The sequence below is a fragment of the Kitasatospora sp. Xyl93 genome (assembly GCF_055383135.1).
The window spans coordinates 2,762,804-2,819,383 of record NZ_AP029185.1; the positions used below are offsets into that span (position 1 = coordinate 2,762,804).

The following is a 56,580-nucleotide window of genomic DNA, read 5'->3' on the forward strand; positions in this document are numbered from 1 at the left end:
CCGGCACGGCCCCGTCCGCCCCTGCCGGGCCCTACCCGGCCCGCCCGGCCGCCGTTCCCCGGCAACGCGGTGCCACGCCCCAGACACCCCCAGCCCCGTCCCCGCCCGCTTCCGCCCCCCGTCCCCCGCCCGCACGCCGTGCCCGGCGGCGCACCCGTACGCCCGCGCCCCGGCGGCCGTACGACCGGCGCAAGGAGAACCATGACCGACACCGGTCGGCGGATCCGCCCCCTCCGGCCCCTCGACGCCCGGCCGGCCCGCTACCCCACTCCGGCCCAGGCCGAGTCCGCCGCGCGGCGGCTCGCGCTGCGGCACCCGGACCGCTGCCGGCTGCGCGAGGTGGGCCGCTCCCGGGCCGGGCGCCCGCTGATGCTGCTCTCCGTCGACCGCGGGCCGCGCGCGGTGCTGGTGGTCGGCGGCCCGCACCCCAACGAGCCGATCGGCACCGCCGGGACGGTGCGGCTCGCCGAGGTGCTGCTGGACCGCCCCGCCCGCCCCGGGCTCTCCTGGCACCTGCTGCTCTGCCTCGACCCGGACGGCGCCGCGCTCAACGCCGGCTGGCTGGACGGCCCGCTCACCATGCGGCGCCACTACGAGCACTTCTTCCGCCCCTCCTTCGAGGAGCAGCCCGAACTGCTGCCCGCCCCCGGCTCCGGCCGCCCGGCGATGCCGGAGAGCCTGGCGCTGACCGGGCTGATCGACGAGCTGCGCCCGTTCCTCCAGTGCTCGCTGCACGGGGTGGACTTCGGCGGCGCGTTCGTCCAGCTCACCGGCCCGGTCCGGGGCCTGGCCGGGCGCTTCGCCCGCTCCGCGGAGCGGGCCGGCGTCCCGCTGGACGTGGACTCCTTCGACGCGATCGGCTGGGCCAGTCCGGACCCCGGCACCTACCTGATGCCGGCCCCGGGCACCGGGGGCTCTCGGGCCCTGCCGGACGAGCCCGAGCTGTCCACCTGGTCCTACGCGGCCCGGTACGGCGCGGTCACCGCGGTGCTGGAGGTCCCGATGTGGGCCGTCGACGCGGTCGGCGACGCCCGGCTCCACCCCGCCGGGGCGCGGGCCCTCGCGGCGGCCGCCCGTGACCTCACCGAGCGGGCCGCGGAGCTCACCGCCCTGCTGCCGGGCGTCCCCGCGGACGGCCACGAGGCGGCCGGGGCGCTGCTGCGCACCGCCGGGTTCAGCCTGGCGGTCGCCCCGCGGGTGGCCGAGGAGTGGCTGGAGCGCTGGGGCGCCGAGCCGCTCACCGTCTCCCGGGTGACCACCGCCGGGCTGGTCGCGGCCCGCGTGCCGCTGCGGGTGGCGTCGGTCCTGCTGCGGCTGCTCGCGGACGCCCGCGGCCCCGCCGCCGAGGCCGCCCGGGACCGCGCCCGCGCCGTCGTCGCCGACAGCCTGGACCGGCTGCGCCACCGCTTCGGCGCCCGCTGGGTGCCGGTCCAGGAGCAGCTCGCCCACCAGACCCGCGCCATCCTGACCACCGCCGACTGCCTCGTCCAGGAGCAGCCCCGGCCGCTCGTGGCAGGCCCGGCAGGCCGCGGACGGCCGCGGCAGGCCGCAGGCGGCCCCGGACGACGGAGCGGGGCCGGCCCGGGAAGTCCCGGACCGGCCCCGCCGTGAAGCGCGTGTCAGGCCGCTATCGGACGCTGGCTCCGCACCGCCTGGAGCAGCCCGACGGCCATCCAGTTGGCGAACATCGAGGAGCCGCCGTACGAGACGAACGGCAGCGGGATGCCCGCGACCGGCATGATGCCCAGGCACATCCCTATGTTCTCGAAGGCCTGGAAGGCCAGCCAGGCGATGATCCCGGCCGCCACGATCGTCCCGTACAGGTCGGTCGCCTGCCGGGCGATCCGGCAGGCCCGCCAGAGGATCACGCCGACCAGCACGATGATCGCCATCGCCCCGATGAAGCCCAGCTCCTCGCCGGCCACGGTGAACACGAAGTCGGTCTGCTGCTCCGGCACGAACTGCCCGACGGTCTGGGTGCCGTGGAACAGTCCCTTGCCGGTCGGTCCGCCCGAGCCGATCGCGATCCGGGCCTGAGCGGTGTTGTAGCCGACGCCGTTCGGGTCCAGCTGGGGGTTGGCGAAGGCGGCGAAGCGGTCGATCTGGTACTGGCTCAGCAGCCCGAACTTCCATATCGCCACGCATCCGGCGGTGCCGGCCATCAGCAGGCCGAGCACCCAGCGGTTCGCCGCGCCGGAGCCGAGCAGGATGCCCAGCACGATCGCGGCCATCACCATCACCGAGCCGGCGTCCGGCATCAGCATCACGATGGCCATCGGCAGCCCGGCCCAGATCAGCCCGCGGAACACCGCCCGGTGCGAGGGGAACTCCCGCTCCCCCGCGTCCACCTGGTCCGCCAGGACGACCGCCATCGCCAGCACGATCGCCAGTTTCGCGAACTCGGCGGGCTGGATCGAGAAGCCGCCGCCGAGCTGGATCCAGGAGTGCGCGCCGTTGATGGTCGAGCCCAGCGGGCTGAGCGTCGCCAGCAGCAGCACGATCACGCCGACGTACAGGAACGGCACGATGGTGCGGAAGCGCCGGCTCCCTATCGCTATCACCACGGAGCACAGCACCAGTCCGACCACGAAGTTGGTCAGGTGCCGGTACAGGAAGTACTGCGGGTCCCCGTGGGTCAGCGAGTCGCGCCCGCGGGTGGCCGACCAGACCAGCAGCGAGCTGCCGGCCGAGAGGGCCAGCGCGGCCAGCAGCAGTATCCAGTCCAGCCGCCAGAGCGGGGAGTCCTTGGCCAGGGCCTTGGAGACCCCGTTGCGCTGCGGGGCCAGCCGCAGCTGCCGGTACGAGCCGTAGGAGGTCATGCCCGTCCCCTTCCCGGTCCGCGCGTGGGTTCGAGCGCGGCGTTCGCCGCGGTGTACGCCGCCGGACGGTCGGCCGGCGGCGCCTGGTCCAGGAAGGCCGTCGCGGGGGTCGGCCGCGCGGTGGCCGGGTCGAGCGTCGCCGGAGCCGCCGCGACGGCCGGGGCCTGGGCACCCGGAGCCGCGTCGGCGCCGAACGAGACCGGCTTGATGATCGCGGTGCCGTCCGGGTTGAACTTCGGCAGTTCGGCCTGCGGCACGGGCAGCAGCGCCTTGGCGTTGTCGATGACGCCCTTGTCGTCCACGCCGTACAGGGCCTGGTAGATCCGGCGGACGGCGTCGCCGGAGCCGCCGGAGCCGGTGCCGCCCTGGCTTATCGTCATGACGACCGCGTAGTCCTTGCTGTACGTGGTCAGCCAGGAGGTGGTCTGCTTGCCCTCGACCTCGGCGGTGCCGGTCTTGGCGTGCAGCGCGATCTTGTCCTGCGGCCAGCCGGCCTGCGCGAACTTCCAGGCGGCGGTGCCGCTCTTGACGACGCCCTCGGTGGCCTGGTTGATGTAGCTGAGCAGCTTCTCGTCACCGGGGAACTTGGCGTCCGCCTGCGGGGCGATCTCGCGGACGAGGTTCCCGCTGGGGCTTATCACCGCCTTGGCGATGGTCGGCCGGTAGAAGGTGCCGCCGTTGGCCAGCGCCGAGTAGATCCGGGCCATCTGGACCGGGGTGACGAGGGTGTCGCCCTGGCCGATCGCGAAGTTGACGGCGTCACCGGCGCGCATCTGGTAGCCGTCGACGCAGTTCTCCCGGGCGATCTGGTCGGAGTAGCTGTTGCCGCCCTTCTGCCCCTGGGCGCACCAGGCGTCCTTGTTGTTGTCGTAGAAGGACTGCTTCCACTGCCGGTCCGGCACCCGGCCGGGGACCTCGGAGGGCAGGTCGATGCCGGTCTTGGCGCCGAGGCCGAACTCGTGGGCGGTCTTGAAGAACCAGTCGGCCGGCTCCTTCTTCGGCTTGATGCCGCCGTCCTTCAGCCACTGGTCGTTCGCCAGACCGTAGAAGACGGTGTCGCAGGAGACCTCGAGCGCCTTCTCCAGCGTGATGGAGCCGAAGCTCTCGCTCTCGAAGTTCTTGAACTCGCGGCCGCCGATGACCAGGCTCTTCGGGCAGGGGTAGGTGCCGTCGAGCGGGTAGCCGGCCTGCACCGCGGCGGTGGTGGAGATGACCTTGAAGGTCGAGCCGGGGGCGGACTGACCCTGTATGGCCCGGTTCAGCAGCGGGAAGTTGGACTCCTTGCTGGTCAGCGACTGGTAGTCCTTGCCGCTGATGCCGCCCACCCAGAGGTTGGGGTCGTAGGTCGGGGCGCTCGCCATCGCGACGATCCGCCCGGTGTGCACGTCCATCACCACGGCGGCGCCGGAGTCGGCCTCGTAGTTGCGGTTGGTGACCTTGTCGAAGGTCTTCCGGGCGTCGGCCATGGCCTGCGCCAGGTTGTCCTCGACCACCTTCTGCACCCGGGCGTCGATGCTGGTGACCAGGTTGTCACCGGTCTGCGGGGCGACGGTGCCGGCGTTGCCGATCACCCGCCCGAGGTTGTCCACCTCCAGCTTGGTGATGCCCGCGGTGCCGCGCAGGTCGCGGTCGTACACCGACTCCAGGCCGGCCCGCCCGATCTGGTCGGCCGGCAGGTAGCGGTCCAGGCCGCTCTTGCCGGCGGTCTTGCTGACCTCCTCGTCGGTGACCGGCGAGAGGTAGCCGAGCACCTGGGCCATGTTGGCGCCCTCGGCGCCGGTGTAGCGGCGCACGGCGGTGGGCTGCGCGGTGATCCCGGGGAAGTCCTCGCGGCGCTCCATTATCTGCATCGCCTGCTGGGTGGTCGCCTCCTTGGTGACCGGGATCGGCTGGTAGGGCGAACCGTTCCAGCAGGGCTGCGGGGTCTTGGCGTCGCAGAGCCGGACCTTCTCCTGCACGTCCTTGGCGGGCATCCCCAGCACCTCGGCCAGCCGGGCGAGCACCGCCTTGCCGCCGTCCTTCTGCTGGAGCAGCGAGGTGCGGCTGACCGAGACCACCAGCCGGGTCTCGTTGCCGGCCAGCACCCGTCCGGAGGCGTCCAGGATCTCGCCGCGGACGGCCGGTTCGACCACCTCGCGGATGTGGTTGCCGGTCGCCTTCGCGGTGTACTCCTCGGCGTTGCGGATCTGCAGGTACCACAGCCGTCCGCCGAGGGTGGCGAGCAGCGACAGCACCAGGATCTGCAGCACCACCAGACGGATCGTCACCCGTCGGGTGCGGCCGGTCTCGGGGATGTTGCTCACGTCTCGTGCGCTCCAGGATGCGGGGAGGTCGGGTGGTCGGGGCCGGCCGGCTACGGGCGGCGGGCGAAGCGGGGCACGCGCCGCTTCTTGTACGACGGGCCGGTGGAGGCCTCGCGGGTGGTGCGGTAGCGGGCCAGTGTGCCCAGGCCGGAACCGCTCTCGTCGTCGTCCGCGGCGGCCACCGGGTCGCGCCCGAAGCGGCGGCCGAGGTACATCACCAGCGGCACCACGAAGGGCGCCAGCAGCAGGTCGTAGAGCAGGGCGCTGATGACCAGTCCGCCGAGGCCGACGTGCCGGGCCGCGGTGTCGCCGACCAGGGCGCCGACCATCGCGTAGAGCAGGGTGGAGGCGATCGCGGCGGCGCCGACGACCACCAGTGAGCCGCCGACGGAGCGCTGGCGGCCGTGGTCCGGGCGCAGCAGCCCGGCGGCGTAGCCCATCAGGCAGAGCACCAGTGCGTAGCGGCCGATCGCGTGGTCGGAGGGCGGCGCGAGGTCGGCCAGCAGGCCCCCCGCGAAGCCGACCAGGCAGCCGCCGGTGGGTCCGTAGACCATGGCCAGGCCGACCACGACGAGCAGCAGTATGTCCGGGGTGGCTCCCGGGAGCTGGAGCCGGCCGAACACGCTGACCTGGAGGATCAGGCCGAACAGGACGAGGCCGGCGGAGACGGGGATGCGGGCGAGGCGCATGGCTCAGTTCCCCCCAGTGGGCTTGGCGGGCGGGGCGGCGGGCGCGGTGGCCGGGGCCTGCCCGGGCGCGGCGGCCGGGCCGGGTGCGGCGGCCGGCTGGCCCGCGGCGGGCGCCGGCGGCAGGACGGCGTCGCGCGGGTCGGCGCGCGGCGGTACGACCACCACGCCGACCAGGTCGAGCCGGGTGAACTGGACGAAGGGCTCGACCAGGACGGTCTTGGTCAGCTGGCCGGCGTTGGCCTGGACCTCGACGACCTTGCCGATCGGGACGCCGGGCACGAACGGGCGGCCGCTCTGCGAGCCGAAGGTGACCAGCCGGTCGCCGGCCTTGACCTGGGCCTTGCCGTTGAGCAGGGAGACCTTCATCGGGCTGTCGCCGCCGCCGGAGGCGAAGCCGATCTCGCCGGTGCCCTCCAGCCGGGTGCCGGCCGAGAAGCCGGGGTCGGAGGCGAGCAGCACGGTGGCGGTGGTCGGGGCGACGGTGGTGATCCGGCCGACCAGGCCCTGACCGTTGATCACCGTCATGTCGCGGGTGAGGCCGTCGTCGCTGCCGGCGTCGAGGGTGATCGTCCAGGAGAAGCCCTGGGCCGGGCCGATCGCGATGACCTGGGCGGCCTTGACGGTGTAGCCGCCGGCGCCGGCGGTGCGCAGCAGGTCGTCCAGCTGTCTGGTGCGCCCGGCGGCCATGTCGGAGGAGGCGAGCTTCTGGCGCAGTTCGGTGTTCTCGCGGGCGAGCTGGTCGGTGCGGCCGCTGTCGGTGGCCGCGTCCCGGAAGGCGCGGACGGTGTCGGCGACCGGGTCGACGACGGTGGCGGCGCCGCGCTCGACCGGTCCGAGGACACTGGCGGCGGCGTTCCGGGCCGGGTCGAGCGGGGAGTCCTCGCCGCCCTTGATGTCCACGGTGATCAGCGCGAAGGCGACGGCCACCAGCAGGATCAGCAGCAGCCGGCTCTCTCGGGTGTCCCTCACGGTGCTGGTACTGCCCCTTCGTACCTGGCCGCCGGCCCGGGCCGTGGGGCCCGGGCGGCGGCCCGTTCGGTCGAGTGTCGGATGTGACGCGTGGTGCCGGTGGTGCGGCGACCTGTCAACGACGCGGCGAGGCGTCGAGTACCTGCTGGAGCGCCTCGAACTCCTCGACGCACTTGCCGGAACCGAGTGCGACGGAGTCCAGCGGGTTCTCCGCGATGTGGATCGGCATGCCGGTCTCGCGGCGCAGCCGCTCGTCCAGGCCGCGCAGCAGGGCGCCGCCGCCGGTGAGCACGATGCCCCGGTCCATGACGTCGCCGGCCAGCTCGGGCGGGCACTGGTCGAGGGTGGTCTTGACCGCGTCGATGATCGCGTTGACCGGCTCGTCGATGGCCTCGCGGACTTCGGCGGCGGAGATGACCACGGTCTTGGGCAGGCCGCTGACCAGGTCGCGGCCGCGGATCTCGGCGTGCTCGTCCTTCTCGCCCTCCAGGCCGAAGGCGCTGCCGATGCTCATCTTGATCTGCTCGGCGCTGCGCTCGCCGAGGAGCAGCGAGTACTCCTTCTTGATGTGCTGGACGATCGCGTTGTCCAGTTCGTCGCCGGCCACCCGGATGGACTGGGCGGTGACGATGCCGCCGAGCGAGATCACGGCGACCTCGGTGGTGCCGCCGCCGATGTCGACGACCATGTTGCCGGTGGCCTCGTGGACGGGCAGGCCGGCGCCGATCGCGGCGGCCATCGGCTCCTCGATGATGTGCACCTGGCGCGCGCCGGCCTGCGAGGAGGCCTCGATGACGGCGCGGCGCTCGACGCCGGTGATGCCGGAGGGCACGCAGACCACGACGCGCGGGCGGGCGAGGTAGCGGCGCCGGTGGATCTTGAGGATGAAGTACCGCAGCATCCGCTCGGTGATCTCGAAGTCGGCGATCACGCCGTCCTTGAGCGGGCGGATGGCGACGATGTTGCCCGGGGTGCGGCCGATCATCTTCTTGGCCTCGGCGCCGACGGCGAGGATCCCGCCGGTGTTGGTGTTCACCGCGACGACGGACGGCTCGTTCAGGACGATGCCCTTGCCCCTGACGTACACCAGCGTGTTGGCTGTTCCGAGGTCGATCGCCAAGTCGCGGCCGATGAACGACAGGTTGCTCGCCATGGGGTGTGGGTGCCTTCCCGGGCTCGGAGTTCATGGGGGGTGGACGAATGTGCGCCCACGCTTGGGCGGAGACCAGCTGAGCTGCCTTACCGGGCCCTAAGTCGCGTCCATCGTAGTCACGCCGCGCGGCACGGACGTCGACGTGGGGCATACCGTCCATTGTCCGGGGCGTGATCGCATCTCCGAGGATTGGGACGCCGTGTCGGCGTCGCCAGTTCCCTATTTCACGATAAGAATGCCCCGGCCGGGCCAATGGTCCCGACCGGGGCGGTACGAACGTCCCGCCGGGCGTGTCGCCCGGGCCCGCTCGTCGAATCAGGCGTGCGCGGGGAAGAAGATCTTGATCTCGCGCTCGGCGGACTCCGGGGAGTCGGAGGCGTGGATCAGGTTCTCGCGGGTGATCGTCGCGTAGTCGCCGCGGATGGTGCCGGCCCCGGCCTCCAGCGGGTTGGTGGCGCCGGCCAGCATGCGGATGCCCTTGACGACCTCCTCGCCCTCGACGATCAGCGCGATCGACGGACCGGAGGTCATGAACTCCAGCAGCGGCTCGTAGAACGGGCGGCCGACGTGCTCCGCATAGTGCTGCTCCAGCGTCGCCCGGTCGAAGGTGCGCAGCTCGATGGCGGCGAACCGCCAGCCGGCCTTGCGCTCGATGCGGCTGATGATCTCGCCGGCCAGGCCGCGGCGGACGGCGTCGGGCTTGAGCAGGACGAGAGTGCGCTGGGACACGGTGCGTCTCCTGGGGATTCGGTTCGGCAGACAGTCGGGTCGACAAGGGTGCCGACACGGCAGAGATTACCTGGCGTACACGGCGTGTCGGTCCGCCGGTCCGGGCCTCAGGCCTGTACCGCGGCGGCCTCCGCGGCCGCCCGGGCGGCCTTGAACTCGTCCACCTTGCGGCCGTAGTGCACCGAGCACCACCACAGGCCGGCGAAGACCACGCCGAGGCCGAACATGGTCGGCAGGATGAAGCCGCTGGCGATCAGGCCGATCTGCAGCGCCCAGCCGATCTGCACCGCGCCGGGGCGGTTGATCATGCCGCAGAGCAGGACGCACAGCGCCATCGCGATGCCGCTGACGGTCCAGATCTCCGCGTCGGACACGTCGGAGAGCCGCATCGCGACCAGGGCGGCGAAGAGGACCAGCAGCGCTTCGCCGATCAGCGTCGAGGAGCAGAGCGTCCTCATGTCACTTCCTCCCGAGCAGCAGGCGGGCCTCGCCCACCGTGATGACCGAACCGGTGACCAGCACCCCGGCGCCGCCGAGGTCGCCCTCCTCCTCGGCGAGGGTGACGGCGGCGGCGATGGCGTCGTCGAGCCGGGGCTCGACCTGGACGCGGTCCTCGCCGAAGACCTCGACGGCCAGGGCGGCGAGCGCGTCGACGTCCATCGCGCGGTGGGTGGAGTTCTGGGTGATGACGACCTCGGCCAGGATCGGCTCGAAGGCCTCCAGCACGCCGGCCACGTCCTTGTCCCCGGAGGTGCCGATCACGCCGACGAGCCGGGTGAAGCCGAAGGACTCGGTGAGGGCGGCCACGGTGGCGCGGGCGCCGTGCGGGTTGTGGGCGGCGTCCAGGACGATCGTGGGGCTGCGGCGGACGACCTCCAGGCGGCCCGGCGAGGAGACGCCGGAGAAGGCCTGGCGGATCTTCTCCACGTCCAGTTGGCCGCCGCGCGCGCCGCCGACGCCGAAGAAGGCCTCGACCGCGGCCAGCGCGAGGGCCGCGTTGTGCGCCTGGTGCTCGCCGTGCAGCGGGATGAAGACGTCCTCGTACTCCTCGCCGCCGAGGCCGCGCAGCGTCACCAGCTGGCCGCCGACGGCGAGTTCACGGCGGATCACGCCGAACTCCATGCCCTCGCGGGCGACCGTGGCGTCGATCTCGACGGCGCGGCGCAGGATGGTCTCGGCGGCGTCCAGCTGCTGCTGGGCGACGACCGCGACGGAGCCGGTCTTGATGATCCCGGACTTCTCGACCGCGATCTCGCCGGTGGTCTCGCCGAGCTTGTCGGTGTGGTCCAGCCCGATCGGGGTGATCACCGCGACGGCGGCGTCGATGACGTTGGTGGCGTCCCAGGAGCCGCCCATGCCGACCTCGACCACGGCGACGTCCACCGGGGCGTCGGCGAAGGCGGCGTAGGCCATGCCGGTCAGCACCTCGAAGAAGGACATCGGCACCGGCTGCGCCGCGTCGACCATCCGCACGTAGGGCTCGATGTCGCGGTAGACCTCGACGAAGCGCTCGGGGGTGATCGGGGCGCCGTCCAGGCTGATCCGCTCGGTGACGGACTCCACGTGCGGGCTGGTGTAGCGGCCGGTGCGCAGCTCGAAGGCGTTGAGCAGCTGCTCGATCATCCGGGCGGTGGAGGTCTTGCCGTTGGTGCCGGTGATGTGGATGGAGGGGAAGGACCGCTGGGGCTGGCCCAGGATGTCCATCAGCGCCTCGATCCGATCGAGCGAGGGCTCCAGCTTGTTCTCCGGCCAGCGCTCGGAGAGCTCCGTCTCGACGTCGCGCAGGGCGTCGCCGGTGCCGCCGTCGGCGGGGCGGATGGTGTACGGGTTCGGGTCGGCCTTGTCGCTCACGACCACAGTCTACGGAGCGCTGGCGGCTCCTCCTCACGGGGTGAGAACGACCACTTTGCCCGTTCTTTCCCATGATCATCTAGTTTCCTCCCTTTACTATTGATTTAGCGATCTGAACCGCAATGAAGCATCGATTCGCAGCCGACAGGGAGCTTTCAGCCTTTGATCATGAGGAGCATTGCGCCATGCCCGACGCCCTGCACGAATGGGTCGTGCTTCGCCAGGACGCCGTCGTCTGGGTCGCCGGACTGATCTCGCTGGCCCTCGTCGGCTACATGGCCCTGGTCTTCGGGCGCTTCCTCGTGTACTGGGCGGGCTCCCGGCACGCCTTCCGGCACAACCGGCCCGCCGAGCCCGGCGACCCCGCCACCCTCCAGTGGCACCTGGTGATCCCCTGCCGCGACGAGGAGGCCGTGGTCACCCAGACCCTGGACGGCCTGCGGACCAGCGCGCCCGAAGCCCACCTCTGGGTGATCGACGACGACAGCGAGGACGCCACCCGCGACCTGGTGCTCGCCGCCGCGGCCCGCGACCCGCGGGTCCACCTGGTCCAGCGCCGCCGCCCGCACGCCCGGATCGGCAAGGGCGCCGCCCTCAACGCCGCCTACCGGGAGATCTCCGCCTGGCTGCCCGAGGACACCGACCGCTCCCGGGTGGTGATCGGCGTGGTCGACGCCGACGGGCAGCTCGACCCGGGCACCCTCGCCCAGGTCTGCAACGCCAAGGCGCTCGGCCGGCCCGACACCGGCGCCGTCCAGATCGGCGTCCGGATGCGCAACGCCGACGACGAGCTCCCGCTGCCGGGCCGCGGCCGGGCCGCCAACGCCCTGGCCCGCGCGCTGGTGCGGATGCAGGACGTCGAGTTCCAGGCGAACAACGCCGGCATGCAACTGCTGCGCCGCCGCACCGGCAGCGTCGGCCTCGGCGGCAACGGCCAGTTCGTCCGGCTCACCGCCCTCGACTCGCTGACCGCCGAGGAGGGCCGGGCCGGCCGTCCCTGGCCGGAGCGCGCCCTGCTGGAGGACTACGAGTCCGGCCTCGACCTGCGGCTGGCCGGCTGGCGGCTCACCCACGTCACCGAGGCCCAGGTCTCCCAGGAGGGCCTGATCTCGCTGCGCCGCTTCCTCACCCAGCGCACCCGCTGGGCCCAGGGCAACATGCAGTGCCTGCGCTACACCGGCCGGGTGCTGCGCTCCCCGCACTACACCCTGTCCGGCAAGGCCGAGGTGCTGTACACCTTCCTCCAGCCGGTGGTCTGCGTGCTGCTGGTGCTGCTCTTCCCGCTCTCGCTCGGGATCACCGGCGCCGGGCTGGTGCTCTTCCCGGAGGAGACCGCCGAGTTCCAGCTCCGGTTCGGCCCATGGATGCTGCTCGTCCTCGTGCTCGCCACCCTGCCGATGGTGTTCTGGGGCTTCGCCTACCGCCGGCTCGTCCACCCCGGCCGCGGCCGGCTCACCGGCCTGCTCTGGGGCGTCCTGGTCTGGCTCTACGCCTACCACCTGTTCGTGGTCGCCGCCCGGGCCGCCGTCCGGATGCTGCTCGGCCGCAACGGCTGGGCCAAGACCCGCCGCAACGCCGAGAAGGTCTCCCTCGGCGCCCCCACCGCGCTCGAGTCGTGAGCCCCGCGCCCCGCCGCGCCCCCGCCCCCTCGCCTCCCCTCCCCCACCGCCTCCGGAGTCCCGCATGAGCCCGTACCTGCCCCCGTCCAGCGTCGCCGTCGTCCTGGGCACCCGCCCCGAGCTGGTCAAGCTCGCCCCGCTGATCCACGAGCTCGGCGACGCCACCCGGCTGGTGCACACCGGCCAGCACTGGGACGAGGCGATGTCCGGCCGCTTCCTGCGCGACCTCGACCTGCCCGAGCCCGAGCTGCTCACCGGTGTCGGCGGCCGCCCCCGGGCCGGCCAGATCGCCCAGTCGCTGGGCCAGCTGGACGCCGCCTTCGCCGAGGACCGCCCGCTCGCCGTGGTCGTCCAGGGCGACACCAACGCCACCCTGGCCGGCGCGCTGGCCGCCAACGCCCGGGAGATCCCGCTGGTCCACGTCGAGGCCGGGCTGCGCAGCTTCGACCGGGCGATGCCCGAGGAGCACAACCGGGTGATGGTCGACCACGTCTCCGACCTGCTCTGCGCCGCCACCGGCGAGAACGTCGCCAACCTGCGCGCCGAGTCGCTGGCCGAGGACCGGATCGAGCTCACCGGCAACACCGTCGTCGAGGTGGTCCGCCGTCAGCTGCCGGACGCGCCCGCCCGCGCCGCGCTGCTCGCCGCGCACGGGCTGCGCCCGGACGCGTACGTGCTGGCCACCGTGCACCGCCCGGAGAACACCGACACCGCCGAGGCGCTCGGCGCGGTGCTCGCCGAGCTGGACCGGATCGCCCGGGCCGGCACCCCGGTGCTGTTCCCGATGCACCCGCGCACCCGGGCCGCCGTCGAGCGGTTCGGCCTGGACGGCCTGCTGGAGCGGCTGGCCGTCACCGGCCCGGTCGGCTACGGCGACTTCCTGGGCCTGGCGAGCCACGCGGCGCTGCTGGTCTCCGACTCCGGCGGCGTGCAGGAGGAGTGCACCGTACTCGGCCGCCCGCTGCTGGTGGTGCGCCGCTCCACCGAGCGCCCGGAGGCGATGGCGGCCGGCTTCGCCGCGCTGGTGCGCCCCGGCGAGGAACTGGGCACCCTGGCCCGCGCCTGGCTCTCCGACACCCCCGAGCGGCTCGCCCGGCTGGCGGCCACCCCGAGCCCGTACGGGGACGGCCTGGCCTCGGCCCGGATCGCCGCCCTGACCGCGGCGATCGCCGAGTCCGCCGAGGCCGAGGTCGAGCTGCTGGCCGCGTAAGGCCCCCTTGACAGCAGAATTGGTCTACTCCACCTTGTGAGGCAAGTCTCCTTTCCCGACAGGGACTTGAGTTGTCGGTAGCTCCCGCACGCACCATCGACACCCCGGACGGCGCTCCTCCCCCACGAGGCGCCGCCGGGCCTCCCCCACTGGAGACGGCCTCATGCCACCTGCCCGACACCGGCGCCCGCGCGCCGTCCACTCACTGCTCGCCGGAGCGAGCGCCCTGGTCATCGGCCTGGGCGGACTCGTCCTGGCCGGCGGCACCGGCGCCCACGCCGCCGACACCGACCTGATCGCCAACGGCGGCTTCGAGAGCGGGAACCTGACCGGCTGGACCTGTTCGAGCGGCACGGTCCAGAGCACCACCACCCACTCCGGCGGCTACGCCCTGCGGTCCACCCCCGTCGGGAGCGACACCGGCGAGTGCACCCAGACCGTCGCGGTGAAGCCCTCCTCCGCGTACACCCTGAGCTCCTGGGTGCAGGGCTCGTACGTCTACCTGGGCGCCCGCGGCACCGGCGGCACCGATCCGAGCACCTGGACCCCGGGCGGCACCGCCTGGTCCCAGCTGAGCACCGGCTTCACCACCGGCCCGAACACCACCAGCGTCACGGTCTACCTGCACGGCTGGTACGGGCAGCCGGCCTTCGCCGCCGACGACGTCTCGCTGCTCGGGCCCGGCGGACCGCAGCCGTCCCCGAGCCCGACCGCGACCGCCACCACCACCGCCTCGCCCAGCCCGACGGCCACCGGGACCGGCAGCTCCTCCCCGACCGCGACGGCGACCACGACGGCGACCCCGACCAAGCCCCCGGGCCTGCCCAAGCACATCCTCACCGGCTACTGGCAGAACTTCGACAACGGCGCCACCGTCCAGCGGATCAGCGACGTCCCGGCCGCCTACGACATCATCGCGGTCTCCTTCGCGGACGCCACCGCCACCCGCGGCGGGCTGAGCTTCACCCTCGACCCCGCCCTCTCCTCCCGCCTCGGCGGCTACACCGACGCCCAGTTCAAGGCCGACATCGCGGCCAAGCGGGCGGCCGGGAAACGGGTGGTGCTCTCGGTCGGCGGGCAGAACGGCACGGTCTGGGTGGGCGATTCCGCCTCCGCCGCGAACTTCACCGGCACCGCCTGGGCGCTGATGCAGAACTACGGCTTCGACGGGATCGACATCGACCTGGAGAACGGCATCAGCTCCACCTACATGGGCCAGGCGCTGCACGCCCTGGCAGCAAAGGCGGGGAGCGGATTCGTCCTCACCATGGCGCCGCAGACGATCGACATGCAGTCGACCGGCATGGAGTACTTCAAACTGGCGCTGAACGTGAAGGACATCCTCACCATCGTCAACATGCAGTACTACAACTCCGGTGCGATGAACGGCTGCGACGGGAACGTCTACTCCCAGGGCACCGAGAACTTCCTCACCGCGCTGGCCTGCATCCAGCTCAAGGGCGGGCTGCGGCCCGACCAGGTGGGCCTCGGGGTACCGGCCTCCACCAGCGCCGCGGGCGGCGGGTACGTCGCCGCGGGCACCGTCAACAACGCACTGGACTGCCTGGCCTCCGGCACCAACTGCGGCAGCTACAAGCCGGACACCACGTGGCCGGGCATCGGCGGCGCGATGACCTGGTCGACCAACTGGGACGCCAAGGCGGGCAACCCGGTCGCCAACACCATCGGCTCCCACCTGCACGCCATGCCGTAACCGGCGCGGCCGGCCTGCCGGAGGCCCGGGCTCAGACCCCGGCCCGGGCCTCCGGCACATGCGCGGCGCCGCCGTGCCGACGGCGCAACTCGGCCGTGATCTCGGCCAGTTCGCCCTCCGGCAGCAGCGGCAGCATCATCGCGACGCCCTGCAGCAGACCGCCCAGCAGGAAGGTGGTGTCGGGCGTCGCCGCCACCAGGCCCCGGACCTCGGCCACCTCGCCGGCCGCCACCGCCTCGATCAGCTGGGCGGCGCTCGCGGTCTCCTCGTCCACCTCGACCCCGCCGGTGTCGTCCGGGGCGCGCCGGGCCATCGCCCGCAGCACCCGGTCGCCGACCTCGGGGGCGTACGCCTTGCGGACGGCCTCGGCGGCGATCCAGGCGAGCAGGGTGGTCACCTCTCGCTCGGCGTGCTCGGCGAACAGCAGGTCCAGCTCGTGGTCGAACGCGAGCTGGTTCCCGTGCCGGAACGCGAGCAGCAGGGTCGCCGCCCTGGCCTTGGCCTCCTCGACCGCCTCGGCAGGCAGTTCGTCGACCAACTCCTCGGTCACCACCACGCCATGCCCTCCCGTCCGTCGCTCAGCTGGAACGCTCAGCGGAAACGCCCATTCGGAAACTCCGTGCACACGGTACACAGCGGACCTGCAAACTTCCGCGAACCCGCGCGGGCAAGACCGGAATCAATTCGCTCGGAATAGGACCTCACCCGGTCGCAGGATGATAATTCGCCGGAAGGGAGCAATGTTCCTGGGCTATTTGGTGTAGTGAAAGCACCGGGAAGCCGTTCCGGAAGCGGGCCCCGGAAAAAGCCCGAGGGGCCGCACCCCGCGTGTCGCGGTGTGCGGCCCCTCGGGACCGGTCCGGGCTCAGCCCTGCGGCAGCGCCGCCAGCTGGGCGGTGATCCGGGCGATGTCGGCCTCGGCGGCCTCCTGGCGGCCTCGGATCTTGGCGACCACCTCGTCCGGCGCCTTGGCGAGGAACGCCTCGTTGCCGAGCTTGGCGGTGGTCTGGGCCTTCTCCTTCTCGGCGGCCGCGAGGTCCTTGGCCAGGCGCTTGCGCTCGGCCTCGACGTCGATGGTGCCGGAGAGGTCCAGCGAGACGGTGGCACCGGCCACCGGCAGCGAGGCGGTGGCCGTGAAGCCCTCCTCTGGGACGGTCAGCCGCAGCAGCGAGCGGATCGCGTCCTCGTGGGCGGCCAGCACGGTGCCGCCCAGCTCCAGCCGCGCCGGGACGCGCTGGCCCGGCTTGAGGCCCTGGTCCGAACGGAACCGGCGGACCTCGGTCACGACCTGCTGCAGCGTGGCGATCTCGGCCTCGGCCTCGGCGTCACGGTACCCGCTGTCCTGCGGCCAGTCGGCGATGACCACCGACTCGGCGCCGGTCAGCGTGGTCCAGAGGGTCTCGGTGACGAACGGCACGATCGGGTGCAGCAGGCGCAGCGTGACGTCCAGGACCTCGCCGAGCACCCGGCGCGCGGCGTCGGCCTGCGGGCCGCCCTTGGCCAGGGTGGTCTTGGAGAGCTCGACGTACCAGTCGAAGACCTCGTCCCAGGCGAAGTGGTACAGCGCCTCGGAGAGCTTGGAGAACTGGTAGTCCTCGTACAGCCCGTCCACCTCGGCCACGGTGCTGTTGAGGCGCGACAGGATCCAGCGGTCGGTCGCGGTCAGCTCCTCCGGCGCGGGCAGCGGGCCCTCGACGGTGGCGCCGTTCATCAGGGCGAAGCGGGTGGCGTTCCAGATCTTGTTGGCGAAGTTGCGGGCCGCCTGGACCCAGTCCTCGCCGATCGGCACGTCGACGCCCGGGTTGGCACCGCGCGCCAGCGTGAAGCGCAGCGCGTCGGAGCCGTACTTGTCCATCCAGTCCAGCGGGTTGACCACGTTGCCGAAGGACTTCGACATCTTCTTGCCGTTCTGGTCACGGACCATGCCGTGCAGCGCGATGGTGTGGAACGGCGGGGTGCCGTCCATCGCGTAGAGGCCGAACATCATCATCCGGGCGACCCAGAAGAACAGGATGTCGTAGCCGGTGACCAGGACGGAGTTCGGGTAGAACTTCGCGAGGCTCTCGGTCTGCTCCGGCCAGCCGAGCGTGGAGAACGGCCACAGGCCGGAGGAGAACCAGGTGTCCAGGACGTCGGTGTCCTGGTGCCAGCCCTCGCCGGTCGGCGGCTGCTCGTCGGGGCCGACGCAGACGATCTCGCCGTTCGGGCCGTACCAGACGGGGATGCGGTGGCCCCACCACAGCTGGCGCGAGATGCACCAGTCGTGCAGGTTGTCGACCCAGTCGAAGTACCGCTTCTCCATCTCCTGCGGGTGGATCTTGACCTTGCCGTCGCGGACCGCGTCACCGGCGGCCTGGGCGAGCGGGCCGACCTTGACCCACCACTGCATGGACAGCCGCGGCTCGATGGTGGTCTTGCAGCGCGAGCAGTGGCCCACCGAGTGGACGTACGGGCGCTTCTCGGCGACGATGCGGCCCTCGGCACGCAGCGCGGCGACGATCGCCGAGCGGGCCTCCAGGCGGTCCAGGCCGAGGAAGGGGCCGTGCACGGTGATGACGGCGTGCTCGTCCATGACGGCGATGTTCGGCAGGTTGTGCCGCTGGCCGATCTCGAAGTCGTTCGGGTCGTGCGCGGGCGTCACCTTGACGGCGCCGGTGCCGAACTCCGGGTCGACGTGGGCGTCGGCGACGATCGGGATCCGGCGGCCGGTCAGCGGCAGCTCGATCTCGGTGCCGACCATGTGCTTGTAGCGCTCGTCCTCGGGGTGGACGGCGACCGCGGTGTCGCCCAGCATCGTCTCGGCGCGCGTGGTCGCGACGACGATGGAGTTCTCGCCCTCGCCGTAGCGGATCGAGACCAGCTCGCCGTCGTCGTCCTGGTACTCCACCTCGATGTCCGAGATGGCGGTCAGGCAGCGCGGGCACCAGTTGATGATGCGCTCGGCGCGGTAGATCAGCTCGTCGTCGTAGAGCTTCTTGAAGATGGTCTGGACGGCCTGGGACAGGCCCTCGTCCATGGTGAAGCGCTCGCGGGACCAGTCCACGCCGTCGCCGAGCCGACGCATCTGGCCGGAGATCTGGCCGCCGGACTCCGCCTTCCACTTCCAGACGCGCTCGACGAAGGCCTCGCGGCCCAGGTCGTGGCGGGACTTGCCCTCCTTGGCGAGCTCGCGCTCGACCACGTTCTGGGTGGCGATGCCGGCGTGGTCCATGCCGGGCTGCCACAGGGCCTCGTAGCCCTGCATGCGCTTGCGGCGGACCAGGGCGTCGATCAGCGTGTGCTCGAAGGCGTGGCCCAGGTGCAGGCTGCCGGTGACGTTCGGCGGGGGGATGACGATGGTGAACGGCGGCTTGTCGCTCTTCGCGTCCGCCGTGAAGTACCCACGCTCTACCCAGCGCTCGTACAGCTCGCCCTCTACGTCCGCGGGGGTGTAGGTCGTCGGGAGGGTTGCTGCTTCGTCCCCGGCAGAGGTGCTCACGGGGCGCTGGTTCGTCGTGTCGGTCACGACGCACAGTTTACGTAACCGGGAGGAGGGTCACGAACCGCTTTCGGTCCGCGGACCCGCCGCGCCCGGACGGGCCCCGGCCGGGTGCCGTGCGGTACCGTGCCCGGGCACTCGTCCGGCGGAACGGACGGGTACGGAACGACCGGACACCACGACAGGCCGCGGATGCGGCGGGGGAGCGCAGACGCAGATGTACGGCCAGGGACAGCAGTACCCGCAGGGACAGCCGCAGCCCTACGGGGGCCAGCCGCAGTACGGCCAGCCGCAGCAGCCCTACGGCGCGCCCCAGCCCCAGTACGGCTATCCGCAGCAGCAGCCCTACGGCGCGCCCCAGCAGCCGTACGGCGTGCCGCCGCAGGCGCCCTACGGCCAGCCGGGCTACCCGGTCGCCCCGCCGCCGAAGGGCAAGGGCGGCCTGGTCGTCGGCCTGGTGATCGGCGCGCTGGTGCTGGGCGGCGGCGGCTTCGCGGCGTGGAAGTTCCTCGGCGGCAGCGACGCGGGCGGCCAGTACAAGCTCAGCGCCCCGCAGACGCTGCTGGACGGCTACGTCCAGAAGTCGGCGAAGGAGGAGGCCGCCGACATGAGCAAGCCCGACGTCGCGAAGGTCGGCAAGGACCTGCACGCGCTGGTTGCCAGCTACAGCAAGGGCACCGACGTCAAGAACGTGGACTCGCTGTCGGTGGTCGGCATCTACGGGGACATCAACGACCCGGACCAGATCATCACCGAGTCGAAGTCCTCGAGCGGCGCGGCGACCTGGACCACGCCGATGGCCGACTACCCGGCGAAGGACAGCCGTGCCTCCGCGGGCAAGCTCAGCTGCGGCGTCATGAGCGTCCTCGCCGGCAAGACCGGCTCGACGGTCTGCGTGTGGGCGGACAAGTCCACCTACGGCCGGGTGACCTTCACCAAGATGAGCCTGACCGCCACCGGTGACACCGGCGGCCAGGGCATCACCCCGGACCAGGCCGCGGAGAAGACCCGGGCGATCCGCGACGCCATGAAGGTCGCCAAGTAGCGCGCGGCACGCGAAGGGGCCCCGCACCGGATCCGGTGCGGGGCCCCTTCGCGTGCCGAAGGCCTCGGGTCAGGCGCTCTTCTCCCGGCGCTCGCGCTTGATCATGTCGCGCGGCACCAGGGTGGGGATGGCGTGCTTGGAGACCACGTCACCGGTGACCACCACGCGGGCGACGTCCTGGCGCGAGGGGACCTCGTACATCACGGACATCAGCACCTCCTCCATGATGGCCCGCAGCCCGCGCGCGCCGGTGCCGCGCAGGATCGCCTGGTCGGCGATCGCCTCCAGCGCGTCCCGGGAGAACTCCAGCTCCACGCCGTCCAGTTCGAACAGCTTGCGGTACTGCTTCACCAGCGCGTTGCGCGGCTCGGTGAGGATCTGGAGCAGCGCCTCGCGGTCCAGGTTGTGCACGCTGGTGATCACCGGCAGACGGCCGATGAACTCGGGGATCATGCCGAACTTGACCAGGTCCTCGGGCATCACCTGGCGGAAGTGGTCGCTGGCGTCCGACTCCCGCTTGGAGCGGATGTTGGCGCCGAAGCCGATGCCCTTGGCACCCGCGCGGCCCTCGATGATCCGCTCCAGGCCGGCGAACGCGCCGCCGACGATGAACAGCACGTTGGTGGTGTCGATCTGGATGAACTCCTGGTGCGGGTGCTTGCGCCCGCCCTGCGGCGGCACCGAGGCGGTGGTGCCCTCCAGGATCTTCAGCAGGGCCTGCTGCACGCCCTCGCCGGAGACGTCCCGGGTGATCGACGGGTTCTCGCTCTTGCGCGCGACCTTGTCGATCTCGTCGATGTAGATGATCCCGGTCTCGGCCTTCTTGACGTCGTAGTCGGCCGCCTGGATCAGCTTGAGCAGGATGTTCTCGACGTCCTCGCCGACGTAGCCGGCCTCGGTCAGCGCGGTGGCGTCCGCGATCGCGAACGGCACGTTCAGCATCCGGGCCAGGGTCTGCGCCAGCAGCGTCTTGCCGGAGCCGGTCGGGCCCAGCAGCAGGATGTTGGACTTGGCCAGCTCGATGGCGTCCTCGCGGCCGTTGCCACCGCTGCGGCCCGCCTCGCCGGCCTGGACCCGCTTGTAGTGGTTGTAGACGGCGACCGACAGCGCCTTCTTGGCGAGGTCCTGGCCGACCACGTACTGGTCCAGGAACTCGTAGATCTCGCGGGGCTTCGGGAGCTCCTCGAAGCGCACCTCGGAGGTCTCGGCGAGTTCCTCCTCGATGATCTCGTTGCACAGGTCGATGCACTCGTCGCAGATGTACACGCCTGGGCCGGCGATCAGCTTCTTCACCTGCTTCTGCGACTTGCCGCAGAACGAGCACTTGAGCAGGTCGCCACCGTCTCCGATGCGTGCCACGAGGTGCTTCCCCTTCGCCAGGGGCCCCGCGGGGGTTCCGGGGCCTGGTGCTGTGGACCGTCAACGCCGACGGCGCTCGGTCTCGCTATCCGACGGTACTCTGCCGGGCCCGTGATTCCGGCCTCTTCGCCAGGTCTGCCCTACGCCCTGGGCGAATTGATACCGAACAGATGCCGTCGCGCGGGCCCGCGGATGGGCCGGGGCGGGGTGCGCACCCGGGTGCGCACCCCGCCCCGACGGGCCCCTCCGACCCGGTCGGGCCGGGAGGGAGCTGGCCTCAGGAGGTCAGCGAGGTCTTGCGGGTGGTGATGATCTGGTCGACCAGGCCGTACTCGACGGCCTCCTCGGCGGTGAGGATCTTGTCGCGCTCGATGTCGTCGCGCACCTGCTCCGGCGACTTGTTGGAGTGCTTGGAGAGCATCTCCTCCAGCTGCTCGCGCATCCGGAAGATCTCCTTGGCCTGGATCTCCAGGTCGGACACCTGGCCGCGGCCGGTCTCGGTGTACGGCTGGTGGATCAGGATGCGGGCGTTCGGCAGCGCCATCCGCTTGCCGGGGGTGCCGGCGGCGAGCAGCACGGCCGCGGCGGAGGCCGCCTGGCCCATGCAGACCGTGGTGATGTCCGGCTTCACGTACTGCATGGTGTCGTAGATGGCCGTCAGGGCCGTGAACGAGCCGCCGGGCGAGTTGATGTACATCTGGATCTCGCGGTCCGGGTCCATCGACTCCAGGCACAGCAGCTGCGCCATGATGTCGTTCGCCGAGACGTCGTCGACCTGCGAGCCGAGGAAGATGATGCGCTCCTCGAACAGCTTGGCGTACGGGTCGTACTCGCGGATGCCCTGCGTGGTGCGCTCGACGAAGCGCGGGACGATGTAGCGGCCCTCGGCACGCATGTCCTCGACGCGGGCCTTGGCGGCCGACAGGCTGGGGATGTTCATGGGGGTCCTTGTCCTCCGGGGCGTTGGGGCTGGGGTCTCGCGGGCCGGGCCGAGGCTCAGGCAGCGCCCGTGCCGCCGCCGCCGGGGACGTCCGCGGCGCTGTGCATGATCGCGTCGATCAGGCCGTACTCCAGGGCCTCCTCCGGGGTGAACCAGCGGTCGCGGTCGGAGTCCGCGGTGATCTGCTCGAAGGACTGGCCGCTGTGGTGGGCGATCAGCTCGGACATCCGCTTCTTGGTGCGGAGCAGCTGCTCGGCCTGGATCCGGATGTCGGTGGCGGAGCCGCCGAGGCCCGCGGAGGGCTGGTGCATCAGGATGGTGGAGTTCGGCAGCGAGAAGCGCTTGCCCGGGGCGCCCGCGGTCAGCAGGAACTGGCCCATCGAGGCCGCCATGCCCATCGCGATGGTGACGACGTCGTTCTTGATGTACTGCATGGTGTCGTAGATCGCCATGCCGGCCGAGATCGAGCCGCCCGGGGAGTTGATGTAGAGGAAGATGTCCTTGTCCGGGTCCGCGGCCAGCAGCAGCAGCTGCGCGGTGATCTTGTTGGCGATGTCGTCGTCGACCGCCTGGCCGAGGAAGATGATCCGCTCGTTGAGCAGCCGGTTGTAGACCTGGTCGCCAAGGCCGCCGAGCACGTCACCAGCGGCGGCGTGCGGCACCATCGGGCCAGGCATCTGCATCTGCGGGAACGTCACTTAGCCACCTGCTCAGTCGATTTGGACGGTCGCTCCGCGGCCGTCACCGGGCGCACAGCTTCCGGGTATCACGTCGTGATTGTTGCTGTCCAAGGACCCTAACGCGCAGGCCGGGCCGCAGAATCCCTCACGCAGAACTGTTCGCTGTGAGCGCAGGGTCGCGGCGGCCGCGGACGGGACGACAGCGGGCCCGGACACCGTACGGCGTCCGGGCCCGATGCGGCCTGAAGGGGCTACCGGGGCACTCAGGCCTCGGTCTTCTCCTCGGCGGCGGCCTCGACGGCCTCGACGGTGTCGCCCGTCTCGTCCTCGTCGTCGAAGTTGATCTCGTTGCCCTCGGTGTCGACGACCTTGGCGGCCTCGACCACGGTGGCCAGCGCCTTGCCGCGGGCGACCTCGCCGACCAGCAGCGGAACCTGGCCGCCCTGGACGACCTGCTGGGCGAACTGGTCCGGGGTGAGGCCGGAGCCGGCGGCGCGGCGGATGAGGTGCTCGGTCAGCTCCTCCTGGTTAACACCCAGCTCCTCGTCGGCGACGATCTGGTCCAGGACGAACTGGGTCTTGATGCCCTTCTTCGCCTGCTCCTCGATCTCCGCGTCCCACTCCTCGCGGGTCTTGCCCTGGGTCTCCAGGTAGGCGTCGATGGTGAGGCCCATCGGCTGGAGCTGGTGGTGCTCCACGTTGTGCTTGCGGGTCTCGACCTCGTCCTTGAGGAGCTTCTCGGGGTACTCGATCTCAACCAGGGCGAGCAGCGCGTCCAGGACCTTCTCCTGGGCCTGGGTGGCCTGGTCGTACTCCTTCATGCGCTCCAGGCGCTTGCGGGAGTCGGCGCGCAGGTCCTCCAGGGTGTCGAACTCGCTGGCCAGCTGGGCGAACTCGTCGTCCAGCTCGGGCAGCTCCTTCTCCTGGACGGCGGTGACGGTGACGGTGACCTCGGAGGTCTTGCCCGCCTGGGTGCCACCCTTGAGCTCGGTCTCGAAGGTCTTCTCCTCGCCGGCCGACAGGCCGACGACGGCGTCGTCGATGCCGTCGATGAGGCGGCCGGAGCCGATCTCGTAGCTGACGCCGGTGGCGGTGCCGTCGTCCGGCACCTCACCGTCGACCTTGGCGACCAGGTCCACGACCACGATGTCGCCGGCGGCGGCGGCGCGCTCGACGTCCTTGACCGAGGAGAAGCGCTCGCGCAGCTGCTCCAGGGACTTCTCGACGTCCTCGTCGGAGACGGCGATCGGGTCGACGGTCACCTCGATGGAGGAGAACTCCGGCAGGGTGACCTCGGGACGGACGTCCACCTCGGCGGTGAACTTGAGGTCGCCGCCGTCGGCGATCTTCTCGACACCCTCGATGTTGGTGATGTCGGGCTGTCCGAGGACCTCGATCTTGCCCTCGTCGACGGCCTGCGTGTAGAAGCGCGGCAGGGCGTCGTTGACGGCCTCCTCCAGCACGGCACCACGGCCGAAGCGCTGGTCGATGACCCGGTTCGGGATCTTGCCCTTGCGGAAGCCCGGGACCGAGACCTGCTGGTTGATCTTCTTGTACGCCGCGTCGAGGCTGGGCTTGAGCTCCTCGAAGGGCACCTCGACGGTGAGTCGAACCCGGGTCGGGTTCAGAGTCTCGACGGCGCTCTTCACGGTTAGGTCTCCTATGGGCTTGCGGTCGGGTTGTCTCCGCCCGTCCCCGTCACCCGGCCGGAGCCGGAAGGGGGGCGGACGAGACGGGCGATGGGCGGTTGGAGCTGCATCTCCCGTGGGGTGGACGGTGAGCTTGACTCCTCGCCCTCGTGCGGTCGACCTGGGTTGACGCCACAGGGACTACCGCCAGCGCCCCATCCTACCGGTACCACGAAAGGCGGACGCCAGGCGCCACCGTACCGCCGCCGTGCAGGTCCGATACAGAACAGGGCCCCGCCCCGGTGGGCGAGACCCTGCCGCACTGTCGGGGTGACCGGATTCGAACCGACGGCCTTCCGCTCCCAAAGCGGACGCGCTACCAAACTGCGCCACACCCCGTGGTGCCGAGAGGAAGCGTACACGCCGGGCCTGGACGGCTCGCCGACTTGTTCCGCGCGGGCGCGGAAGGGGGGTGTGCGGGGTGCGGTGCGCGGTGCGCCGTCCGAATCGGTGTGCACTCGGGCGGCCGGACCAGGTACGCTGTCCCCCGAACTTCCGGCCGGCGACGGCTGGGAAGGTCGTGCGGGCGTAGCTCAATGGTAGAGCCCTAGTCTTCCAAACTAGTCACGCGAGTTCGATTCTCGTCGCCCGCTCTCCGGTCCGGCCCCGGTGTGCCCAGCACACCGGGGCCGTCGGCGTTTCCGGGCCCCGCGCGCTCAGAGCCCGAGCCGGGCGGCCCGGGCGGCGGCGCGGTCCAGCAGCTGGTGGACGTCACCCTCCCGGGTGGTCGGGCGGTCGTTGTACTCGTCCGGGGAGCGCGCCGGGCGGCCGGTGGCGTGCAGCACCTCCATCAGTTGCACCCGGGCGGTGCGCACGGTGGCCGGGGTGCCGTAGCCGTGCGCCAGCACGGCGGCCTGGGCGCCGAGCAGGCAGACCCGGCCGGCCTCGTCCCACATCGCGCCCTGGAGCCAGCCGTGCGCCCCGATGTAGCGGGAGGCGAGCCGGAGGTGGTCGGCCACGCCGACGGGGACGGGGCGGGCCGGCCGGCCCAGCGCCCGGTCCAGCAGGGTGGCCCGGGGCTCGGGGTGGCCGGCCTGCCAGGGCCTCGTGGTGCTGCCGTACAGGCAGACGTACGGCACCGGGGTGCGCACGGGGGCGGGCAGCGAGGCGAGGTAGGCCTCGATCTCGGCGACCAGCCCGGAGCCGGCGGGGCCGAACGGCGGACCGGGGGCGAGGAGGACGGGCGGGGGCGGGGCGGTGGTGCGGGGCATGCGGGTCCTCCGGGCGGACGGCCTTCAGGTTCCGCTGCCCAAAATGGGGCATTCAAGACATTTCCGCGACCGGAGGGCCGCGGCGTCCGGACGGTTTCCCGGCGGGCTGTCGGGCCGATAGCCTCGGCGGCGTTCGAGCGCGGTTCGAGCGCGAGCTCAGCCGCCGCGCTCCCGAGGTGGAGGAGTCCCGGTGCGTGCGCAGGAGCGACTGGCCGTCATTCAGCTCTGTGTGGTCCGGGAGATGGCGCGACTGGGCCAGGTGTTCCGCCTGGACGGCGAGGTGGTCCGCGGCCCCGGCACCACCGCGGTGGCGGTCCGCGAGCACCCCGGGGACGACGGCGCCGGGCACGTCGACCTCGGCTTCGTGCTGCACCTGGGCCGGGCGGACGCCCCGGTGGTGTGGGACTGCGCGCCCGGCCTCGGCCAGACCGAGGAGGAGAAGCTCGCCAACGCGGTGAAGCTGTGGGCGACCACCACCGCCTCGGTGCTGGTCGAGCTCGCGGAGCGGCGCGGGGTCCACGCCGACCACCCGGACCTGCCCGAACTCCCGGGCTGGCACGCGGTGCAGGGGCCGGCCGCGGTGTTCGGCTTCGGCAACGAGCACCTGGCGCGCTGGCTGGCCGAGCACCGGGTGCTGCCGGCTCTGTCGCCCGCGCTGCGCACGGAGGTGACCGGGCCCGGGCCGGTGGGCGTCAAGCTCTTCCTGGGCGGGAAGGCGGGGGACGACGTCGCCGAGGTCCGGGTGGACGGCGAGGTCTCGGAGGCGGCGTCGGCGGCGCTGCGCGCGCTGGACTGGCCGCGGGGTGAACGGCTGTGCTGGGCGCGGCTGTTCGTCCTGTTGACGGCCGAGCCGGCGGCACCGGGGCAGGCCGCGCCGGCGGGTGCCGTGGCACCCGCACCGATACGTGTCCCGGCCCCGGCGGCGGCTCGCCCCCGGGGACTGCTCGCTCGCTGGCGGGAGGCCAGACGGGCCGGCCGGTGACTGTGACCCGCCCGCTCGCCTCCAGGCGCTCGGGATCCGGTGCCTGTGACCCGCCCGGCCGCCCCGCCCCGGTCAGCCGCCGGTGATGCTGGAGATGCTGTGCGCGAGGTTGGCCAGCAGGGAGTTGATCGAGGTCGCGACGGTGGTCTCGTGCAGCATGAAGCCGAAGAGGGCGGCGACGATCGCGTGCGGGATCTTCATCTGCTTGTTGCGGATGAAGATGATGCACAGGATCGCGAACAGGACCAGAGCGGAGACGGAGAGTGCCACCCGGACTCACTTCCTCGTTTTCATAGCGGGGTGCCACCGCCCGGCGGCACCTGCGAAAGCCGGACCCCGGCCTGTCCGACGGTCCCGAGGCGGAATCGCGGACCGTCCGGCACACCGCCGGTGAGGGAGCCCACGGTCGCCCGCTGCCTGTCGTGCCGCACGTGCCGCCCCCCATCCCCCGAATCCTGAACAGTCCCGCCCGGACTCAGTGTGGTCGACCGTGCCGATTGCGTAAAGGTCTGACAGTCGGCCCAACGCCGATATCCTGCGATGCGAGACGAGTTTCCGCCGACCGGGACGATAGCGGAGCGGTCCTGACGAATCGTCGGCGGGGCCGTGCTGAGCGGCCGGAAGACGACCGGGGGCGGGGAACGGAAGCCGCTGGTCCGGTCAGTCGACGGGGCGTCCGATTTGGCTGAAGATCAGCTGCCAGGCTTGACAGCTGCCGCTGCCCTCGGCATGTGCCCCGGACCCGGTGTCAGTCGCGCCAGAGCAGCAGCACGGCGCGGTCGTCGTTGATGTCCCGGGCGACCGTCTCGATCAGCGCGCCCGCGGCGCCCGTGCCGGTCCCCGGGCCGCCGCCGGGCACCAGCCGGTCCGCCTCCCCCATCAGCCGGTCCATGCCCTCCCCTAGGTCCCGGCCCGGCGCCTCGACCATGCCGTCGGTGCACAGCATCAGGACGTCGCCCCGGTTCAGCCGGCCGCGCACGCCCTCGAACTTGGCGCCGTCGTAGATCCCGAGCAGCGGGCCCTCGGCCTGCTTGACCTCCCAGCGCCCCTCCCCGGCCAGCCGCTGCATGCCCGGCAGGTGCCCGGCCGAGAGCAGCTCGTACTCGCCGGTGTCCAGGTCCAGCACCAGGTGGACGGCGGTGGCGAAGCCCTCCTCCCAGGACTGGCGCAGCAGGTAGCCGTTGGCGGCGGGCAGGAAGTCGTGCGCGGGCAGCGAGCCGACCAGGCCGCCGAAGGCGCCGGAGAGCAGCAGCGCGCGGGAGCCGGCGTCCATGCCCTTGCCGGAGACGTCCGCCAGGACGACCTCCAGCAGCCGCTGGCCGGGGCCGGTGCGGGCGGCGACCACGAAGTCCCCGGAGAAGGACTGGCCGCCGGCCGGGCGCAGCGCCATGTCCGCGTGCCAGCCGTCCGGCAGTTCGGGCACCCGGCTCTGCACCCGCAGCCGCTCGCGCAGGTCGAACAGCATGGTGGAGCCGCCCCACCAGGGCACGCCGACCCGGGCCCGGAACTGGGCGAGCAGCAGGCCGCCCACCCCGGCGGCGCCGACCACCAGGGCGGCACCCGGGGTCACGCCGTAGACGTAGGCCTCGGGGTTGTCGCTGGCGACCCGCTGGCCGGTGTGGATCACGGACTCGGCGGAGAGCCCGAGCGCGGCCAGCGCGTAGAGCACCACCAGGCTGCCGGGGCGCAGCAGCAGGGCGCCGGCCAGGATCGGCAGGACCAGGGAGGTGGGCGGGGCCCAGTCGGGCATCCAGATGTTGAACAGGATCAGCAGCGGGACGAGCAGGGCGAGCGCGCAGAGCACCGGCCAGTCGGCGGCGCCGCCGCGGAAGTAGTCCACACCGGCCGTGCGCAGCCTTCGGCGGACCCGGCGGAGCCTCTTGCGCAACCGGGCCGTCACGGACTCGGACGCCGGGGCGGCGCCGGGCCTCGTCGCAGTCGTGTGGGGCGGTGTGCCCGGCGCTCTGCCAGCCATGGGGTCCGACCCTATCCACGGGTACCGCCCGGCGTCGACGGGCCGGGGGCGGGCACGGACGCCGGAGCGCGGGGTGTCCAGCGGGTTTCGGCCGATCGGGACGGTTGCGGGCGTGCCGTCAGGAGGCGTGCGCGGATTGGGCGTACGAACCGTGCGGACGGCGTGTGCGCCGCGCGTGCGGGGGTGTCCGCGCGCCGGGGCCTGTGGCCGATCCCACAGGTGGAGCGGGGCGGCTCCGGCGCGTCGCGCGGCCTGCGGGCGCTCCCGGGACGGCGGCGGCCGGTCGCACGGAGCGTGCGGCCGGCCGTCGGGAAGGGTGGGTGGCGGGATCAGCCCTGCGGGTGGTGGGCCGGGATCGGCGGGAGCTCGCCGGTGGTCTCGTACTCGCTCAGCATCTCGATCCGGCGGGTGTGCCGGGGCTCGCCGCTGTACGGGGTGGCGAGGAAGACCTCGACGAACCGGGTGGCCTCCTCCAGCGAGTGCATGCGGCCGCCGATGGAGATCACGTTGGCGTTGTTGTGCTGACGGCCGAGCTCGGCGGTCTGCGCGCTCCAGGCCAGCGCGGCCCGGACGCCCTTGACCTTGTTGGCGGCGATCGCCTCGCCGTTGCCCGAGCCGCCGATCACGATGCCCAGGGCGTCCTCGTCGGCGGCGGTGCGCTCGGCGGCGCGCAGGCAGAACGGCGGGTAGTCGTCCTCGGCGTCGTAGATGTGCGGCCCGCAGTCGACCGGCTCGTGGCCGGCCTCCTTGAGCCACTCCACGAGGTGGTTCTTCAGTTCGTATCCGGCATGGTCGGAGCCCAGGTACACGCGCATGCCATGAGTGTGGCATGCGCGTGCGCCCGGGCCCGACAACGGGGGCGCCGCCGGGGCGGGCCGGCCGGGAAGGGCCGGCCGGCGGGTCGGCGTCGGGCGGGTCAGCGCCGGCCGAGCAGCTTCCAGACCAGCGGCAGGGCGCCGGCGGCGAAGGCGGCCTTGAGGGCGTCGCCGACCAGGTACGGGTAGAGGCCTAGCTCGGCGGCGCGGGCGAGCGACACGTGCAGCGACACGGCCAGGTACGGGACGCCGACCGCGTAGACGGCGAGGCTGCCGAGGACCATGGCGACGGCGGTGTCGACCGGCCTGCGGTCGGCGCCGCGGCGGGCCAACGCGCCGGTCACGGCGGCGGCGAGGACGAAGCCCAGCACGTAGCCGAAGGAGGGCGCCGCCCAGCCCGAGGTGCCCTCGGCGAACCAGGGCGTGCCCGCCATGCCGGCCAGCAGGTACAGCGCGAGCGAGGCGGCGCCGCGGCGGGCGCCGAGCGCGGTGCCGACCAGCAGGGCGGCGAAGGTCTGGCCGGTGACCGGCACCGGCGAGCCGGGGACGTTCACCGACAGCTGCGCGGCCACGCCGGTCAGCGCGGCGCCGCCGGCCACCAGGGCCAGGTCGCGGACCTGGGTGCCGAGGCGGGTGGAGGCGGCGGGCAGCAGGTCGGCGAGGACGGCGCGGCGCGGTATCGAGGTGGTGGCAGTGGCCATCGGGGCTCCTCCGTGAGAGTCCAGGTGAGTGAACACCTGTGAACCTACGCGGTGATCCACTGGCCGAACGGCACGGTTTCGGACAAACCCCTACCCTCGGGCATTGTCGGAACCGAACCGGAACGACTCCTGGTCACAGCATGATCACGGTAGGTTTCGGCGTGGTCCGCATCGTGGGCCCGATTCGAACATTCTTGGCATGGACAGCGGTGCCGCCGGATATTGGACAGCTCATGTCGCATACCGCACAGTCTGGAACCACCCCTATGGCCCCCACTTCCGCCCCACCGGCGACCGGGACTCCCGACGGCACCCAGCCGGCCGCGGGCCCGGCGCCGGGTGGCCAGCAGCTCTCCCACGGGCTGAAGCAGCGCCACCTGTCCATGATCGCCCTCGGCGGCGTGATCGGCGCCGGCCTCTTCGTCGGCTCCGGCGCCGGAATCGCGGCCGCCGGCCCGGCGATCATCCTGGCGTTCGCGCTCTCCGGCCTCCTGGTCATGCTGATCATGCGGATGCTCGGTGAGATGTCCGCCGCCCGTCCCGCCTCCGGATCGTTCTCGGTGCACGCCGAGAAGGAGATCGGCCCCTGGGCCGGGATCACGGCCGGCTGGATGTACTGGGTGATGCTCTGCTGCGGCGTCGCCGCCGAGGCCACCGCCGCCGGGAAGATCGTCAACGGCTGGATACCCGGCGTCTCCGCCTGGGTCTGGGTCGGCCTGTTCATGGTCTTCTTCTGCGCCAGCAACCTCACCGCGGTGAAGAACTTCGGCGAGTTCGAGTTCTGGTTCGCCGCGATCAAGGTCGCCGCGATCATCACCTTCCTGGTCCTCGGCGGGCTCGGCATCGCCGGCGTGCTCGGCCCCGGCGCCCCCGGCACCGCGAACCTCACCGGCCAGGGCGGCTTCCTGCCCAACGGCGTCGACGGGCTGATCATCGGCCTGCTCGCCTCGGTCTTCGCGTACGGCGGTCTGGAGACCGTGACCATCGCCGCCGCCGAGTCCGACGACCCCCAGAAGAACGTCGCCAACGCCGTGCGCACCGCGGTGTGGCGGATCGCGATCTTCTACATCGGCTCGATGGCCCTGGTGGTCACCCTGGTCTCCTGGAAGGACCCGGCGGTCGTCTCCGACGGCCCGTACGTCACCGTGCTGAGCCACCTCGGGGTGCCCGCCGCCGGAACGATCATGCAGGTGGTGGTGCTGGTCGCGCTGCTGTCCGCGATGAACGCCAACATCTACGGCGCCTCCCGGATGGCGTACTCGCTGGTCGGCCGCGGCCAGGGCCCCAAGGCGCTGGCCAAGGTCAGCGGCGGGGTGCCGCGCAGAGCCGTGCTGATGTCCTGTCTGTTCGGCTTCGGCGCCGTGCTGGCCGCCAAGTTCTGGCCGGAGACCGTGTTCACCTGGCTGATGAACACCACCGGCGTGGCGATCCTGGTGGTCTGGCTGTTCATCTGCGTCGTCCAGCTGCGGATGCGCCGCCGGCTGGAGCGCGAGGCTCCCGAGCTGCTCACCGTGAAGATGTGGGGGTTCCCGTACCTGACCTGGATCGCGATGGCCGCGGTGGCCGGCATCCTCGCCCTGATGACCACCACCGAGGGCAACCGCGAGCAGCTGTACGCGGCCGGCGTGCTGGTCGCGGTGCTCACCGCCGCCGGGCTGCTCAAGCAGCGCCGGGACGCCGCCGCGCTGCGCTGACCCTCCGGTCGCAGGCACGGCGAGGGCCCGGTACCGGTGCGGTACCGGGCCCTGCCGCGTCTGCGGGGCTACTCGAAGGAGGGGCCGGCCGTGCGGGTGCGCTTGATCTCGTAGAAGCCCGGGGTGGAGGCGACCAGCAGGGTGCCGTCCCACAGCCGGGCCGCGGCCTCGCCCTTCGGGGCCGGGGTGACCACCGGGCCGAAGAAGGCCACCCGCTCGCCGTCCGCGCCCTCGACCGCGATCACCGGGGTGCCGACGTCCTCGCCGACCAGGGTGATGCCCTCCTTGTGCGAGGCGCGCAGGGCCTCGTCGTACGCGTCCGTGCCGGCCGCGTCGGCCAGCTCGGCGGGCAGGCCCGCGGCCAGCAGGGCGGCCGTGACGGTCTCCCGGTTCTGCGGCAGGCCCTGGTTGTGGAAGCGCACGCCCAGCTCGGTGTAGAGCCGGCCCAGCACCTCCGGCCCGAACTGCTCGGCGGCGGCGACGCAGACCCGCACCGCGCCCCAGGCCTTCTCCAGGAAGTCCCGGTAGTCCTGCGGGAGGTCCCGGTGCTCGTTGAGCACCGACAGGCTCATCACGTGCCAGCGCACGTCGACCGGGCGCAGCTGCTGGACCTCGATCAGCCAGCGGGACGTCATCCACGCCCACGGGCAGGCGGGGTCGAACCAGAAGTCGGCGGTCTTGCGCTCAGCGGCTGTCGTCACTGCGGGTGTCCTTCGCGAGGCTGTCCGTGGCGGGGAGGGGTTCCGTCCCCGGCACGCCAACACCCGCCCGGCGCCGCTGATTCCGGAGCGGACGCGGCGGTCTGTGCAATGGTACCGACCGTACGGGCCGTGAAAGGATGACCCCGCGCGCGGAGCACACCCCCGCGCCGAGACCGCACCACCCACAGGCGCACCACCGTGCGAGCCGGACAAAGGAGTACCGCCGTGCCTGGCAAGAACCTCAGCCGCGACGAGGCGCAGCAGCGGGCCAGCATCCTGGCCGTGGACGGCTACCAGGTCCGGCTGGACGTGACCTCGGCCCCGGACCAGGCGGCCGGCACCTTCCGCTCCACCACCACCGTCACGTTCCGCTGCTCCCGGCCCGGTGCGGACACCTTCCTGGACCTGCTCGCCCCCGCCGTCCGCTCGGTCACCCTCAACGGCCGCGCCCTCGACCCGGCCACCGCCTACGACGGCGCCCGGGTGCACGTCGACGGCCTGGCCGCCGAGAACGTGCTGACCGTCGAGGCGGACTGCGCCTACAGCCGCACCGGCGAGGGCCTGCACCGCTTCGTCGACCCGGTGGACGGCGAGACCTACCTCTACACCCACTACGAGCCGGCCGACGCCCGCCGGGTGTTCGCGAACTTCGAGCAGCCCGACCTGAAGGCCCCGTTCACCTTCACCGTGACCGCCCCGGCCGCCTGGGACGTGTGGTCCAACGCCCCGCACGAGACCGTCGCCGCCGACGGCGGGGCCCGCACCTGGGAGTTCGCGCCGACCAGGCCGATCTCCACCTACCTCACCGCCGTCGTCGCCGGCCCGTACCACGTCGCCCGCGACCACTACCGCCGCGAGCTGGCCGACGGCACCGCGCTGGAGATCCCGCTCTCCGCGATGTGCCGCAGGTCGCTGGCCCCGTACTTCGACGCGGACGAGATCCTCGGCGTCACCAAGCTCGGACTCGACTTCTTCCACGAGGAGTTCGACTACCCGTACCCCTTCGGCAAGTACGACCAGGCCTTCGTCCCCGAGTACAACATCGGCGCGATGGAGAACCCCGGCTGCGTCACCTTCCGCGAGGAGTACGTCTTCCGCTCGAAGGTCACCGACGCCGCCTACGAGGCCCGGGCCAACGTCATCCTGCACGAGATGGCGCACATGTGGTTCGGCGACCTGGTCACCATGCGCTGGTGGGACGACCTGTGGCTGAAGGAGTCCTTCGCCGACTTCATGGGCTCCTACGGCCTGATCGGCGCCCGCACCCGCTACTCCTCGGCCTGGGTCACCTTCGCCAACCAGCGCAAGGCCTGGGCCTACCGGCAGGACCAGTTCCCCACCACCCACCCGATCACCGCGGACATCCGGGACCTCGAGGACGCCAAGCTCAACTTCGACGGCATCACCTACGCCAAGGGCGCCTCCGTCCTCAAGCAGCTGGTGGCGTACGTCGGTTCGGAGGCCTTCTTCGAGGGCGCCCGCCGCTACTTCAAGCGCCACGCCTTCGGCAACACCGAGCTGGGCGACCTGCTGGAGGTGCTGGAGGAGACCAGCGGCCGCGACCTCAAGTCCTGGGCCGCCGCCTGGCTCCAGACCTCCGGGGTCAACGCGCTCACCCCGCAGGTCACCACCGACGCCGAGGGCCGGATCACCGAGCTGGCCGTGCTCCAGGACGGCGACGTGCTGCGCCCGCACCGGATCGCGGTCGGCCTGTACGACCGGGACGCCGACGGCGCCCTGGTGCGCACCGGGCGGATCGAACTGGACGTCACCGGCGCCCGGACGGTCGTCGCCGAGGCGGCCGGCCTGCCCCGCCCGGCGCTGGTGCTGCTCAACGACGACGACCTGACCTACTGCAAGATCCGCTTCGACGAGGAGTCGCTGGAGAACCTGCGCGCCGGCCTCGGCGACATCCGCGACGAGCTGGCCCGGGCGCTGACCTGGTCCGCGGTCTGGAACCTCACCCGGGACGGCCTGATGCCGGCCCGCGACTACGTCGCCCTGGTGCTGCGGTTCGCCGGCCAGGAGGGCAACATCGGCGTGCTCCAGTCGCTGCACGCCCAGGCCAAGACCGCCGTCGACCTGTACGCCGACCCGGCCTGGCGCGCCGAGGGCGGCCGGCTGCTCGCCGACGGCGCCCTGCACGAACTGCGCGGCGCCGTCCCCGGCAGCGACCACCAGCTGGCCTGGGCCCGCTTCCTCGCCCAGACCGCGGGCGGCGCCGAGCACCTCGGCCTGGTCCGCGGCCTGCTGGCCGGCAGCGCCCGGATCGACGGCCTGGAGGTCGACCAGGACCTGCGCTGGTCGCTGTGGCTGGCGCTGGCCGCGGCCGGCCAGGCCACCGACGAGGAGCTGGCCGCCGAGCTGGCCGCGGACAACACCGCGAGCGGCAAGCGGCACCACACCCAGTGCCTGGCCGCCCGGCCCACCGCGGAGGCCAAGGCCGCCGCCTGGTCGGCCGTGATCGACTCGGACGAGCTGCCGAGCGCCCTGGTCGAGGCCAACACCGCCGGCTTCTCGATCCCGGCCCAGCGCGATCTGGCCGCCCTCTACGCGGCGCCGTACTTCAAGCTGCTGGAGCGGGTCTGGGCCGAGCGGAGCATCGAGATCGCGATGCGGATCGTCGGCGGCTTCTTCCCGATCGCCCAGACCGACGGGCAGACCCTGGCCGAGGCCGACGCCTGGCTCGCGGGGCACCCGCAGGCCGCGCCGGCGCTGCGCCGCCTGGTGCTGGAGCGCCGGGACGACCTGGCCCGCGCGCTGCGGGCGCAGGCCTGCGACCGGTCCTGACGGGCCGCAGGAGGCCGTTGCGCCGCGCCGCAACGGCCTCCTGCCGTACGGGCGTTGCGCCGACAGGCCGCGGGCCCCGACCGCTCCCGGAACCCGGGGAGAGGTCGGGGCCCGCGCCGTCCGCGGCGCGGGGCGCTCAGCCGGCGAACGCGGACACCGGGACGCTGGGGTGCACCTCGCGCTCGACCCGCGGCAGGATGTCCGGGATGTAGACCTTCTGGATCGCGTCGCCACCGTCGTGCGCCTCCCAGGCCTCCCGGGTCGCCCAGCGCTCGACCAGGACGAAGCGGCCCGGGTCGTCCTGCGAGTGGTACGCCTCCCAGCTGACGCAGCCGTCCTCGGCGAGGCACAGCGGCCGCATCCGGGCCAGGGCGTCGGCGACCGCCGGGACGCCGTCCGGCTCGGTGACCCTGACGATGACGATGAGGTCGAACATCACTGCTCCTTGGCGGTGGTGGGATCGGTCTCGGCGGCCGCGGCCCGGCCGAGCTCGGGCAGCCACTCGGCGATGGGGGTGAACCGGTAGCCGAGCGAGGCGGCCCGGTCGGCCGACATCGCGAAGTCGGCCGGGCAGGAGAACGGGGACAGGTCGGGATCGCCCGCCGGGTCCTCCTTCTCGATCACCTGGGCCTTCAGCCCGGTCGCCCCCTCCACCGAGGCAACGACATCGTAGACGTCGGCGGTGTCCGGGGAGGCCACGTTGACCGCGCCGGTCACCTCGTTCACGGCCGCCCAGGCGAGGAAGCCGGCCGCGTCCTCGGCCCGCACCAGCGAGGTGCGGCCCGGCCGGGCGTGGGCCACCACGGGCCGCCCGTCCCGGACCCGGTCGACGTGGAAGCGGTAGCGGCCGGTGAAGTCGCCCTCCTCGGCCAGCACGTGGGCCACCCGGGCCAGCACCACCGGCACCCGGGCCCGGTCGGTCACCGCGGCCTCGGCCTGGCGCTTGCCCTCGCCGTAGTTGGCCTCCAGGTAGTCGTCGTCCTGCCAGGGCAGGGTCAGGTCGTACGGGTACCCGGCCGGGTCGAGCTCCTCCTCGCGGGCGAGCGGCCCGAACTCCGGTGCCGCCACCGGCCCGCGGAAGGTGTCCTTGTTGTAGACCTCTATGGTGCTGGTCAGCACCAGCTTCCCGGCCCGGTCCCCGAAGGCCTCGCAGGCCTCCACCGCGGCGTTGGGGGTGTAGCACATCTGGTGCACCACGGCGTCGAACCGCTCCCCGGCCACCGCCTCGGCCAGCTCGCCGGGGCGGTTGACGTCCGCGCGCAGCCGTCGGACCGAGTCCCCGAACGGGTCCGGGGTCCGGCCGCGGGTGATCAGGGTGACCCGGTGGCCCGCCGCCAGCAGCCGGCGCACCAGCAGCTTGCCGAAGTAGCGGGTCCCCCCGATGACGCAAATGTCAGCCATCTGCTCTTTCCTGTCTCTTTCTCTCTCGTTCCGTCCGCGGCCGCGACGCGCGACCGCTCGGGTTCTGTCAGGCGGACGCGGCGCCCACGGCGTCGGACGAGTCGTCCTGCGCCTTCCGGGCCGCCTCGGCCGCGCCGCCCTCCTTCCGGCCCACCAGGCAGGCCACCGCGCAGCCGACGGCGACCACCGCGTCCACGTACCAGTTGGCGCCCGGCACCCCGGCGGAGCGCGACAGGTCGAACAGCACACCCGCGAGCACCGAGCCTGCCATGTTCCCGGCGCTGCGGAAGAAGTGCATCGCCCCCATCGCCTTGGCGAGTTGACGCTCGGGGACCTTGCGAGCGATCCACATGTCGAAGGACGGCACGAAGAGGATCTCGCCCAGGACCACCGTCAGCGCCCCGACCACCACCCAGGCGGCGCCGCGCCCGGCCCCGAGGGCGGTGAACGCCACCGTCATGCCGGTGAGGCCGATCGCCATCACCACGGCCGGGTCGAGCCGGCCGATCAGGAACTTGAACACCGGGTACTGGAGCACCAGGATGCTCAGCCCGGTGATCCAGAACGGCGCGGAGGGCGCCCACTGCGGCACGTACCGCTCCATGTGCAGCGGGATGCCGACGATGAAGCCGATCGACAGGAACCAGAACACCGACGACAGCAGGAAGTAGCGGGTGGCGCCGCGGATGTCGATGCCCTTGAACACCGCCGTGGAGAACAGCGGCCCGCGGGCGGCCCCGGCGGGCTCCGCCGGCGCCGGCGCCTGGAAGCCGTCCCGGGGGATGAAGGACGACGCCGCCAGGCAGAACGCGAGGAAGATCGCGAACACCACCGAGAACAGGGTGCTCAGCTCGACGTCGGCCAGCACCGCGCCCAGCATGGCCCCGCCGAACACGCCCACCTGGCCGGCCATCTGGAAGGTCGAGAAGGCCTTGGGGCGCTCGTCGTCCGGATAGGAGGCCAGGACGTTCTTCAGGCCGGGGAAGGAGGTGCCCGAGCCGAAGCCGATGAAGAAGGCGAGCACGGCGTAGACGAACACCCCGCTGCCGAAGCCCATCAGGCCCAGCGCCACCGCCTCCAGGGCGGTGCCGAGGAAGACCGCACCGCGGATGCCGATGCGCAGCGCGACGCCCTCGTAGAAGAAGGTGGCGAGCAGCCGCCCGACGTACGTCATGGCCATCACGACGCCGGCCCAGAAGCCGCTGTCCACCCCGCCGAGCGAGGCCACCAGCACGGGGAACCAGATGTAGCTGCCGGTGTTCGCGAGGAGGATGCCGGCGTTGACGCCGATCAGCGCCCGCCTGCGGTCGACGGTCACAGTGCGGCCCTCTCCTTCGTCTCGTCCGTCGTCGTCCCGGCCGCGGCGCGGAGCGCGGCGACGGTCCGGGCGACCGCCGGGCGGTCGACCGGCGTGCCCCGCACGACGGTGGCGGTGGGCAGCGCCGAGAGCGGCCGGCCGGGGGCGTGCAGGTTGTAGGTGGCCGGCGCCCCGACACTGATCGGGTGGGCGGCGCCGGACTCGCCGCGCAGCTCGTCGAAGTAGCGCCGGCCGCCGACGGTGGCCTGGTGGCGCAGCGCCGTGGCGAGCGAGGGGTCGTCCCCGCGCAGCAGGTCGAGCTCGCCGAGCAGCGAGTAGCCGTGGTACGCACCGGTGTTGCCCGAGTCGGTGCCGACCAGCAGGTTGCCCTCGCGCAGCGCGGCCAGGGCGTTGCGGCGCATGTCGCCCAGGGCGCCGGTGCGGGTCTCCTGGAGGCCGTAGGTGATCCCGTACGGCTGCTCCAGGCCGCGGACGGCGTCCAGGTTGCGGACGTCCTGGGTCTCGGCGAAGCCCTCGCGGCCGTACTCGGCGAGGAAGTCGTCGGCGGTCATGACCATCGGGCGCAGGCCGGACAGGGTGGAGACGAACCGGGCGCCCGCGAGGTCCTTCCACTCGGCGTCGCCGAGGGTGCGGTCCCGGACCGTGTGGGCGAAGAGCCGGAAGCCGCAGTCGTAGGCCCAGCGGGTCTCCTCCAGGGTGTTGCAGTCGATCACCGCGGTGATGCCGCGCTCGGCGGCGATCCGCGCGGTGAACCGCAGCACCCGCTCGGAGAGGCGGGAGAAGCGCACCCGGGAGCCGGGCTGCTCGGTGCCGTCGGTGAACATGACCTTGAGGAAGGTCGCGCCGCGCTCGGCGTTGTTGCGCAGCGCCTGGTCGAGGTCGGCCTCGACCGCGAGCATGTACACCGGGGTCGGGAACTCCACGCCGTGGCCGGAGAGGCCGGCCGCGTTGGTCATCGCCGTCACCGCGTAGCCGCAGTGGACCAGTTCGGGGTACGGCAGGGCCGACTCGGCCCGGCCGGCCTCCCAGGCGTCGGCCACCATCGGGAAGCCGAACATGTCCACCACGTGGGTGACGCCGTGGTAGAGGTACTGGAGGGCGATGATCCGCGGGTCCTCGGCGGTGTCGTCGAAGTTGGCGGGCAGCGCGATGTGGGCGTGGGTCTCGGTGTAGCCGGGCCACAGCTCCGGCTCGTCGCCGCGGCGGGTGCCCGAGGGCTCGATCCGGGTGAAGACCCCGTCCTCCACCGTCACGTCGAACAGCGCCTCGGCGTCCAGGGCGGGGACGGCCACGCCCGACAGCACGGCGGGCCGCCGCTGCTCGGGGGTGGCCGCGCTCACCGGGCCACCTCGACCGACAGGCGCAGGTCGATGCGGTCCAGGCCGTCCTGGCAGCGCTTGGCGGCCTCGTCCCGGTCCCCGCCGGTGAAGATGACGTGGCCGATCCAGTCGAAGTTGCTGCGGGAGAGCCGGTTGATGGCCGTGCCGGGCTTCTTGTACCCGAGGGCGCTGTGGAAGCCGGGCAGGTCGGTGAGGGCGTCGAACCCGATGGACTCGACCGTCCCGGCGACCGGGGAGCCGAACCAGTGGCCGCTGGCGGTGGTCTCGCGCGGGAAGGCCAGCTCGGGACGCTCGCCCAGGGCCAGGCGGATCACCTCCAGGTACGGGTCCACGCCGGAGCTGATCTCCATCAGGGTCGGCACGATCCCGCCGGCCAGGCGGCCGTTGACCTCGCACAGCACCGGGCCGTCCGGGCCGAGCAGCCACTCGGTGTGGATGAAGCCGAAGTCCACGCCGAGGCCGTTCAGCACGGCGGTGGTGGCGGCGAACAGCTCGTCCTGGAGCGGGTGGCCGCTGAAGTAGGTGAGGCCCATCTCGATGAAGTACGGGAACCCGCTGAGCGACCGGTCGGTCAGGCCGAGGTTGACCACCTCTCCCCCGGCGAGCACGCAGGACTCGACGGAGATCAGCTCGCCGGGGACGAACTCCTCGATGACGATCTCCGGGATGCGCACGACGCCGCGGCCGTAGTCGGCGACCTGGGCGAGCTCGGCGAGGTAGTCGCGCAGGTCCGACTCGTCCTTGAGGTGCAGCACGTGGAGGCTGGCGGTGCCGTCGGAGGGCTTGGCCACGCAGGGGAAGCCGACCTCGCGGACGGCGGCCTCCACCTCGGCCGGGTCGGTGGCCACCGCGAAGCGCGGCTGGCGGACGCCGGTGCCGTCCAGGACGGTGCGGGTGAGGTGCTTGTGGCGGGCGTTGCGGGCACCGTCGACGCTCATGCCCGGCAGGCCGAGCGCCTCGGCGACGGCGGCGGTGTGCACCGTGTGGTACTCGCTGTAGGTGGTGACGCCGTGGATCGGCTTGTCGGCGTGCAGCTGCTGGGCGAGGTCGATCAGCTCGTCGATGGAGAAGGCCTGCTCGCTCTTGACGACCTGGCAGTTCGGGTGGGCGTAGGCCGCCTCGGTCAGCGGCGAGACGCCGAGGTAGAAGTCGGGGTCGACCGAGACCAGGGTGACGTCGTGCCCCAGCTCCAGGGCGTTGGCGATACCGGCGATCCCGTTCGGGTTGCACTCGATCATGAGGATGTGCATGGCTGTGCTCCTTGTCAGGCTGTGGCTAAGGGGGGTGACGGGTCGTCCGGGGTGTTCGGACGGACGGCGCAGGGGTTCCGGGCGCCCGCTCAGCGGACGCAGGCTCCGACGGAGGCCGGCAGCCGGCCGGCGCCGCCGGCCCGGGCCACCGCCGAGAGCACGGCGGGCAGCGAGAGTCCGACCGCGGCCATGACCTCCTCGTGGTCGCCGCCGGTGGAGGGCCAGGTCAGGTCCGCGCTCGCCGCGGTGACCTCGCAGCCGGGCATCAGCAGCGCGAGGGCCTCGGCCGCCCCGCCCTGGGCGCGGTGCTCCTCGACCACGACGAACCGCCGGTGGTGGCGCGACAGTTCGGCCGCGGCGCGGGCCAGGTTCGGGTGGTCCAGGTAGACCAGGTGGGCGTGGGCCGGGCCGGGCCGGGCCTCCCGCGCGGCCAGCGCCAGGCGGGTGCCCTCCTCCCCCACCGACACCAGGCAGACCTCGCCCGGATCGGCCCGGAACTCCCAGTTGACCAGCGGCGGCTGCGCGCCCTCCCAGTCCAGCGAGCGGTACTGGGCGTTGCGCCCGGTGCGGATGTAGTGCGGCCGGCCGGAGCGCACGGCCTCGCGGACCACCGCCCGCATCTCCGCCTCCCCGTAGGGGGCGGCGATGACCACGCCCGGGATGCTGCGCAGGACGGCGAGGTCCTCCAGGCAGTGGTGGGTGGTGCCGAACCAGGCGCCGGAGACGCCCGCGTAGGGCGCCACCACGGTGACCCCGGCGTTCAGGTAGCCCAGCGTCAGCTTGAGGCTCTCCGCCGCGCGCAGCGCCGCGAAGGGCGCGAAGGTGCTGACGAAGGGCTTGTACCCGCCCGCGGCGAGGCCGGCCGCCATGTCGACCATGGCGCCCTCGGCGATGCCGAGGTTGAAGAAGCGGTCGGGGTGGGCGGCCTGGAACGGGTGGCCCTTGCCGCCGAGGTCCGCCTCCAGGCAGACGATGGTGTCGTCCTCGGCGGCGAGCCCGGTCAGCTCGTCGCGGTAGGCGTCACGGCCCGAGAGGGTCATCGGATCGCTCGCTTCCACTTGGCGGCGCGCGTGGCGTCGATGGTCACGTAGTGGGAGCCGGCCTTGCCCTCCACGGCGGGCACGCCCTTCCCCTTGACGGTGGCCGCGATGACGGCCAGCGGCCTGCGGGCCCCGGCGCGGTCGCCGGCCAGCAGTGCGGTGAGCGCCGCCAGGTCGTGCCCGTCGGTCTCCACGACCTCGAACCCGAAGGCGGCGAACCGCTCGGCGAGCCGGGGCAGCGGCGAGATGTCGGCCACCAGGCCGTCGTTCTGGCCGCCGTTGCGGTCGACCACCAGCACGAAGTTGCCCAGCTCCTGGGCCACGGCGACCTGGCAGGTCTCCCAGACCAGGCCCTCCTGGAGCTCGCCGTCGCCCGCGACGGCGATGCCGAGGCCGCTCCGGCCGCCGAGCTTGCGCGCCAGCGCCCAGCCGGCGGCGTACGGGACGCCGTGGCCGAGGCTCCCGGTGGGGAAGCGCACGCCCGGGACCTTGGGGCCCGGGTGGCCGGTGAACGGCTCGCCCGCCAGGCCGTAGCGTGGGGTCGGGTCGTCCGGGAGGACGCCGCTGACGTGCAGGGCCGCGTAGAGGCCTGCGGCGGCGTGCCCCTTGCTGAGCACGACCTCGGTGCCGTCCCCGGCCGAGGCCCGGTGCAGCGCGGCGATCAGGATGTCCAGGACGGACAGGCTGCCGCCGAGGTGGCAGCCGCGCGGCCCGGCGGCCATGTCGACCACGAGCCGGCGGGCCCGTACGGCCCGGTCGGTGAGGACGGCCAGCAGGCTGTCCTCGGCCCGCGGCGGGGCGAGCACCGCGCTCATCGACGGCTCCCCTCGGGCAGGGCGAACCACCGGTTGACGGCGTCCGCGAGCAGCGAGCGGGCGGTGCGGTACTCCATGGCGCCGATCCGCTCCTCGTCGGTGTGGTCCAGCGAGGAGTCGCCGGGGCCGTACGCCACCATGGGCACGTCGTGCCAGGTGGTGGCCAGCGTGTTCATGTCCGACGTGCCCTTCTTCACGACGAAGCGGGGCCGGATGTCGGCGTCCGCGAAGGCCCGGGTGAAGACCTTGACCAGCGGGCTGGAGCGGCCGCCCACGTAGCCGGGGGTGGCCCGCAGCACCTCGACGGCCACGCCGGGGCGGACCTGGTCGAGCGCGGCCGCGCGCAACGCGGCGAGGTCGGCGGTGGGCGGCACCCGGAAGTTGAGGATCCCGGTGGCGTGGTTGTGCTCGCGTCCGGTCCCGCTGCTGATCTCGATGACCGCGCTCAGCGCGTCGGTCGCCTCGGCCAGCACCGCCGTCCGGATGCCGCCGAGCGCCTCGATCAGGAGGTCGGGGGCGGAGACCGCGTCCTGTCCGGCCGAGTGGCCGCTGGGCACCGACGCCGTCACCTTGAGCTTGAAGAGCCCGAAGTAGCCGAGCGTCAGCTTCTGCGCGCCGCTGGGCTCGCCGATCACGACCGCTTCGGCCGGGTAGTGGTCCCGGACGTGGAAGGCGCCCTTGGAGGAGGAGATCTCCTCCTCGACCGCGCCGACCACGCACAGCTGGCCGTCCTCCGGGATGTCCGCGTGGGCGAGCACCTCCAGGAAGCTGGCCAGGCTGCCCTTGGCGTCGACGCTGCCGCGGCCCCACAGTTCGCCCTCGCGCCACTCGGCCGGCCAGCGGTGCGGCACGGTGTCGAGGTGGCCGAGGAGCAGCAGCCGGCGGGGGCCGATGCCGCGGCTGGCGACGAGGTTGCCCACCTCGTCGACGGCGGCGTCCATGCCGCGCTCCCGGCACCACTCGGCCAGCAGGGTGGCGAGTTCGGCCTCGTCGCCGGAGACCGAGGGCACCGAGACCACCCGGGTCAGCAGGCTCAGGTCGGCGGAGGGCTCGCGCACCCGCCAGAACCTGGTCCAGTTCGCCGGCTCGGCCATGGTGTGCGGCCCGGTGATGGCCACGTCGGCGCTGCCCTCCAGGGCGATCTCGGCCGCGCGGACCTTCTGCCGCATGCGTCCCGCGGCGTACCGCGCTCCGTCGCCCGGGTAGGCGTCGGCCAGCGTGGAGCGCGGGTCGTCCTTGTCCGTCAGCAGTCCGGCGGTGCCGGTGACCAGCCGCAGGTGGTCGGCGTCGAGCGCGTTGGCGAGGACCGCCGCGAGCACGTCGGCGTCGACGTTGAGCGGGGCGCCGCCGTCCGGGTCGGCGACCGGTGCGGACAGGCAGACCAGGTCGTAGCTGTCGAGCAGGGCGTTCAGCCGCTCGGTGTCCACCCGGGCGGGCACGCCGGCCCGGTGGTCGCGGACCACGATCGGCCGGCCCTCGGCGGACAGCGCCTTCAGCGGGCGGTTGGCCCGCCCGGTCACCAGTGCGCCGCGCGCCGCGACGGCGGTGAAGACGCCGAGCCCGAGGGCCCGGGCCTCCCGCTCGACGGCGGGCAGGGTGACCCGCTCGTAGGCGTCGACCAGGTGGGCCATCTCCTCGGGCGGGCAGTAGCGCACCTCGTCGCCGTTGGCGAGCCGCAGCTGCGGCATCGGGCGGCCGATCGCGCGGTAGTGGGTCTCGATGCCGGTGGCACCGCCGGCGACCAGCAGCACCCGGGCGCCGCGGGCCACCAGGTCGGCCAGCTCCTTGTGGATCGTCCCGTGGTCGAGGGTGGCGCTGCCGACCTTGACCACGTACAGCGGGCGGCTCATGGCGACACCGCCGTGGTGGGCAGTCCGGCCGTCTCGTCCAGGCCGAAGATCAGGTTCATCGCCTGGATCGCCTGCCCGGCCGCGCCCTTGACCAGGTTGTCCAGGGCCGCCACCGCGACGCACTGGTCGCCGCGGACCGCGACCGCCACCTCGGCGACGTTCGAGCCGACGACCGCCTTGAGCATCGGGAAGTCCTGCGCCGCCTTGGGGGCCGGCCGGACCCGGACGAAGGGCTTGCCGAGGTACGCCTTGGCGTAGGCCCGCTTGACGTCCAACGCCGTGACGCCGTCCCGCAGTTCGGTGTACGCGGTGACCATGATGCCGCGCGACACGTCGAGGCTGTGGGTGGAGAACCGCAGGTCCACGGCGGCGCCGGTGAGGTCGGCGATCGCCTGCTGGACCTCCGGGGCGTGCCGGTGCCCGTGCAGCTTGTGCACCCGGATGTTGCCGCTGCGCTCGGCGTGCGGCTCGCCGCCGCCGCGACCGCTCCCGGTGGAGCCGGTCTTGGCGTCGACCACGACCCGGTCGGTCGCGAGCGAGGCGGCGAACATCGGGTAGAGCGCGTAGATGGTGGTGACGGCCATGCAGCCGGGCAGGCTGATGAACCGCTCCTGCGGGATCCCGGGGCTCAGCTCGGGGACGTAGTAGGCGAACTCCTCGCTCGGCGGGTTCGCGGCGGTCTTCGGGTAGTGGGTGCGGACGTCGTCGCCGTCGCGCAGCCGGAAGTCGCCGCCCAGGTTGAGCACCCGCTTGGCGTTGTCGGCGATCAGCGGCAGCTGCTCCGGCAGGGTGCCGGTCGGCAGGCAGCCGAAGGCGACGTCGACGGGGCCGGCCTCGGCGAGCTGCGCCAGCGGCCGGAGGGTGAGCGAGCCGGCCCTCGGGTGGTTGCGCAGCCAGGGGTGGACGCTGCCGACCGTGGCGCCGGCGTTGCGCTCCGCGGAGAGGAACGCGAGTTCCACGCCGGGGTGTTCGAGCAGCAGCCGGATCACCTCGCCGCCGGTGTAGCCGCTCGCGCCGATGACGGCGACGCGGATCTTCTCGTCAGCCAAGGCGGGCCGCCTTCTCCCACGGGCGGCGGTAGTCGCCGCTCTCGACGAGCTTGCGGATGGCGTCCGGGCGCCGGGCGACCTTCCGGAAGGCGTCCGCGTAGCGCAGGATCCGCTCGTACTCGACCGGGGAGCGCAGCTCGCGGCAGAGCACCAGGGTGCTGTCGAGCATGCCCAGGGTGACCGGGAAGTCCTCGGGCCGGTGGTCGCGCACGGCGTCCGGGTTGAGCGAGAACGGGTAGCCGTTGCCGAAGCCGTCGCGGTGCCGGAACGGCAGGTGGCACGGGATCGGGGTGTTCTGCCACTCGCGGGCCGGCACGCCCTCGGCGACCAGCAGCTCGTGCACCGCCTCCTTGACGGCGTGCACCGGCAGGTCCTCCAGGCCGACGGCCTCCGGGTGCAGGGTGGTGCGGTACATGTTGTACGCGTGCACGTGCCCCTCCGGGACGTGCGGCGGCGTGAACAGACCGGTCCCCGCCAGGGCCTCGCCGAGCAGGGCGGCGTTGCGGGCCCGGATCTCGTCGTAGTACGGCAGTCGGGCCAGCTGGCTGGTGCCGAAGGCGGCGGCCACCCAGGACATGCCGTAGTCGATGGCGTGGCGCTCCAGGTAGTCGACCGCCCGGCGGTACGCCTCCTCGGTGGCGTAGAAGGCGATGCCGCCCTCGCCGCCGAGCGGGAAGTTCTTGTCGGCCATCAGGCTCTGGCCGGCGGCGTCGCCGAAGGAGCCGGCCACCCGGTCGCCGATCTTGGCGGAGTGGGCGTGCGAGGCGTCCTCGACGAGCGCGATGCCGTGCTGGTCGGCCAGGGCGCGCAGGGCGGACACGTCGGCGGGCAGGCCGTGGACGTGCACCGGCATGAGCGCCCTGGTCCGCGGGGTGATCGCGGCGGCCGCGGCCTGCGGGTCCATGCAGTACGTGCGGGGGTCGATGTCGACGAACACCGGGATCGCGTGCGCGGCGACCACGGCCTGCGCGGTGGCGATGAAGGTGAACGCCGGGACGATCACCTCGTCGCCGGGCTGCACGCCGGCGCCGACCAGGGCCATGTGCAGGCTGGAGGTGCCGCTGGCGGTGGGCAGGGCGTACTCGGCGCCGACGTAGGCGCGGTACGCCTCGGCGAAGTCGGCCACGACCTTGTCGGGCGACTGCCGCTGGGCGAGCATCAGGTTGAAGACGTCTTCCTTGGTGATGATCGGGAAGAGCGTGCGGCGCTGAGCCTTGGGGATCATCGCGCCGCCGCCGAGGGCGGCGAGCTCGTCGGCGAGGTCGGCGGCGGTGGGCAGGGGCAGTGGGGAATTCGGGAAGTCGGTGATCATCAGCGTGCTCCGGAGGTTGCGGCGGCGGGGCGCGCCGCGTGGGTGAGGGCCATCCGTACGCAACCGGCCACCAGGGGGCTCAGCCGGTAGTTGAACTGGACCCCTGGCACCAGCTCGGCGTCGGCCTCCTGCTGGGTCCACATCGTGCGCAGGTCGTAGGCGCCGAAGATCTTCAGCCGCTCGGCCCGGGCCCAGAGCCGCTCGTCGTCGGTGAGCACGGCGGCGGCCGGGCCGAAGCCGAGCCCGCTCAGGTCCACCACCAGCGCGGGGGCGGTGGCCCCGGCGGTCAGCTCGTCCAGCCGGCCGGCGTTCTCGGGGGTCAGGGAGACGAAGTCGAAGGCGGCCGGGGCCTGCCCCTCGACGGTGACGCCGAGCCAGCCCAGGAAGGCCACGGTGGCCTCGTCCGGCTCGGACAGGGACACGGTGTCGCCGTGGCCGATGCCCTGACCGGCCAGGGCCGCGTGCAGGGCACCGGTCCGGCTGTTCAGCAGGACGGCCTTGGCACGGCCGGTCCGCTTGGTCAGCAGCCGCTCCAGCGCGGGCAGTTCACGGTCGCTCTTCTCGATGCTCATGACCACGCCCGAGGTGAGCACGCGGGCGAGCACCGTCGCGGTGTCGAACAGTTCCATGGATCCTCTCCGGGTCACACGGCCGCGGCCGCCAGCTGCCCCGCGACATAGGTGGCGAGGTGGCCGGCGACGTTCACTCCGTGCAGGGCGGAGGAGCGGGCGAATTCGGGGTTGGCGTTCACTTCCAGGACGAGCAGTTCACCGGTGGTGCGGTCCTCCACCAGGTCGACCCCGTAGAAGCCGGGGCCGAGGACGTCGACGACCTGGCCGCAGAGCTTCTCCATCTCCGGGGTGACGTCGACGCGCCGGACCTCGGCGCCCAGGTGGGTGTTGGTGCGCCAGTCGTCCGAGACCCGCTGGATCGCCACGACCGGGGTGCCCCCGACGACGACCACGCGCAGGTCGTGGCCGGGCTTGTCGATGTACTTCTGCACGATGACGGGGAAGAGCTTCCCCGCGGCGTCCACGGACTCGCGCCCGGCGGCCCAGGCCTCCAGGCACGCGTCGTCCGCGAGCTTGGTGACGCCGCGCCCCCAGGAGCCGCTGACCGGCTTGACCACCGCGGGCATGCCCAGTTCGGCCACGATCGCACGGACCTGGTCGTAGCTGAAGGCGTGCCGGGTGAGCGGGTGGGGGATTCCGTGCCGGGCGAAGAGCAGCGCCTGCAGGCCCTTGTCGTTGCAGGTCTCGATGGTCGACGCGCGGTTGAGCGTGGTGATCCCGGCGTGTTCCAGGCGGCACGAGACGCTGATCGCGTCCCGGTGGGACAGGTTGCGGATCAGGGCCAGGCCCGGCGGGTCGGTGTGACCCGCCACGACCTCGGACAGATCCTCCATCAGGAGTGGAGTCGCCGTCAGACCCTCCCCACGCAACGCCCCGAGGAGGAGCTTCTCCTCGGGGCGGAGCATGGTGGCCGACAGCAGGACTCGGCCGGGGGAGGTCACTCGCCCCAGTCCTCTTCCACCTCGGGGGCCAGGTCGAGGCGGACGCCGGCCTCGGACTTCTCGACGACCTCGTGCTCCTGGCCGCAGGCCGCGCACTCGGTCACCTCACCCCGCTCCCAGGCCTCGTCGACCTCGAAGTCGGTGTCGCACACCAGGCATTTCGGTACGGCAATCGCAGCGGTCATTTCTCTCTCCTTCTGAATGTCGGCACGCCGAAATAGGCGAAACGTGATTCGCAGCACTCCCGCGGGTCCGCGGATCGGCGATACTGTCCAGGGGCGGCGGATTCCCGCCGGTCGATCAGGCCCAGCCGGGGTCGCCCGGCAGGAGCGCGGCGTCGCTGACGGCAGCGGTGGGGGCGCTGCCGGAGACGCTCGGCGCGGCGGAAACGACGATCACCGCGAGGGCGGCCATAACGACGGACGCGAGGATTCGACCCGGGAACCGCATGATCTTCATTTCCATCCACCCCTAGATAGATCTCTCCGTTAGCGCCGGGGGTTTCCCCGGCACACAGAGAGAATGCCTGGGAATGGGTCCTTGCCAGAAGAGATCCGATGGCTCAGGATCGTGCACTGCAAGATTCCGAAGGGGGTGGCACATGTGCGACATATCAGACGCCGGCGGCCCGGAGGCTAACCCCGGGCCATGTGACGAGGGGATCACGTTCTACCGCAAGGCGGTGCTGTTGGGGAGGGCTCCGACCGCGGCACCGCCGGCGTGCCTGACCGAGCTGGGGCTGCTGACGGCGGCGCTGGGCGATCCGTCGGTCCTGGTACCGGTCCCGCCCGAGGTCGCCACCACGGCCCTGCTGCACCCGATGGAGCAGCAGATCCTCGAACAGCAGCAGCAGGTGGCCGCGATCCGGACCGCCATGTCCCAGGTCGAGAGCGTCTACCGGACGCTGCGCAGGGAGGGCGGGGACACCGTCCAGCGGCTCGGCGGCGCGGCGGTGATCGCCGCCGCGGTGGCGGAGACGACCCAGGCGACCGAGCGGGAGCTGCTCACCGCGCACCCGGGCGGCAGCCGGCCGACCGACGTCCTCGCCAGATCGCTGGTCCTGGCGCTGGACGCGCAGAAACGGGGGGTCCGCCAGCGCACGCTCTACCAGCACTCCGTCCGGGCGCACTACCCGACGCTGGACTACATCAAGGCCGTCACCGACGCCGGCATCGAGGTGCGGACCGTCGATGAGGTGTTCGACCGGCTCATCATCTGCGACCGCTCGGTGGCCTTCATCCCGGACAAGGAGCTGGAGCACCACAACCACGCGCTCAAGATCACCGATTCCGGCGTGGTGCACTTCCTGGCGTCGGTCTTCGAGCACGCCTGGGAGCGGGCCGCACCGGTCGTCTACGAGAGCGACCACCAGCGCCCACCGCTGCTCACCGACGAGACCCGGCTGCGGGTGCTCCAGCTCATGGTGGACGGCTACACGGACGCGGCGATCGCCAGCCGGCTCGGCATCAGCTCGCGGACCGTGGCGAGCCACCTCAAGAAGGTGTCGGAGATCCTCGGCAGCAACAGCCGGGCCCAGCTCGCCTATCTGACCGCGCAGAGCGGCATCCTGGACGGCTCCCCGCCGCCCGCCCGGCAGCCCCGGGGCCCGCGCGCGGAGCCGGCCGCGCCGACCGCGTGACAGGGCCCGCCGCGGGTGCGTCCGCGGCGGGCCCTGGGTACGGGGGGTGGGGAACGGTCAGTCGCGGCGCAGGCCGCGGTCCAGCGCGGCGATCGCGCTGCCCTGGGCGTCGTCCCCGTCCAGCGACCAGACCATCACCCCGGCCAGGTCGTTCCAGCGCGTGTACCGCGCCTTCCGGGTGAGCACCTCGGCGGTGTCGTAGCTGTAGAAGGTGGTGCCGTCGTACTTCCAGGACGCGCCGTGGTCGCGGTCCAGGTAGACCTTGCCCGGCAGCGCGTTGATCTCCTGGTACGAGTGGTCGGGCGCGGCCGCGGTGGCGCTCTGGAACAGGCCGCCGCGCGTGCCGGGGGCGACGCCGGTCCAGCCGTGGCCGTACAGCGGGGCGCCCAGGACGAGCTGCTCGGAGGGCAGGCCGCGCTCCTGGTAGTGCACGACGGCCTTGTCGGCGCTGCGCCCGCGCGGGTCCGGGTCGGCCGGGTCGGAGTACAGCGGGGCCTGGTGGCTGGCCGGCCCCTTGCCCTCCCACGGGCCGTGCAGGTCGTAGGTCATCACGTTCAGCCAGTCCACCGACTCGCTGAGCAGAGGCAGTTCGAGCCGGTCGGCGACGGTCTCGTTGGCGGCCACGGCGGCGGTCAGCAGGTAGTGCCTGCCCTTCCGGCCGCCCAGCGCGTCCAGCTGGTCGCGGAACTCCCGCATCAGCAGGGTGAAGTTGCGGCCGTCCTCGGGGCGGACCACGTTGCCGGCGTCCCCGCCGCCGCCCGGGTACTCCCAGTCGATGTCGATGCCGTCGAAGACGCCCGCGGCCGAGCCCGGGCCGCCCTCCGGGGAGTCGGCCAGGACCGGCACGTCGCCCTTGAGGTAGAGGTCGATGCAGGAGGAGACGAACTTCTTGCGGGCCTCGTCGGTGGCCGCCGCGTCGGAGAAGTACTTGGACCAGCTCCAGCCGCCGAGCGAGATGACGGTGCGCAGCTGGGGGTTCTTCGCCTTGAGCTTGCGCAGCTGGTTGAAGTGGCCCTTCAACCGCTGGCCCGGGGCGTCGGCCACGCCGTCCACCGACTCGGCGGCGGAGAAGGGGCGCTGGTAGTCGTTGCGGGCGTCGCTCTGGCCGGGCTCGTTGCTCTCGAAGCAGGTGCCCTCGGCGGAGACGTTGCCGAAGGCGTAGTTGATGACGGTGAGCTTGGCCGCCTGGCCGGACTCCTGGACCCGCTTGGCGGAGCTGTCGGCGCCCCACTGGGTGAAGTAGCCGACCCGCTGGCCCTTCAGCTTCGGGCCGTGCCGTCCGTCGGCGGCGTCGGCGGTGGCGGGGGCGGCGAGCAGCGCGGCGACGGTGGCGGCGGCGAGCAGGGCTGAGGCGCGAGTGGGCATACCGGACCTGTTCTCTGAGGCGGCGTCAAATGGTCTGGACCAGATGAGAGAGAGGTTTAGTCCATCCGCCGTTCACCGCACAAGGGGGCGGGCCCGGTCGGTGCAGCATGCAAAAGGGGCCGGACCGCGTGGTGCGGTCCGGCCCCCTGGGGCTTTGCCGGGACTCAGCCGATCAGCGAGCGCAGCACGTACTGCAGGATGCCGCCGTTGCGGTAGTAGTCCGCCTCACCGGGGGTGTCGATGCGGACGACCGCGTCGAACTCCTTGTCACCCGCCTTGACCTTGACGGTCTTCGGGGTGCGGCCCTCGTTGAGCTCGGTCACGCCGGTGATGGAGAAGGTCTCCTCGCCGGTCAGGCCGAGGGACTCGGCGTTCTCGCCCTCCGGGAACTGCAGCGGCAGGACGCCCATGCCGATCAGGTTCGAGCGGTGGATGCGCTCGTACGACTCGGCGATGACGGCCTTGACGCCCAGCAGCGCGGTGCCCTTGGCGGCCCAGTCGCGGGACGAGCCGGAGCCGTACTCCTTGCCGGCCAGGACGACCAGCGGGATGCCGGCGGCCTGGTAGTTCTGCGAGGCGTCGTAGATGAACGACACCGGCGCGTCGGCCTGGGTGAAGTCGCGGGTGTAGCCGCCCTCGGTGCCCGGCGCGATCTGGTTGCGCAGGCGGATGTTGGCGAAGGTGCCGCGGATCATCACCTCGTGGTTGCCACGACGGGAACCGTAGGAGTTGAAGTCGCGCTTCTCGACACCGTTGGCGGTCAGGTACTGCGCCGCCGGGGTGCCCGGCTTGATGTTGCCGGCCGGGGAGATGTGGTCGGTGGTGACCGAGTCGCCCAGCTTGGCCAGGACGCGGGCGCCGGCGATGTCGGTCACCGGGCTCGGGGTCTTGGCCATGCCCTCGAAGTACGGGGGCTTGCGGACGTAGGTGGACTCGGCGTCCCACTCGAAGGTGTTGCCGGTCGGGACCGGGAGCGACTGCCAGCGGTGGTCGCCGGCGAAGACGTCCTGGTAGCCCTTGTCGAACATCGCCTCGTCGATGGAGCCGGCGACGGTGTCGGCGACCTCCTGCTCGGACGGCCAGATGTCGGCGAGGAAGACGTCGTTGCCGTCGGCGTCCTGGCCCAGGGCGTCCTTGGTGATGTCGATGTTCATGTTGCCCGCGAGGGCGTAGGCGACCACCAGCGGCGGGGAGGCCAGGTAGTTCATCTTGACGTCGGGGTTGATCCGGCCCTCGAAGTTGCGGTTGCCGGAGAGCACCGAGACGACCGCGAGGTCGGACTCGTTGACGGCGGCCGAGACCTCCTCGGGCAGCGGGCCCGAGTTGCCGATGCAGGTGACGCAGCCGTAGCCGACCAGGTTGAAGCCCAGCTTCTCCATGTACGGGAGCAGGCCGGCCTTCTCGTAGTAGTCCATGACGACCTTGGAGCCGGGCGCCAGGGTGGTCTTGACCCAGGGCTTGACGTGCAGGCCCTTCTCCACGGCCTTCTTCGCCAGCAGGGCGGCGCCCAGCATGACGGAGGGGTTGGAGGTGTTGGTGCAGGAGGTGATCGAGGCGATCACGACCGCGCCGTTGTCGATCTCGTAGGTCGAGCCGTCGGGGGCGGTGACGGCGGTCGGCTTCGAGGCCTCGGCGGAGTAGGTCGGCAGCGCCTCGGCGAACTTCTCGGCGGCCTCAGCCAGGATCACGCGGTCCTGCGGGCGCTTCGGGCCGGAGATCGACGGGACGACGGTCGAGACGTCCAGCTCCAGGTACTCGGAGTAGACCGGCTCGTGCGACGGGTCGTGCCAGAGACCCTGCTCCTTGGCGTACGCCTCGACCAGGGCGAGCTGCTGCTCGTCGCGGCCGGTGAGCTTCAGGTAGTTGATGGTCTCGGCGTCGATCGGGAAGATCGCGCAGGTCGAGCCGAACTCCGGCGACATGTTGCCGATGGTGGCGCGGTTGGCCAGCGGGATGGAGCCGATGCCGTCGCCGTAGAACTCGACGAACTTGCCGACCACACCGTGCTTGCGCAGCATCTCGGTGATGGTGAGCACCAGGTCGGTGGCGGTGGTGCCGGCCGGCAGCTCGCCGGTCAGCTTGAAGCCGACGACGCGCGGGATCAGCATGGAGACCGGCTGGCCGAGCATGGCGGCCTCGGCCTCGATGCCGCCGACGCCCCAGCCCAGCACGCCGAGGCCGTTGACCATGGTGGTGTGCGAGTCGGTGCCGACGCAGGTGTCCGGGTAGGCCTGGCCGTTGCGGACCATGACGGTGCGGGCCAGGTGCTCGATGTTCACCTGGTGGACGATGCCGGTGCCCGGCGGGACGACCTTGAACTCGTCGAAGGCGGTCTGGCCCCAGCGCAGGAACTGGTAGCGCTCCTTGTTGCGGCCGTACTCGATCTCGACGTTCTGGGTGAACGCGTCCTTGGTGCCGAACTTGTCGGCGATGACCGAGTGGTCGATGACCAGCTCGGCCGGCGCCAGCGGGTTGATCTTGGCCGGGTCGCCGCCCAGCTCCTTGACGGCCTCGCGCATGGTGGCGAGGTCGACCACGCACGGCACACCGGTGAAGTCCTGCATGATCACGCGGGCCGGGGTGAACTGGATCTCCTGGCTCGGCTGGGCGTTCTCGTCCCAGTTGCCGAGGGCGCGGATGTGGTCGGCGGTGATGTTCGCGCCGTCCTCCGTGCGGAGCAGGTTCTCCAGCAGCACCTTGAGGCTGTACGGCAGCCGCTCGGAACCCTCGACGGCGGAGAGCTTGAAGATCTCGTACGACTCGTCGCCCACCTGCAGCGAGCTGCGGGCGTCGAAGCTGTTCGCGGACACGACTGACTCCTTCTGGGTGCTTCGTGCGAATTCCGGCCGTCACGCGGTGGTAAGGTCAGCCTTACTTAGGCTGACCTTGCCCGCATCGCCGGCGAGCGCCTCTCGGCAAGTATCTTGATGTCGAGATATATCGTAGGACGCAGTTATCTCGATGTCGAGATAAACCATAGTGCATGCCGTGGCTCACCGGTCGTCCGGGCCGCGCCGCTTGCGCTCCAGCCTGATCAGCCAGACCGCGCCCGCCACGACGGCGGCCGCCATCAGCAGCACCACCACAAGCTCACCACCGGAACCGCCGGTCGGCGAGGGGGCGATGTCGGCCAGCGGGATCGTCCTCACTCTTCCTCCTCCGTTCGCGCCCGGTTCGCGCCCAGGCCGAGAACCAGTACCAGCAGCACCGGGAACTCCAGATAGGCGTGGTACGACGCCAGCGCCGCGTACAGCGAACGGCCCCGGGCGTGGTCCACGGCGAACAACACGGCCAGCAGCACCCCCGCGCCCGCCCCCAGCAGCCACGCCCGGCACCCGCGCAGCCCCGGCACCCGGGCGTCGAAGCGCTCCGCGGCCTCCGGCGCGTACCGGGGCAGGAACCAGACCCAGACCACGTAGTGCATCGTCTGGAGGAACGCGAACACCGCCAGGAAGCGCAGGCCCGCCTGCGGCGCCAACAGGGCCGGCGGGGTGTAGGCGGCCGCCAGCCGGTCCGTCCAGCCGCCCGGTCGCTGGGACAGCGGGCCGTCCAGCAGGCCGCTCAGCAGCAGCGCCGGCACCAGCAGCACCCAGGCCGACTGCAGCGCCAGGAACGCCGCACGGCCCCGCGCCAGCCGGCGCGACCACTCGGCCAGGAACAGCAGCGGCACCACGTTGTGCAGGTGGGCCAGCACCACGAAGTGGTACGCGGGGAAGGCCAGCGACGCCGCCCCGGCCCCCGCCAGCAGCACCGCGGCCGCCGGCAGCCACCGGGGGCGACCGCGCAGCCCGTACCGGCACGCCGCCACCAGCAGGCCGTAGGCGAGCAGGATCTCCGCCGACTGGGCGGCCCGGGAGGGCGGCAGCAGCCGGCACAGCACGATGCCGGTCACCAGCACCAGCAGCAGTCGCAGCAGCGGGCCGGCCAGGACGGCGGCGAAGCGCCCGGCCACGTAGCGCAGCTCCAGCACGTTGTGCAGCAGGCCGAAGGCGGCCAGGCCCAGCACCGCCAGGCCGGTCGGGGCGCGCAGGGCCAGGGCCAGGGCGAGGACGGCCGACAGGGCGAAGCCCGCGAACGGCGCGGCGCCCGGCCGGGCCGCCGGGCCCGGGGCGGGCCAGAGGGTGGCGGTGGCCGGCGTGCTCGTGGCCGGTGTGCTCGTGGCCGGCGTGCTCGTGGTCGCCATGCTCCCCCTCCCCGTGGCACGATCCCCGCCGTGCGCTACCCGGTGGCCCTCGCCCTCACCCTGCTGACCGAGGTACCCGTCTACACCGCCGCCCTCCAACGCGTGGGCCGGGTCCGCCCCGGGCGGGCGGCCGCGGCCGCCGTCCTGGTCAACCTGGTGACGCACCCCCTGCTCTGGTGGGCCCTCCGGCACTGGACCGACGGGCCGGCGGCAGCGTACTGGACGGGCTTCGCGCTCGGCGAGGCGGCGGTCTGCGCCGTCGAGGCACTGCTGCTCCGCCCGCTCACCGGGCTGCGCCCGCGCGACGCGCTGCCCTGGGTCGCCGCCGGCACCGCCAACGCCGCCTCCCTGCTGGCCGGACTGCTCGCCGGACCGCCGGCCGGCGGCTGAACCCGCCGAGAGCCGGGCCCGGGGCCGCGCCAGGGGTCTCCGGGGCCGTGTTCCCTGCCGCCGGGGCCGTGCGACCGGCCTCCGGGCCCGGCGCCACCGGACGAGGACCGCCCCGGTACCGTGGCCGGGGAGTGGACGTGCGGAACGGGCAGGGGCCGACTGATGATCGTGGTGGACGCATCCGCGCTGGTGCTGGCGCTCGCCGACCAGGGCCCGCGCGGGGTCCGGGCCCGCGAGGAACTCGCCGCCGGCGGCGAGTGGTTGGCGCCCGAGCACATCGTGGTCGAGGTGATGCAGTCGCTGCGCGGCCTCTACCTGGCGAAGGAGCTGACCGCCGAGCGGGTCGCCGAACTCGCCGGCGAACTGGCCGAGGTGGCGGTGCGCCAGGTCCGCAAGGTCGAGGTGGCGCCGCTGCTCGGCCGGATCTGGGAGCTCAAGGACAACCTCACCCCGGACGACGCCGCGTACGTCGCGGTCGCCGAACGGTACGGGGTGCCGCTGGTCACCGCCGACCTGCGGCTGATGCGGGCCAGCGGGCCGCGCTGCGAGATCCGGGGGATCCGGCGGGACTGAGCGGCCCACGGCCCGGGTGTCCTCGGAGCTCCGGCCGCGTTAGCAGGGCGACCGTCGCCCCGCCCGTGGAAGGCCCCGTCCCGATGACCGCTCCGCTCGCCGCCGCCCTGCTGCCGCTGGCCCTGCTCACCCCCGCCGCCTCACCGGTCTCGGTCGTCGAGGTCGCCTTCGACCCGGCCACCGCCTTCGTCCCGCCGGCCGCGATCAGCTACGCGAACGACCTGGTGCCGTACGGCTCGCACGCCCGGATCGTCACCGACCGCTCGGTGCCCGGGCGGACGGTGCTCACCCTGACGGCCTCCGACCTGGCCCCCGACCACGAGTTCCCGGTGCACCTGCACACCGGCCGCTGCGGGGCCGACCCGGCCTCCTCCGGGCCGCACTACCAGGACGAGGCCGACCCTGTGCAGCCGTCCACCGACCCGGT

The 56,580-nt window shown here is 72.4% G+C and carries 50 protein-coding genes and 2 tRNA genes (1 of these 52 running past the window's edge); 13 read left to right on the plus strand and 39 right to left on the minus strand.

Annotated elements, in window-relative coordinates; genetic code table 11:
* Positions 1-201: 201 nt before the first annotated feature.
* Positions 202-1,611: a M14 family zinc carboxypeptidase gene (locus ACZ5GH_RS12205; RefSeq protein ID WP_464334253.1), complete on the plus strand. Its 1,410-nt coding sequence runs from the start codon at positions 202-204 to the stop codon at positions 1,609-1,611.
* Between the two features lie 8 nt (positions 1,612-1,619).
* Here the strand turns inward: ACZ5GH_RS12205 and rodA are convergent, their stop codons facing one another.
* The 8 genes from rodA to folC form a co-directional block, all read right to left on the minus strand.
* Positions 1,620-2,819 carry a rod shape-determining protein RodA gene (gene rodA, locus ACZ5GH_RS12210; RefSeq protein ID WP_387748212.1) on the minus strand — a complete coding sequence of 400 codons (1,200 nt, stop codon included), beginning with the start codon at positions 2,817-2,819 and terminating at the stop codon, positions 1,620-1,622.
* The gene (gene mrdA, locus ACZ5GH_RS12215; RefSeq protein ID WP_464334254.1) at positions 2,816-5,122 is read right to left on the minus strand and encodes a penicillin-binding protein 2; all 2,307 of its coding nucleotides are present in this window, start codon (positions 5,120-5,122) and stop codon (positions 2,816-2,818) included. Before mrdA ends, rodA begins: the two co-directional genes overlap by 4 nt.
* A gap of 50 nt (positions 5,123-5,172) precedes the next feature.
* Positions 5,173-5,811, minus strand: coding sequence for a rod shape-determining protein MreD (gene mreD, locus ACZ5GH_RS12220; RefSeq protein WP_464334255.1), 639 nt, complete (start codon positions 5,809-5,811; stop codon positions 5,173-5,175).
* A 3-nt stretch (positions 5,812-5,814) separates the two neighbouring features.
* Positions 5,815-6,780, minus strand: a complete 966-nt coding sequence (mreC, locus tag ACZ5GH_RS12225) for a rod shape-determining protein MreC (RefSeq protein WP_464334256.1) — start codon at positions 6,778-6,780, stop codon at positions 5,815-5,817.
* Positions 6,781-6,895: 115 nt separating this feature from the next.
* Positions 6,896-7,921, minus strand: a complete 1,026-nt coding sequence (locus tag ACZ5GH_RS12230) for a rod shape-determining protein (RefSeq protein ID WP_049648984.1) — start codon at positions 7,919-7,921, stop codon at positions 6,896-6,898.
* 327 nt (positions 7,922-8,248) lie between these two features.
* Complete coding sequence (gene ndk / locus ACZ5GH_RS12235; protein ID WP_224277488.1) at positions 8,249-8,662, minus strand: nucleoside-diphosphate kinase; 414 nt, start codon at positions 8,660-8,662, stop codon at positions 8,249-8,251.
* A 107-nt stretch (positions 8,663-8,769) separates the two neighbouring features.
* Complete coding sequence (locus ACZ5GH_RS12240; protein ID WP_387748204.1) at positions 8,770-9,120, minus strand: DUF4233 domain-containing protein; 351 nt, start codon at positions 9,118-9,120, stop codon at positions 8,770-8,772.
* Position 9,121: 1 nt separating this feature from the next.
* Positions 9,122-10,513, minus strand: coding sequence for a bifunctional tetrahydrofolate synthase/dihydrofolate synthase (gene folC / locus ACZ5GH_RS12245; RefSeq protein ID WP_464334257.1), 1,392 nt, complete (start codon positions 10,511-10,513; stop codon positions 9,122-9,124).
* A gap of 185 nt (positions 10,514-10,698) precedes the next feature.
* Here folC and ACZ5GH_RS12250 point away from each other — a divergent pair, with 185 nt between their 5' ends.
* The 3 genes from ACZ5GH_RS12250 (at position 10,699) to ACZ5GH_RS12260 (ending at position 15,056) form a co-directional block, all read left to right on the plus strand.
* The gene (locus ACZ5GH_RS12250; protein ID WP_387748200.1) at positions 10,699-12,132 is read left to right on the plus strand and encodes a glycosyltransferase family 2 protein; all 1,434 of its coding nucleotides are present in this window, start codon (positions 10,699-10,701) and stop codon (positions 12,130-12,132) included.
* A gap of 64 nt (positions 12,133-12,196) precedes the next feature.
* Positions 12,197-13,342: a non-hydrolyzing UDP-N-acetylglucosamine 2-epimerase gene (gene wecB, locus ACZ5GH_RS12255; RefSeq protein WP_387748198.1), complete on the plus strand. Its 1,146-nt coding sequence runs from the start codon at positions 12,197-12,199 to the stop codon at positions 13,340-13,342.
* A gap of 163 nt (positions 13,343-13,505) precedes the next feature.
* Entirely contained in the window at positions 13,506-15,056 is a 1,551-nt protein-coding gene (locus ACZ5GH_RS12260) for a chitinase (protein ID WP_387748196.1), read from the plus strand.
* 31 nt (positions 15,057-15,087) lie between these two features.
* Here ACZ5GH_RS12260 and ACZ5GH_RS12265 read toward each other — a convergent pair whose 3' ends face one another.
* Both ACZ5GH_RS12265 and ACZ5GH_RS12270 read right to left on the minus strand, forming a co-directional pair.
* Positions 15,088-15,612, minus strand: a complete 525-nt coding sequence (locus ACZ5GH_RS12265; RefSeq protein ID WP_387748194.1) for a hypothetical protein — start codon at positions 15,610-15,612, stop codon at positions 15,088-15,090.
* Between the two features lie 309 nt (positions 15,613-15,921).
* Positions 15,922-18,561: a valine--tRNA ligase gene (locus ACZ5GH_RS12270; RefSeq protein ID WP_387748192.1), complete on the minus strand. Its 2,640-nt coding sequence runs from the start codon at positions 18,559-18,561 to the stop codon at positions 15,922-15,924.
* A 190-nt stretch (positions 18,562-18,751) separates the two neighbouring features.
* On the opposite strand from ACZ5GH_RS12270, the gene ACZ5GH_RS12275 reads away from it, so the two are divergent.
* A complete protein-coding gene (locus ACZ5GH_RS12275; protein WP_387748190.1) occupies positions 18,752-19,579 on the plus strand; it encodes a flagellar basal body-associated FliL family protein in 828 nt (275 codons plus the stop codon).
* 69 nt (positions 19,580-19,648) lie between these two features.
* Here ACZ5GH_RS12275 and clpX read toward each other — a convergent pair whose 3' ends face one another.
* The 5 genes from clpX to ACZ5GH_RS12300 form a co-directional block, all read right to left on the minus strand.
* Positions 19,649-20,938, minus strand: a complete 1,290-nt coding sequence (clpX, locus tag ACZ5GH_RS12280) for an ATP-dependent Clp protease ATP-binding subunit ClpX (RefSeq protein WP_045696864.1) — start codon at positions 20,936-20,938, stop codon at positions 19,649-19,651.
* 277 nt (positions 20,939-21,215) lie between these two features.
* Positions 21,216-21,878, minus strand: a complete 663-nt coding sequence (locus ACZ5GH_RS12285) for an ATP-dependent Clp protease proteolytic subunit (protein WP_387748188.1) — start codon at positions 21,876-21,878, stop codon at positions 21,216-21,218.
* Between the two features lie 56 nt (positions 21,879-21,934).
* The gene (locus ACZ5GH_RS12290) at positions 21,935-22,561 is read right to left on the minus strand and encodes an ATP-dependent Clp protease proteolytic subunit (RefSeq protein ID WP_387749246.1); all 627 of its coding nucleotides are present in this window, start codon (positions 22,559-22,561) and stop codon (positions 21,935-21,937) included.
* A gap of 260 nt (positions 22,562-22,821) precedes the next feature.
* On the minus strand, positions 22,822-24,207 hold the full coding sequence (gene tig, locus ACZ5GH_RS12295) for a trigger factor (protein WP_387748186.1): 1,386 nt from the start codon (positions 24,205-24,207) through the stop codon (positions 22,822-22,824).
* Between the two features lie 304 nt (positions 24,208-24,511).
* Positions 24,512-24,585, minus strand: a tRNA-Pro gene (locus tag ACZ5GH_RS12300).
* 183 nt (positions 24,586-24,768) lie between these two features.
* Between ACZ5GH_RS12300 and ACZ5GH_RS12305 the strand changes: the two genes are divergently transcribed.
* Positions 24,769-24,839 (plus strand) — tRNA-Gly (locus ACZ5GH_RS12305).
* Between the two features lie 63 nt (positions 24,840-24,902).
* Here the strand turns inward: ACZ5GH_RS12305 and ACZ5GH_RS12310 are convergent.
* Complete coding sequence (locus ACZ5GH_RS12310; protein WP_387748184.1) at positions 24,903-25,457, minus strand: DUF6197 family protein; 555 nt, start codon at positions 25,455-25,457, stop codon at positions 24,903-24,905.
* A 190-nt stretch (positions 25,458-25,647) separates the two neighbouring features.
* On the opposite strand from ACZ5GH_RS12310, the gene ACZ5GH_RS12315 reads away from it, so the two are divergent.
* Complete coding sequence (locus ACZ5GH_RS12315; RefSeq protein ID WP_387748182.1) at positions 25,648-26,439, plus strand: DUF6348 family protein; 792 nt, start codon at positions 25,648-25,650, stop codon at positions 26,437-26,439.
* Positions 26,440-26,511: 72 nt separating this feature from the next.
* Here the strand turns inward: ACZ5GH_RS12315 and ACZ5GH_RS12320 are convergent, their stop codons facing one another.
* The 4 genes from ACZ5GH_RS12320 to ACZ5GH_RS12335 all read right to left on the minus strand — a co-directional run bounded on the left by ACZ5GH_RS12320 (position 26,512) and on the right by ACZ5GH_RS12335 (position 29,930).
* On the minus strand, positions 26,512-26,709 hold the full coding sequence (locus ACZ5GH_RS12320; RefSeq protein ID WP_387748180.1) for a hypothetical protein: 198 nt from the start codon (positions 26,707-26,709) through the stop codon (positions 26,512-26,514).
* Positions 26,710-27,187: 478 nt separating this feature from the next.
* Positions 27,188-28,327 (minus strand): PP2C family protein-serine/threonine phosphatase, encoded by a 1,140-nt coding sequence (locus ACZ5GH_RS12325; RefSeq protein ID WP_387748178.1) that lies wholly within the window; start codon positions 28,325-28,327, stop codon positions 27,188-27,190.
* A gap of 416 nt (positions 28,328-28,743) precedes the next feature.
* Entirely contained in the window at positions 28,744-29,229 is a 486-nt protein-coding gene (locus tag ACZ5GH_RS12330) for a ribose-5-phosphate isomerase (RefSeq protein ID WP_387748176.1), read from the minus strand.
* 101 nt (positions 29,230-29,330) lie between these two features.
* Positions 29,331-29,930 carry a biotin transporter BioY gene (locus ACZ5GH_RS12335; protein ID WP_387748174.1) on the minus strand — a complete coding sequence of 200 codons (600 nt, stop codon included), beginning with the start codon at positions 29,928-29,930 and terminating at the stop codon, positions 29,331-29,333.
* Positions 29,931-30,196: 266 nt separating this feature from the next.
* Between ACZ5GH_RS12335 and ACZ5GH_RS12340 the strand changes: the two genes are divergently transcribed.
* The gene (locus ACZ5GH_RS12340; RefSeq protein WP_464334258.1) at positions 30,197-31,624 is read left to right on the plus strand and encodes an amino acid permease; all 1,428 of its coding nucleotides are present in this window, start codon (positions 30,197-30,199) and stop codon (positions 31,622-31,624) included.
* 68 nt (positions 31,625-31,692) lie between these two features.
* Here the strand turns inward: ACZ5GH_RS12340 and ACZ5GH_RS12345 are convergent, their stop codons facing one another.
* On the minus strand, positions 31,693-32,325 hold the full coding sequence (locus tag ACZ5GH_RS12345) for a mycothiol-dependent nitroreductase Rv2466c family protein (protein ID WP_387748170.1): 633 nt from the start codon (positions 32,323-32,325) through the stop codon (positions 31,693-31,695).
* A gap of 225 nt (positions 32,326-32,550) precedes the next feature.
* On the opposite strand from ACZ5GH_RS12345, the gene pepN reads away from it, so the two are divergent.
* A complete protein-coding gene (gene pepN, locus ACZ5GH_RS12350; protein ID WP_464334259.1) occupies positions 32,551-35,115 on the plus strand; it encodes an aminopeptidase N in 2,565 nt (854 codons plus the stop codon).
* A gap of 136 nt (positions 35,116-35,251) precedes the next feature.
* Here pepN and ACZ5GH_RS12355 read toward each other — a convergent pair whose 3' ends face one another.
* From ACZ5GH_RS12355 to ACZ5GH_RS12420, 14 genes are all read right to left on the minus strand, one after another.
* A complete protein-coding gene (locus ACZ5GH_RS12355) occupies positions 35,252-35,551 on the minus strand; it encodes a putative quinol monooxygenase (protein WP_387748166.1) in 300 nt (99 codons plus the stop codon).
* Positions 35,551-36,516 carry an NAD-dependent epimerase/dehydratase family protein gene (locus ACZ5GH_RS12360; RefSeq protein WP_387748164.1) on the minus strand — a complete coding sequence of 322 codons (966 nt, stop codon included), beginning with the start codon at positions 36,514-36,516 and terminating at the stop codon, positions 35,551-35,553. Before ACZ5GH_RS12360 ends, ACZ5GH_RS12355 begins: the two co-directional genes overlap by 1 nt.
* 67 nt (positions 36,517-36,583) lie before the next feature.
* The gene (locus ACZ5GH_RS12365) at positions 36,584-37,834 is read right to left on the minus strand and encodes an MFS transporter (RefSeq protein ID WP_464334260.1); all 1,251 of its coding nucleotides are present in this window, start codon (positions 37,832-37,834) and stop codon (positions 36,584-36,586) included.
* Entirely contained in the window at positions 37,831-39,174 is a 1,344-nt protein-coding gene (locus ACZ5GH_RS12370; RefSeq protein ID WP_464334261.1) for an amidohydrolase family protein, read from the minus strand. The genes ACZ5GH_RS12365 and ACZ5GH_RS12370 overlap by 4 nt, the downstream gene beginning before the upstream one ends.
* Positions 39,171-40,424: an ATP-grasp domain-containing protein gene (locus ACZ5GH_RS12375; protein ID WP_464334262.1), complete on the minus strand. Its 1,254-nt coding sequence runs from the start codon at positions 40,422-40,424 to the stop codon at positions 39,171-39,173. Before ACZ5GH_RS12375 ends, ACZ5GH_RS12370 begins: the two co-directional genes overlap by 4 nt.
* Before the next feature lie 89 nt (positions 40,425-40,513).
* Complete coding sequence (locus ACZ5GH_RS12380; protein ID WP_387748156.1) at positions 40,514-41,464, minus strand: transketolase family protein; 951 nt, start codon at positions 41,462-41,464, stop codon at positions 40,514-40,516.
* Positions 41,461-42,279 carry a transketolase gene (locus ACZ5GH_RS12385; protein WP_387748154.1) on the minus strand — a complete coding sequence of 273 codons (819 nt, stop codon included), beginning with the start codon at positions 42,277-42,279 and terminating at the stop codon, positions 41,461-41,463. Before ACZ5GH_RS12385 ends, ACZ5GH_RS12380 begins: the two co-directional genes overlap by 4 nt.
* The gene (locus tag ACZ5GH_RS12390) at positions 42,276-44,129 is read right to left on the minus strand and encodes a M20/M25/M40 family metallo-hydrolase (protein WP_464334263.1); all 1,854 of its coding nucleotides are present in this window, start codon (positions 44,127-44,129) and stop codon (positions 42,276-42,278) included. The genes ACZ5GH_RS12385 and ACZ5GH_RS12390 overlap by 4 nt, the downstream gene beginning before the upstream one ends.
* Complete coding sequence (argC, locus tag ACZ5GH_RS12395) at positions 44,126-45,178, minus strand: N-acetyl-gamma-glutamyl-phosphate reductase (RefSeq protein WP_401107923.1); 1,053 nt, start codon at positions 45,176-45,178, stop codon at positions 44,126-44,128. Before argC ends, ACZ5GH_RS12390 begins: the two co-directional genes overlap by 4 nt.
* A complete protein-coding gene (locus tag ACZ5GH_RS12400; protein WP_464334264.1) occupies positions 45,171-46,490 on the minus strand; it encodes a DegT/DnrJ/EryC1/StrS aminotransferase family protein in 1,320 nt (439 codons plus the stop codon). The genes argC and ACZ5GH_RS12400 overlap by 8 nt, the downstream gene beginning before the upstream one ends.
* Positions 46,490-47,119 (minus strand): degT/DnrJ/EryC1/StrS aminotransferase, encoded by a 630-nt coding sequence (locus tag ACZ5GH_RS12405; RefSeq protein ID WP_387748146.1) that lies wholly within the window; start codon positions 47,117-47,119, stop codon positions 46,490-46,492. Before ACZ5GH_RS12405 ends, ACZ5GH_RS12400 begins: the two co-directional genes overlap by 1 nt.
* Positions 47,120-47,133: 14 nt before the next feature.
* A complete protein-coding gene (locus ACZ5GH_RS12410) occupies positions 47,134-48,003 on the minus strand; it encodes a RimK family alpha-L-glutamate ligase (RefSeq protein ID WP_387748144.1) in 870 nt (289 codons plus the stop codon).
* Positions 48,000-48,188 (minus strand): lysine biosynthesis protein LysW, encoded by a 189-nt coding sequence (locus tag ACZ5GH_RS12415; protein WP_049648974.1) that lies wholly within the window; start codon positions 48,186-48,188, stop codon positions 48,000-48,002. The genes ACZ5GH_RS12410 and ACZ5GH_RS12415 overlap by 4 nt, the downstream gene beginning before the upstream one ends.
* A gap of 115 nt (positions 48,189-48,303) precedes the next feature.
* Complete coding sequence (locus ACZ5GH_RS12420; protein ID WP_387748142.1) at positions 48,304-48,468, minus strand: hypothetical protein; 165 nt, start codon at positions 48,466-48,468, stop codon at positions 48,304-48,306.
* A 136-nt stretch (positions 48,469-48,604) separates the two neighbouring features.
* On the opposite strand from ACZ5GH_RS12420, the gene ACZ5GH_RS12425 reads away from it, so the two are divergent.
* On the plus strand, positions 48,605-49,642 hold the full coding sequence (locus ACZ5GH_RS12425) for a LuxR C-terminal-related transcriptional regulator (protein ID WP_387748140.1): 1,038 nt from the start codon (positions 48,605-48,607) through the stop codon (positions 49,640-49,642).
* A gap of 57 nt (positions 49,643-49,699) precedes the next feature.
* Here ACZ5GH_RS12425 and ACZ5GH_RS12430 read toward each other — a convergent pair whose 3' ends face one another.
* The 4 genes from ACZ5GH_RS12430 to ACZ5GH_RS12445 form a co-directional block, all read right to left on the minus strand.
* Entirely contained in the window at positions 49,700-51,007 is a 1,308-nt protein-coding gene (locus tag ACZ5GH_RS12430) for a glycoside hydrolase family 18 protein (protein WP_387748138.1), read from the minus strand.
* Positions 51,008-51,171: 164 nt separating this feature from the next.
* Positions 51,172-53,817: an aconitate hydratase AcnA gene (acnA, locus tag ACZ5GH_RS12435; protein WP_401107937.1), complete on the minus strand. Its 2,646-nt coding sequence runs from the start codon at positions 53,815-53,817 to the stop codon at positions 51,172-51,174.
* Positions 53,818-54,000: 183 nt separating this feature from the next.
* Positions 54,001-54,156: a hypothetical protein gene (locus ACZ5GH_RS12440; RefSeq protein WP_387748134.1), complete on the minus strand. Its 156-nt coding sequence runs from the start codon at positions 54,154-54,156 to the stop codon at positions 54,001-54,003.
* Complete coding sequence (locus ACZ5GH_RS12445; RefSeq protein WP_464334265.1) at positions 54,153-55,190, minus strand: hypothetical protein; 1,038 nt, start codon at positions 55,188-55,190, stop codon at positions 54,153-54,155. Before ACZ5GH_RS12445 ends, ACZ5GH_RS12440 begins: the two co-directional genes overlap by 4 nt.
* A gap of 30 nt (positions 55,191-55,220) precedes the next feature.
* Here ACZ5GH_RS12445 and ACZ5GH_RS12450 point away from each other — a divergent pair, with 30 nt between their 5' ends.
* The 3 genes from ACZ5GH_RS12450 to ACZ5GH_RS12460 all read left to right on the plus strand — a co-directional run.
* Positions 55,221-55,580 (plus strand): hypothetical protein, encoded by a 360-nt coding sequence (locus tag ACZ5GH_RS12450; RefSeq protein WP_464334266.1) that lies wholly within the window; start codon positions 55,221-55,223, stop codon positions 55,578-55,580.
* Positions 55,581-55,742: 162 nt separating this feature from the next.
* On the plus strand, positions 55,743-56,153 hold the full coding sequence (locus ACZ5GH_RS12455; RefSeq protein WP_387748128.1) for a type II toxin-antitoxin system VapC family toxin: 411 nt from the start codon (positions 55,743-55,745) through the stop codon (positions 56,151-56,153).
* 83 nt (positions 56,154-56,236) lie between these two features.
* Positions 56,237-56,580 carry the 5' portion of a superoxide dismutase family protein gene (locus ACZ5GH_RS12460; RefSeq protein WP_387748126.1) on the plus strand. 190 nt of this gene lie beyond the right edge of the window, so 344 of the gene's 534 nt are visible here — the first part of the coding sequence; it begins with the start codon at positions 56,237-56,239; the stop codon falls past the right edge of the window.

What these genes read in the sequence shown, in the direction of transcription:
- ACZ5GH_RS12205 (WP_464334253.1), top strand. Translation starts at nt 202, where the DNA reads ATGACCGACACCGGTCGGCGGATCCGCCCCCTCCGGCCCCTCGACGCC.
- rodA (WP_387748212.1), bottom strand. Translation starts at nt 2,819, where the DNA reads ATGACCTCCTACGGCTCGTACCGGCAGCTGCGGCTGGCCCCGCAGCGC.
- mreD (WP_464334255.1), bottom strand. Translation starts at nt 5,811, where the DNA reads ATGCGCCTCGCCCGCATCCCCGTCTCCGCCGGCCTCGTCCTGTTCGGC.
- ACZ5GH_RS12240 (WP_387748204.1), bottom strand. Translation starts at nt 9,120, where the DNA reads ATGAGGACGCTCTGCTCCTCGACGCTGATCGGCGAAGCGCTGCTGGTC.
- ACZ5GH_RS12250 (WP_387748200.1), top strand. Translation starts at nt 10,699, where the DNA reads ATGCCCGACGCCCTGCACGAATGGGTCGTGCTTCGCCAGGACGCCGTC.
- wecB (WP_387748198.1), top strand. Translation starts at nt 12,197, where the DNA reads ATGAGCCCGTACCTGCCCCCGTCCAGCGTCGCCGTCGTCCTGGGCACC.
- ACZ5GH_RS12260 (WP_387748196.1), top strand. Translation starts at nt 13,506, where the DNA reads ATGCCACCTGCCCGACACCGGCGCCCGCGCGCCGTCCACTCACTGCTC.
- ACZ5GH_RS12275 (WP_387748190.1), top strand. Translation starts at nt 18,752, where the DNA reads ATGTACGGCCAGGGACAGCAGTACCCGCAGGGACAGCCGCAGCCCTAC.
- ACZ5GH_RS12285 (WP_387748188.1), bottom strand. Translation starts at nt 21,878, where the DNA reads ATGAACATCCCCAGCCTGTCGGCCGCCAAGGCCCGCGTCGAGGACATG.
- ACZ5GH_RS12290 (WP_387749246.1), bottom strand. Translation starts at nt 22,561, where the DNA reads ATGCAGATGCCTGGCCCGATGGTGCCGCACGCCGCCGCTGGTGACGTG.
- ACZ5GH_RS12310 (WP_387748184.1), bottom strand. Translation starts at nt 25,457, where the DNA reads ATGCCCCGCACCACCGCCCCGCCCCCGCCCGTCCTCCTCGCCCCCGGT.
- ACZ5GH_RS12330 (WP_387748176.1), bottom strand. Translation starts at nt 29,229, where the DNA reads ATGCGCGTGTACCTGGGCTCCGACCATGCCGGATACGAACTGAAGAAC.
- ACZ5GH_RS12335 (WP_387748174.1), bottom strand. Translation starts at nt 29,930, where the DNA reads ATGGCCACTGCCACCACCTCGATACCGCGCCGCGCCGTCCTCGCCGAC.
- ACZ5GH_RS12340 (WP_464334258.1), top strand. Translation starts at nt 30,197, where the DNA reads ATGGCCCCCACTTCCGCCCCACCGGCGACCGGGACTCCCGACGGCACC.
- ACZ5GH_RS12355 (WP_387748166.1), bottom strand. Translation starts at nt 35,551, where the DNA reads ATGTTCGACCTCATCGTCATCGTCAGGGTCACCGAGCCGGACGGCGTC.
- ACZ5GH_RS12360 (WP_387748164.1), bottom strand. Translation starts at nt 36,516, where the DNA reads ATGGCTGACATTTGCGTCATCGGGGGGACCCGCTACTTCGGCAAGCTG.
- ACZ5GH_RS12375 (WP_464334262.1), bottom strand. Translation starts at nt 40,424, where the DNA reads ATGCACATCCTCATGATCGAGTGCAACCCGAACGGGATCGCCGGTATC.
- ACZ5GH_RS12380 (WP_387748156.1), bottom strand. Translation starts at nt 41,464, where the DNA reads ATGACCCTCTCGGGCCGTGACGCCTACCGCGACGAGCTGACCGGGCTC.
- ACZ5GH_RS12385 (WP_387748154.1), bottom strand. Translation starts at nt 42,279, where the DNA reads ATGAGCGCGGTGCTCGCCCCGCCGCGGGCCGAGGACAGCCTGCTGGCC.
- ACZ5GH_RS12390 (WP_464334263.1), bottom strand. Translation starts at nt 44,129, where the DNA reads ATGAGCCGCCCGCTGTACGTGGTCAAGGTCGGCAGCGCCACCCTCGAC.
- ACZ5GH_RS12400 (WP_464334264.1), bottom strand. Translation starts at nt 46,490, where the DNA reads ATGATCACCGACTTCCCGAATTCCCCACTGCCCCTGCCCACCGCCGCC.
- ACZ5GH_RS12405 (WP_387748146.1), bottom strand. Translation starts at nt 47,119, where the DNA reads ATGGAACTGTTCGACACCGCGACGGTGCTCGCCCGCGTGCTCACCTCG.
- ACZ5GH_RS12415 (WP_049648974.1), bottom strand. Translation starts at nt 48,188, where the DNA reads ATGACCGCTGCGATTGCCGTACCGAAATGCCTGGTGTGCGACACCGAC.
- ACZ5GH_RS12420 (WP_387748142.1), bottom strand. Translation starts at nt 48,468, where the DNA reads ATGGAAATGAAGATCATGCGGTTCCCGGGTCGAATCCTCGCGTCCGTC.
- ACZ5GH_RS12425 (WP_387748140.1), top strand. Translation starts at nt 48,605, where the DNA reads ATGTGCGACATATCAGACGCCGGCGGCCCGGAGGCTAACCCCGGGCCA.
- ACZ5GH_RS12430 (WP_387748138.1), bottom strand. Translation starts at nt 51,007, where the DNA reads ATGCCCACTCGCGCCTCAGCCCTGCTCGCCGCCGCCACCGTCGCCGCG.
- ACZ5GH_RS12445 (WP_464334265.1), bottom strand. Translation starts at nt 55,190, where the DNA reads ATGGCGACCACGAGCACGCCGGCCACGAGCACACCGGCCACGAGCACG.
- ACZ5GH_RS12455 (WP_387748128.1), top strand. Translation starts at nt 55,743, where the DNA reads ATGATCGTGGTGGACGCATCCGCGCTGGTGCTGGCGCTCGCCGACCAG.